This window comes from Vreelandella aquamarina (assembly GCF_900110265.1).
Lineage (GTDB): Bacteria > Pseudomonadota > Gammaproteobacteria > Pseudomonadales > Halomonadaceae > Vreelandella > Vreelandella aquamarina.
The window spans coordinates 1-56578 of the sequence record NZ_FODB01000013.1 but is presented as its reverse complement, the minus strand read 5'-3'; the positions used below and the strand labels follow the sequence as shown (position 1 = coordinate 56578).

Here is a 56578-nt window from a genome sequence, read left to right as displayed (position 1 = left end):
GCGGCGTCAACTTTTCGCCAATAGTGATGGAGAGCAAAACCCGTCAAGCTAGACGACTGACTGTACCTCTGCCCTCGCCAAGGATCGGTATGCTTCACTTCCCCTCGACGTACCATCGCCGTCTCACCTGGACCTATTTTGGGCTGTTCATTGCCATTGGCATGACCGGCGGCCTGCTTGGCCCGGCCCTGCCACACCTGGCCGAGGTCAGCGGTGCCTCCATGAGCCAGATCGCCGTGCTGTTTACCGCACGCGCCGTGGGCAACATGAGCGGCGCGATGGTCACCGGGCTGCTCATGGACCGCTTCAACGGCCACCACGTGCTGGTGATGATGGGCATGCTGGCGGTAGCTGGGCTAGCCTTGGCGCCGCTTAGCCCGCTCCTGGTGCTGTTAACGCTGCTGTTTATGCTGTTGGGCTTTGCGGAAGTATCGCTAAACGCGGGGGGAAATACGCTACTGCTATGGCTACACCGCGATGCGGCAGGCCCAAACGTGAGCGCGCTACACTTCTGCTTTAGCTTCGGCAACATGCTTACGCCGCTGATTATGATTGCCGCACTCTCACTTACCGGGCAATTTCATCTCACGTTTTGGATTGTTGCATTAAGCGTGGCTGCCATGCTGTGGCCACTTTCGCGCTTTGCCAGCCCGACTATGCCAACGGTAGACCCTGACCCAGCCACTTTGGCAGCGCTCAAACATCGTGACCCACTGCTGCTGGGGCTATTTATGCTGCTGTTTTCCATTTATGTGGGCATTGAAATTACGTTTGCTGGCTGGGTGACGGCGTATGGCGCGCTGTCAGGGCTGACTACCGAGCAGGCGGCACTGCTGGCCACTCTATTCTGGCTAGCGCTATCTGCTGGCCGTTTGCTGGCCATTCCTCTGCTGCGTGTTTGTTCACCCTGGCAGGTGTTAGCCAGTTGTTTGGCGCTGGGCTTGGGTGCCTCGGCCGGCCTGCATTTTAACTGGCTGCCTCTAAGCCTCGGAGCACTGCTGTTTGGGCTTTCGGCCTCTGCTTTTTTCCCGACACTCTTTGCGCTATGCAATCAGGCCATTGTGATGCGGGGCCGCACCACCGGCGCTATTTTTACCGCAGCGGGTAGCGGTGCGTTGATTATTCCGTCTTTAACAGGCCCGCTGCTGGATATCGCTGGGGCCCGGGCTTTTCCTATGTTACTGGCCGCTCTGTGGCTCTTGATTGCGCTGGGGCTTTGCATGCTGGCATTTCGTTTACACCAACTCACCACCCGGCAAGGGCTTTAGAACCAGTCTTTGCGTTTAAACAGCCAGATTAAAATACCGCCAATACCCAACATGGCCCCCCATACAAAGAAGTAGCCGTATTGATAGCTAAGCTCAGGCATATATTCGAAGTTCATTCCGTAAATACCGGCAATGAACGTCAGCGGAACAAAAATAGCGGTAATCACCGTCAAGACACGCATCGTGATATTTAGCTGGTGAGAAGAAATAGAGATATAGCCATCCACCAAGTCACCGCAAATATCGTAGTACATTTGTGTCAGCGTATAGAGGCGCTCAAAGCGCTCCTCTACATCGGTAATCGCGTGCAGGGTTTCACTCTCACCTCTAGGTAAGTGGGCGTAGTCATACGCCGTTAGCTCTTGAGTAATACCTTTGTGATAGCTAAAGATGCGCCGCATTTTCACCAGCCGCGAGCGGTAAGTCGTAATTTTACGCATCAGAACATCGTTGCCGTTTTCGAGCAGCTCATCCTCAAGATCACTAAGTTCCATCTCAAACTCCAGCAGGCTATCAATATAAAATCCTGCTGAGGTATACATCACTTTTAATGCCACATGCTCTGGGGAAAGCGCCAGCAACGCCTTACCCTGCTCATTTAACAGCCGCTCAATACTCAAGGCTTCTCCGGGGTGAAGCGTTATCAAAAAACGTTCGCCGATAAAGAAACAGACCTGCTGGGGCACAAAATTAAGCTGGGCATCGAATGATGAAATGCCGCGATAAATAATCAGCGTATGGTTCTCAAACTCTTCAATTTTCGGCGGGTGTCGCTCTTTATGGGCATCTTGAATGGCCAAGGGATGGCAGTCAAAACGCTCTAGCACATCACGCTCCTGCGCTTCGCTTTCGCCTTTCATATCAACCCACAAATGGGCAGTGGGCATTGTTTTCCAGTCGTCGATTAGGCGTACATCCCCCTCACGCACATCGCCTTCTGGGGTGGTTAATATGCAACGAATCATTTTCTTCCCTGGGTTCGTTAAGTCTTGGGCGTTATATCTGCCGGGCGCGCTAGCTCTATACGCGCTTTACCCGCCCGCTTAGCCATATACATTGCCACGTCAGCTCGCTTTAACAACTCCTGAGCCGTTTCAGACGCCCCTGGCAAAAATAGCGCTACACCGATGCTGGTACTAACCCGTAAGGTAGAGCTACCAACATGAAGCGGCTCTTCAATGAGGCGAATCAGTTTCTGGGCCAATGGCTCTAGCGCCTCGGCGGTGACTCCTTCTAGCAGCACGACAAACTCGTCTCCTGCCCAACGGGCAACAAAGTCCGTCTCGCGAACGGCATACTGCAAGCGCTTGGCAACGTCGCGCAGCAGTTCATCACCCATGGCGTGGCCATGCTGGTCGTTAACACGCTTGAACCCGTCTAAATCAAGAAACAGCACCGCCAGCGGGTTTAGGGTACGGCGCACCCGCGCCATCGCTTCGGATAAGCGCTCGTCAAGCGCACGGCGATTAGGCAACCGAGTCAGTACATCTTCACGGGCCTGTTGATCCCGAAGCCGCTCTAGCTGCTGGCGCTCAGTGATATCGTGAATAAACAGGCTACGGCGCATCCGACCATTAATCTCATAGCTTTTCAAGCGTACTTCGACCGGCAAGCGGACGCCATCACGGCGCGTCGCCTCACAAGAAATAGGCGCAGATTCATCTTGATTGGGTAGCCCTTGGGGAAACATAAGCGCCGTTAGTGGGCGCATTAAAGCTTCTTTGCGACTCCAGCCAAATATACTCTCTGCAGCACGGTTCCAGTCCAGCACCCGCTCTTGGGCGTCAATGCTCAGATAGGCATCGTAGGCAGACTCAATCACCAAATTGAGCTCGCGAGTACGCCGCTCGATTTGCTGTTCAAGGCTTTGATGAAGCTCAGTGAGCGCTTTTTGGGTGGCAATACTATTTTTTTGCTCTTTAATGAGCCGTTCGCGCAGGTGAATCTCACCGGTCACAATGTCGGCTAAATCTTGCAACGCGGCCTGCTCCTGAGCGCTCAACTGCCGCGGTTTGCTATCCATCGCACACAGCGAACCCAGCACCAATCCCTGTGAGTTTTTAAGCGGAATGCCTGCGTAAAAACGTATTCCATCAGGTCGAGTCACGAAAGGGTTGGTGGCAAAACGCTCATCTTGCAGCGCATCTTTCACCACCAACGGAGAAGCTTCCAGCACGGTGTAGGCACAAAACGCCACATCCCGCGGCGTTTCGGAGATATTGATACCAACTTGCGACTTAAACCACTGCCGATCGGAATCAATCAGAGTGATAGTTGACTGTGGCACACCGAGTAGCACCGTTACCAAGCGCGTAATGCGATCAAAAACAGGCTCGTTCGGCGTATCCAACAGTGCTAGCTCGTTAAGCGCAGCCAAACGGGCATTTTCGTTAGGAGGTAACAGGTGGCTCATGGCGATCGCACCTACAGTAGTAGTCAGATCCCTGCCAGCATAACGCGAAACGAAATTTCCTGCTTAACGCCTTGATTAACGGGCAAGGACGCGGCGCTTGTTGGCTCCAGCAATGATCATACTCACCGCAGTTGAGAGCAGCAGCGCCCCAACAAACGGGCCAAGGGTTGGTACGCTGCCGGGGAAGGTGGCTGCTATCACTCCCGCACTAACACTGCCTTGGCTCAACCAACCCGGCAGCACAGCGCCCACTAGCCCAGCAAGCCCGCCGCCTATCGCAGCCATAGGCGTCATGCGTTGCCATAAGCCAAGCAGTACCGGTACCACGATGGCGGCACACAGCAGATCGGCAATCAGGAACAGGCGAAGCACCGAGAGCCCCTGCAGAGCAATCACAATCACCGGCACCATGATCGCGACAGTAAGCCAGCGGGCCTTGGTTAAAGCATCTGGGCGGTCGCCGCTGGCCCATAGCGAGGCAATCCCGTTTTGTAACGTGTCGACGCTAGACGTGACCAGGGTAACGGCAAGTACCAGTGACGGCAGCGTGATCCATATCGGCGCATCGCTTAACAGCGCAAAAAACGGCATGGGCGGCTCACCTAAGCTGACACCGCTCATGGCGGCCATCATGCCCACGCCACCAATTACCATCACCACGAGAATCGTCATACCACCGCCTAGCCAGGCGCCACGCCCAAGGCTTTGTTCATCTTGTGCCGCCCACACCCGCTGCCAATAGCCCTGGTGGAATAAATTGGCAGCCGTCACAGCAATCACCAGCGTCAATGCCACGCTGAGCGAGCTACCGATTGGCAATGAGGGTAAAGCGGCGTCGCTGGGCATGCTCGGTAGCCGCCAAAGCGTTACGCTCGCCACCGCCAGTAGTAGGGCCAACAGCAGCCATGCCTGCCAACGGTCGGTCGCAAGGCTGGCGCGAAGGCCGCCCATCACGGTGTACACCAGCGTCGTTAGAGCAACGCCAATGATCACCACGGCAGGCGGCACATCAGAGAGCAGCGCGGTAATAGCCCCAATGGCAGTTAACTCAGCGGCTAAAAAGCAGCCCATATAAGCAACAGATACCATCGCCACAAAGCGACGAACGTTTTTGCCATAGCACGCCTCAGCAAACTCCGCGATGCTGCGCCCTTCAGGCAGCGCTTGGCGTATTTTTGGCCCATAAAGGCCCAATACAATAAACGGAAGCGCCGAGCCAAAGGCATAGCCCAGCAGCGCCACGGGGCCAACAAAGGCACCAATTTCAGGTGGAGCAAACAGAATCCAGGCACCCATTCCAGAGGCTAAAAAAGACAGCCCCAGAGTGGACGCAGTTTGCGAGTTGCGGGCGGTGACATAATCATCCAGGGAGCCGCCGCCAAAGCGTGCCCGAAGACCCAGAAAGGCAAAGCAGCACAGGGCTGCGCCTAACACAGCAGACGTTAGGTATGGCATGTCGCGCTTCCTCCGCCGGTACGAACCGGATCAGGTTCCAGGGTCTGCGTTACGCGCATTCTCAGCCCGTTTTGGGCTCCCCTGGCGACAGTGAATGAAGGCGTCATCCTCAATCAAAGCAGCGCCGTAGTAAAGTCTTAAGGCGTTTCGCGAACCAATTCGTCAGGCTTTTTCGGCACGCGCCCCATGAGATAGAACTCGGAATTAGGCGGCGTGCCCGCTAGGGTCACCAGGCGATTCGACATACCAAAAAAAGCGCGAAACTCCTCAGGGCGATGCGCCAGCATCAGAAACACATTAGGCACGAACCCCGCTTTTTCCTGCACAGCTAACATCGCATCACGAATATCGCTTGGCACATCATCCAGCGTTTCGGGAAGTTTAAAACGGCTAATAGCAGCAGACATATTGACACCTTCTTGTTATGTTCATGATATAAATAGCGCGATTAAATTAACTGGTAACAAATAGCTAACTAAAGCACCTTTCATTTCGCGTTCGCGCTCACCATACTCTTATTAAGTCCATGTCATAAAAGCCGTACGTTATCAGCAAAGCGGCGTACTAACAGGGAAACCACCATGACATACTCTGAAGCTAAAGAGCACACGCCAGGGCGTTTGCATGAGCTTTTTGCCGACCCTTACCGTGCGTTCGAAAACGATACGGATGAGCGTCAGCTACATATCCGCGTTATGCTTCATACGCTGCTAGCACGCCCGATGCAGCGCGGGCAAGTCACTCTACGTGTCATTCATGGCTGGGAGAACGGAGGCTTTGAGCCATCTGACCTGCAGCACGCCGATTATGCGCTACATAGCTTAGATGACTACCACACTGCCGTGGAGCGCTTCACCACCGCCACCCGGCAAAATGAGCCGCTGCCTGCCGATAACACGTCCATTTTAGCTGCCCCTCTTGCCGATGCCATCGCAGATGCCGAGGCAGAAGGCCAAACGCTGACAGACGATATTGTCGAAACGCCTGCACGTTGGCCTGCGTTTAATGGTGGGTTAGCCCTCTATACGCTATTTAAGATGTATCACCGCCTGGTTTACGGCGAAGATGACAGTTATCGTTGCTCTCAGTGCAATACCCCACATGGCCCCCGTGAAATCCATGAATTCCACATGGAAGAGGGTGAGTTTGCACTGCTGGCCCCCATAAGCGAGCAGCACGACGCCCCTTACCTGCTAGTGCTCCATGAAAGCCAGCTTGCCCCCATTGAGCAACTGCTCAACGACAGCCTGCCACTATTTGATCGTTTTTAACGCACTTGCGCCTCCTCCGCTAGCTTGGAAGAGGCGCATCGCCCAAACGTATAACAACGAATCTTTTACAACGAAATGGTGCTGTTAATCCCACTAGAGACGTTTTCAGGCTCGAACCAACGGGCCGTGACGGTCTTAGTTTGCGTCCAGAAAGCAATCGCCTGTTTGCCGTTGGGGCCTAAGTCACCCAGCTTGGATGCCCGAGATCCGGTAAAGCTGAAGTAAGCAACGGGAACAGGAATCGGCACATTGATACCAATTTGGCCAACGTCGATATCCGTTTCAAACCGGCGAGCCACCCAGCCAGAGTTGGTAAAAATCGACGTGCCGTTGCCATTGGGGTTGGCATTAATAAAGTTGATGGCGTCATCCAGCGTTTCTACGCTAACCACACACAGCACAGGGCCGAAAATCTCTTCCCGATAAATGGTCATATCCGCCGTTACATCGGCAAATAGCGTCGGTCCTACAAAGTTGCCTTCCGGGTAGCCGTCCACCGTATAGCCACGGCCATCTACCAGAAGTGTGGCGCCCTCTTTTTCACCGGCGCTGATTAAGCGCTCAACCCGCTCTTTCGCCTGGGGCGATACCAAGGGCCCCAGGTCTGCATCGCGCTGAGAGCCTGGCCCTACTTTCATGCCACGGGCACCGGCTTCGATATCTTTTATCCACTCCCGGGCTTCCCCCACCAGCACCACTACCGAGTTCGCCATGCAGCGCTGCCCGGCCGCGCCAAAAGCAGACCCTAACAGGCTGTCAATCGCCTGGCTGCGGTTAGCGTCAGGCATAACGACGCAGTGGTTTTTGGCCCCCATCATCGCCTGCATCCGTTTGCCTGCCGCCGCGGCACGGTTGTATAGCAGCGAGCCGACATGAGTCGAGCCGATAAACGACAGCGCCTTGATATCCTGGTGGTCAGCAATTTGATTCGCTACATCTGGACCACCGTGCACCACGTTTAACACACCAGCGGGAATGCCCGCTTCATGGGCCAGCTCGACTAGCCGCATGGTAGAGCTCGGGTCCTGCTCGGAGGGTTTCAATACAAAGGTGTTACCCGTGGCAATAGCCAGCGGGAACATAAAGCAGGGCAACATAATCGGGAAGTTAAATGCCGTAATACCCGCGCCCACGCCTAACGGCTGGTGCATGGTGTAAACATCCACCTCGTTCGCTGCGTTTTCGGCTAATTCGCCTAGCTGCAGCGAGGTAATGGAGCAAGCATGTTCCACCACCTCAAGACCGCGGCCTACTTCACCTTCGGCATCGGGCAGTGTTTTGCCATGCTCTTCGGTAATTAACGCGGCAAGCTCTGCCGTATTCTCGCGAATAAGGGCCTGAAGCTTGAGCATAATGCGCATGCGTTTACCCAGCGGCACCTTGCGCCACTCTTTAAACGCCGTTTTGGCACTGGCAACGGCCCGCTCGACCTCTTCTGAGGTGCAGAATGGAACGCGAGCCACTACCTCTTGGGTGGCAGGGTTAACAACGTCGCGCCACTCCTGGCTTTGCGACATCACTGGCTGACCATCGATATACATGGGTATTTCACGAACGGACATAACACTGATCCTCGTGGTTGTGTTTGTTATGGATTCTAATAGGGAGCCTGTAGGGTATATCAGCAAGTTAACGTAAACGTCAATTAGCCACTCGATAAAGACAAAAACGTTTAGCCAAATGCAATACGCCTTTCCCTCTCGGCAGCGCCCTCGCTATGCTGTTTTTAACGCCGAACCAACCCATCGGTTAGCCAGGGCAACCACGCCAGCAGCACCAGCGTGACGAGGGTCGCCAATAAAAAGGGCAGCAGCGCTCGGAAGATTTTTAGCGGCGGCGCACCGGTCATGGAGGAAGCGATAAACAGCCCCGCGCCCACTGGCGGGGTGAGCAACCCCATCACCAGTGTCAGGCAAACCACCACGCCAAACTGGTAAGGGCTAATCGCAAACTGGCTTTGAGCGATGGGCATTAAAATAGGCACCACCAGAATCAGTGCGGCAATCCCATCGATCACCATTCCCACTAGCAGCAGCGCCCCAATCACCAGCAGCAGAAACAGAAACGGGCTGCTGGTCAGCGCGGCAATCCATTCAGCGGCCATTTGCGGCAGCTGCTCGTAAATCACTACCCAGCCAAACACACCTGCCGCCGCAATCAGCATAATCACCAGCCCAGCATTAATCGCCGTGCGGGTAAGCACTTGGGGTAGCTGCTGAAAACGCAGATCGCCGTACACAAAGCGTCCCATTAACAGCGCCGCCAGCGAGGCCAGCGCCGCCGACTCCGTGGGCGTCGCAATGCCCAGCAAAATACCGCCAATGATAATCACCGGAATCAGCAGTGCAGGCATGCCCCATAGCGCATCGTGCAGCGCCTGTTGCCGGCTTGGCCACTGCCCTTTCGGGTATTGTTGCACCAGCCCCACCAGGGCGATAACCACGAAGAAACTCGCGCCCAGCAACAGCCCCGGCAGTAGCCCAGCGATAAACATCTCCGCAATGGGTACTTGGGCCATCACCCCAAACAGTACAAATAGCATAGAGGGCGGAATAATCGGCGATAAAAGCCCGCCAGCGGCGGTAATCGCCGCGCTGTAGGGCGTGTCGTACCCCTCCTCCTCCATCGCAGGCACCATAGCGCGGGACATAATGGCGATTTGCGAGGCCGCCGAGCCAATGATCGCCGCCATCATCATATTGGCGACTAAGTTGATATAAGCCAAGCCGCCGCGAAAGCCTCCCACCAGAATGCGGGCCAGAGCAATCAAGCGCTTGGTCAGCCCGCCCTCGTTCATCAACTCCCCGGCCAGCATAAATAGCGGAATCGCCAGCAAGCCGTAGCTTTCAATGGCGCTAAACAGCTGCTGCGGGTAGGAATCAAACAGCACCGTATTGCCAGAGGCCTGGATATACCACATCGCCGTAAGCGCCAGCACTAGCGCAATAGGCACCGCTCCCAGTAGCAGTAGCAAGAACACCGCGACCGTCATACCCGCCCCCTTAATGCCATTAGCGATTGCGTCAGGTTCGCCACGCCGTGCAGGCTCAGCGAGAGCGCAAACCAAGGCACAATCAGCCACGCCCAGAACTTTTTAATGCCCAGGGTGGAGGTGTTTTCCGCATAGATAAAATTAAACGTTTGCCCCTGAAACGCCTGGGTATCGAAGCCGGTTTGGGCCAGCGTCAGCGGCTGGTACCAGCCCCAGCAGAGCCAGACCAGCAGCAGGGCAAACAACAGCACCATGGCATCCACCGCCACGCCGACCAGCTTTCTACCCGTTGGCGGCAGCAGGTCGCTCACCAGTGTCACCGCGATGCCCTGGCGGCGTTTCAACACCGCCCCAGCAATCAAGAACGTCATCCAGATCATGGCGTAAATCGCCAGTTCACTGACCCAGTACAGCGGGCTGCCCAGCGCGCGAAAGGCGATATTTGTGAGAATTAAACACGTCACCGCCGCTGCCAAGGCAGCGGCGGTGATCTCTTCACAACGGGCAAGCCCTTTGGAAAGGCGTTGCAACATGATGATTAAAGGCCTTTATCAACGGCTTGTTTGACGTTAAGGATTACTCGTCGCGCAGGCGGTCAGCCTCGGCGCGCAGGGTATCCAACATAGGGGCTTTCGGTGCCCAAATACTTTCCCACTCGGCAATCGCCTCGGAGAAGAACTCGGCATCGGCTTCGACGATATTGATGTCCAGCGCGCGGATCTCCTCTTCCTGGGCGGCGTCCATCTCCTCAAAACCGCTCAGTACGTTCTCCAGGTGCTCGGCCATGGCGGTATCGATCAGCTCGCGGTCTGCCTCAGAGAGTTCGCGCCATACCCGCCCAGACACCACCCCTACCATCGGGAACATCATATGGTTGGAGATCAGCAGATTGTTCGCCTGCTCGTAGAATTTCAGAATCAGAATGGAGTCGAAGTCCATGTCGATGGCGTCGACCTGCCCATTGGCGAGAGCATCATACACTTCCAACAAAGGCATGGGCGCAGGAGCGGCGCCAGTCGCGGTGTAGAAGTCACGGATCGGCTCGAAGGGGGTAATACGCAGCCGCTGGCCATGCAAATCATCAGCGCTTTCAATAGGGCTGCGGCTCAATACTTGGCGCATGCCTACCATGCCGTAACCTACCCCAACAAAGCCCACGCCTTCCGGCATCAAGTCGAGTAGTTCACCGGCCGCATCGGAACGCAACAGGCGCGCCGCGTGGTTGACGTCGTCCACCAGATACGGGGCGTAAAGTGCGCCAAAATCAGGAATGCGGTTGGAGATTTCGGCAATGGTCAGAAAGGCCATGTCCAACGCGCCGGTTTGCAGCTGCTGCACCATTTGCGCTTCGTTACCTAACTGCTGGGCAGGAAAAACGCTTACGCTATGCTCGCCGCCTGAGCGCTCGTTGAGTGTTTGCGCGAACGCTTCGGCTTCGGTGGACCACAGATGCTGGGCGGGTGTAATCAGCCCTAAACGGAAGTCACGCGCCTGGGCGCTCATGGAAGAAACGGCCAAGGCGGCTGCGGCGCAGGCAAGCGTCAGCGTTTTCATTCGGCTCATGCAAAGCCTCGTTGTCCAGCCAGAGCGCCGTGCGGCGCTTTGGGTGTTTTTTTAATTAGTCGGCTTTGAGAATACCTGAGCGGTTGCGTTAATGGCACCCGCCATTGCGCTAACGCAGCGTCGCAATGACGGGTAGACATCCACTGCCCTAGGCGGCTTCGTAGGCGGCTTTCAAGCGGTAAAATTCGTCGACAATGGCCGCCATTTCGGTAGCATCGTAGTCGCATAGCCCGCTGACGACGAGCTTCTTAGAGCCTACACCCACCGCTTCACCGGCTGACTCAATGGAAAACTCCAGCAGCGCATCAGCGCGTTTACCCTGGACATCCAAGGAGGATTGATTCAGCGCCAGATTAGGTGAGAAGCCGTCTAAACGCTCCAGGCAAAAGCCCATGCTATCGTAGATCACCAGCGGGCGTTTAGGGTTAAACATCACCCCATGCTGCTCCATCAGCGGCTTGAGATAGTGGGGAAAATTCTTACCCGAGAAGGCGACGTAGCAGCGGGCAAAGCCTTCGACCACCGCCTCATCACGGGTCATCTCGCCGCTGCGGACAACCTGTAAATAGCATTTACCGCTGTCGTCACAGACGTGGATATCCCCGTTCTCGGTTTCACTGAACTTGATGGGTGTATCGGCCCCCACCATATTGGTGAAGCGAAATTCCATTTGTCGCGACAGCCCGAACTTCACCAGCACCAGCGTAAATAGCAGGTCGCCGGGCACGCAGAAACGCCGCGCATCCGGGTTGTGAATCGGGTTGTAGTCGCCGGCCACGCTTTTAGCGAAGCGGCTGGCCTGCTCCGCGGAGATCACCACATACTCTCCGCGCTGCGCGTAAAAATCCTTGAACATGGCTTTGCTGCCTGCCTAGCGTTGAAATCGAAAACCCATAACTGCCCCACGTCGCGCATAATGCCATAAAACACGCGCCAACAGGAGTCATCTGCTAGGAAGCCCGTATGTCCCGTGACACGCCCACTGCACCACGTCGTTTTCGCCTTCTCATCGCCCTGCTGTTTGGCGCGCTAGCGCTTGTGCTAATTTGGCTGATAGGCAGCTACTGGCTACTCAACAGCCAGTGGCTACCGCAACGAATCTCCACCATCGAAGGGGTCGAGGTGCGCTGGTCTAACGCCCAGAGCCTTCACCCAGGGCGTTGGGAGGTGGAAAATCTCTACCTAGCCCGGGAAGACGAAGCGCTACCGATTACCGTCGAGGCTAGCCAAGCCACCCTGTCGCTATCGCTGCTTGCCCTGCTTCGCGGAGAGCTACATATTCAAGCACTGGAGGCAAACGGCATTCGCCGCTTTACCGTCGGGGACATTGCCCTGGAGGCAGAGGGCCAGCTGAAGGTCGAGGATACCCAGTTCAGCCAAGAGATCCTCAGCGTGCCTTATGTAGGCTTGGACATCACCCAGGGCCGCCTCGTCCGCTTGAGCGATCAAACCACGCTGGTGCAGGATATTCAGCTACGCAGTACGGCGTCGCTGGACTCACTTTCTACCCAGCAAAGTAGCGATGCGTTAACCGAGGCGCTGCTCGACGCCCTCACCGCCCAGCTTGCCATCACGGCTCAAGCGGATGCTTGGGACGTGTTCATGCCCTACCTAGAGGCGCTGCCCTGGTTGAGCCTGGCAGGCAACGGCGTATTGGAAGGTGAGCTAGCGCTTGCCGAGGGCCAACTACAGCCGGGCAGCGAACTCACATTAGCAACCCCAAGGCTTGCGCTCTCTATCGATGAGCAGCGCTTGAAAGGTACCGACAACACGCGCCGCTGGCTGGTAGCGGATGACACACCGCCGCCGCATACCGCCACGGGCCAGGGGCGCGTCAGGCTCGCTGTGGTAGAGGGGCAACTGCGCTTCGCTACTCAGTTGGAGGACGTCACGCTAGCCGACACGCACCCCTACGCCACAAACACACGGCTCTCCCTCGCTACCCACATCCCTAATCAGCGCCTGGACCAACTCGACTTGCCCACTGGCGCCTCACTTGAGCTATCGGGCGAGGTAACGCGCCTGGACATGCTTGACCGCTATCTCGCAACAGTCTTCGATGGCCAAGGGGTTCGGCTATCCGGCCAGGGGAGCATCACCGCCAGCGCGACGCTGCGGGATGCGCGCCCTTATGAAGCATCGCTAACCGTTCAAGCGCCCACGCTAGGCGCAGAGCTGCTTGAACTCACCGCGCAAGGCAGCGGTACGCTCGACACGACGCTCTCCCCCGATGAGCAAGTAGCGGCAACGCTGGCCTTCACAGACGCCACGCTGCGCCATCAGGAGCGAACCTTGCTAGCGGATGCAGCGCTAACGCTAGCGGCACAAAGCCCCCTCGACCCCGAACTGGCACAACAAAGCGCCACGGCGCAACTAATTTGGGAAGAAGCAACGCTGCCCAATATCCAAGCGCTACAACCCTACCTTGCGGCGGTGTTGCCCCGCCCTTCTCCGCTAACGTTAAACAGCGGCTCAGCCACCAGCCACGGGCAGCTCCGCTTCACGACCGAGCAACTGAGCGGCGAGCTTTATTTGGCTGGCAACGCGCTGACCACCGGCTGGCAACGTAGTGAGCAGAGCGGCACGTTGGTGAGCGATATACAGCTGGCGCTGGCCATCAACCAAGCGGCGCTGGATGGCACAGCGCTGGACATCAGCGGCTCGCGGCTAAGCTGGCAGGTGGCCGACCCGCAACATCCCGGCGAAGCGCTGGAGAGCACGCTGGTGCTGCGCGACGGTCGCTTTCAGCGCCAAAACGCCACCCCAAGCGGGCAGTTCACGCTGGAGGGCAGCGTGCAGCGGCTAGGGTTTCTCAACACGTTTTTACCGGACGCTCACGGCGTATCGCTTTCCGGCAACGGTCAGCTTTTTTTACAGGGCGCGTTTATAGACGACACGCTGCAAGCCCCTACTCGGCTGCGGGTCAATGCTAACCAGCTGGAAGTGACGTTTCTCGACTACTTGGCCACCGGGCGCGGCGAGCTGACCGCCCAGTTAGATAGCCCCGAGCAAGCACAGCTTTCGCTAGGCATTCCACAGTTCGCCTTACGGCGACAAGATGATGACCGCCCGCATCTGGAAGGCCGCCACTTTACGCTCACCACCCAAACCGACCGCTTTAGTGATGTACTCGACGCCCCCGCTCCCGAACACTTCACCACCCGCGTTGCGCTGCCAATCACCGAGGTGCCGGACATTGCCCGCTACAATCGCTACCTGCCAGAAGATGCGGGGGTTGAGCTACTCTCCGGCAGTGCCAGCCTAACCAGCGAATGGCTGCTAGAGGGGCTGCGCGCCCAAGGTGATATCACGCTGCGCGCTTTCGAAACCGAGATGGCGCTACTGGAGCAGCGCCTGAGGGGAGACGTGACACTGCACCTACAGCTCACCGAGGGCGATATCGAGACGCGCCGCTTTGTCGCCAATGACTCCTACCTGCGCCTGGAAAACGTTTTTCGCCGAAGCGACGACGGCACTCAGGACGCAGGCTGGTGGGTGCAGCTCACCATGGAAGAAGCCCAGCTCAACTGGGACGCCCCGATACAACTCACCAGCCAGCTACGGTTAGGCATGCGCGATACTGGGCTGCTGGCACGGCTATTTCTCGCCCGTGCCCGGGAGAGCGACTGGCTGGGCAGGATTTTAAACGTGCATAACATCAACGGGCACGCCCTACTCACAGTGAGCGGCGAGCAAATACGCCTGCATGACCTCACGCTCACAGGCGGCCCGCTGCTTCTGCTTTCCGATGTGAGCCTAGCCGACGGCCAAGCCAACGGCGCGCTTTATGCACGGCTGGGTGCCGTGGGCCTCGGCGTGGAGCTGAATGACAGCGAACCGGCCCTACGCGTACTCCAACCCAAGCGCTGGTTTGACCGCTGGCGAGAGGCCCAGCGCTTTCCAAGGCCTTAGCGGCGCGTGCGTTCTCGACGAATCATACGCACGCGCTCTTTGGCCTTTTGAGGTGTAGACAGCGGCGCGTTGGCGTCTTGGTATTTAGGCGGCACCGTGACCCAGGCAAACACCGGCAGGGCCAAGTGCCAATGAATCGCCGCTAAGCGCAGGCCCAGCGTCACGCTCAATGAGGCGGCAATGGCGAATGTCAGCGGCGCATCGAGCGCCTGCAGCGCGACATACACAATCCCGCCCGCCATGGCGGCGGTGGCATAGATCTCTTCGCGCAGCACCATGGGCACCCGCTGAGCCAACACGTCACGAATCATGCCTCCCGCCACACCGGTCATCATGCCCATGAGTACCGCCACCACCCCCGACGTGCCCAGCAGCAACGCCTTGTGGGTACCGATCACGGTAAACAGCGCCAGGCCGAAGGCATCGGCGATGGGTAAAAACCCCCGAGATAGACGATGGATATAGTGAAATCCCACCAACGACACGCCCACCGTGGCGAGGATGACCCACAGATACGTGGGGTCGGTGACCCAGAACACCGGCCGGACACCCAGCACCAGATCCCTCAAGGTGCCGCCGCCAATCCCGGTCACCGCCGCCAGCACCAGCATGCCAAACGGGTCCATCCGCGAACGGCAGGCCAAAATGACTCCCGACAGGGCAAACACGATCACCCCCGCCAAATCCAACCCGTAAATTACCCCCGACACGCAGCGCTCCTTTGATGCGACCCTGAAGAGGCGGGCAGAATATCACTGTTGGGGCCGGTGCGTAGCGGATTATGCGGGCAAGGTGACGTTAATGTTCCTGACGCTCGAGCCACTCGCGCAGAAACGCAATTTCACTCTCTTGAGCCGCGATAATCTCCTCGGCGAGCTGGCGAATCTCTGGATCATCACCATATTCGAGCACGATCTCGGCCATCGCAATGGCACCTTCATGGTGCGGAATCATGCCCTTGGCAAAGTCCACGTCGGGATCTCCGCTGAAGGCCATGTTCATATCTTCATGCATACGGTCATTGGCCGCCTGAAAAGCGGCAACGGCCGGATGCTCTGAAGGTGATGCGGCCTGCCCATGGGACTCGTGGGCGTGGCTATCTGATGAGTGATCGGATGAGTGATGATGCGCATGGCTGAGCGGCGTGATCAGCGCCCCCGCGAGCATCATGACGCCTACCCAGTACGGCCTGCGCATGGCGGGTAAAAGGCTCTGGGTGACACTTTGGCAAGCGTTGGACATCAGTGTGCTCCTCAATGGCTGATTGGCTTTGCCTGCCTCTGTCAGGCAGGATGCTATCGTCACGATAGATTAAAGGTCTAAAACCTTGGGGCGGCACAGAGGTCAAGAGGCCTAAGGTACGTTACCCTTGGGGTAGCCCACTTGATAAGGAGTGCACATGGATTGGAATCCGGCCTACACTTGGTTAGTCATCGCGCTGCTGCTCAGTCTCGGCGAGCTGACCTCTGGCGCCATGGTCCTCCTGGCGCTGGGCATCGCCGCCGCCTTGACCGCCGCCGTCACCGCACTGGGGCTGACACTGCCCTGGCAACTGCTCAGCATGGGCATCTTCGCGGGTATTCTGGTGCCCGTGGGCGTGATGGTGATTCGCCCGCACTTTTCGCCCAAGGGGGTCGCCTACGGCACCACCGGCACCGGTGTGGAAAAGAACCAACACTATGTCACCCTGACCCGCGACTTCGATAATGCCACCGGCATCAAGGTCAATGGCGACTTCTATCGACTACGCGTGCTGGAGAGCGGAGCCACCGAGCTGCCCTCCGGCACTCCGGTGGTGTTCAAACGTTTCGAGGGCACCACCGCCCTGGTCATGCTGGCCCCTGCCAGCAACCCGGTTCCCCAGGACGACCATTCGCAACGCAAGGAGCTTTAACCATGGATCTACCCATCAGCCCAGGCCTGTTGATCAGCCTGATCATCGTGGTCATCGGTATTCTGATCATTTCCAAGGGCTTGGTGATCGTTCGCCAATCGGAAGTCATGGTGATCGAGCGGCTAGGCTCGTTTCACCGGGTGCTGGAGAGCGGCATCAACATCATCATTCCCTTTATCGAGCAGCCCCGCGCCATCACCATGATTCGCTACAAGAAAATGGGCGAGGAGTACCACCCCATCACCAGCGATGAAATTCGTATCGACCGTCGGGAAACCGTCATGGACTTCCCGGGCCAGCCGGTCGTGACCACCGACAACGTCACGGTGCGGATCAACGGCGCGCTCTACTATCAGATCATCGACCCCAAGCGAGCAGTCTATGAAGTCGAGAACATGAGCCAGGCCGTGGAGGTATTGGCCAAGACCACGCTGCGTTCGGTGGTCGGCAAGATGGAGCTGGATAAGCTGTTCGAATCCCGGGCCGAGGTGAACAACGAGATTCAGGCTGCCATGGAAGAGCCTGCTTCCAAGTGGGGGGTCAAGATCTCCCGGGTCGAAGTTCAGGACATCGCCATGCCGGAAGAGGTGGAGTCGGCCATGCGCCTGCAAATGGCTGCCGAGCGTAAGCGTCGTGCAACGGTCACCGAAGCCGAAGGCGAAAAATCAGCAGCCATTGCCATGGCCCAAGGCCAGCGTGAGTCTGCCATCCTCAACGCCCAGGGCGATAAAGAGTCGGCCATTCTGCGTGCCCAGGGCGAGCAGGAGTCGATCAAGCTGGTGCTCAGCGCCATTGGCGACAGCGACGAGCACAAGCGTACGGTAGTGGGCTATCTGCTCGGCCAGAGCTACATCAAGGTGCTGCCCACCATGGCGAAAGACGGCGAGCGCGTCTTCGTGCCCTACGAATCCTCGGCGCTGCTGGGCTCCATGGGCATGTTCCGTGAAATGGCGGGCTCCCCGGAAGACACCGTGGCCAACCATCTGGATCACGCCAATTCTCGTCAGGGCGGCTTCCGCAGTGGCATCGTGGGGGGCGCTGCAGGCGGCCAATCGTAGCCATACCCGCGAGGCCAGCGTCAGCGCTGGCCTCGTCTGTTCTCTGTTCTCTCTTCTCCTCTAACGCCCCAGCCGGGTCAGCCCTCGTGGCGCCGAAATGCGAAAGAACCGCTCGACCACCTCACTCTCCCCCGCTGGAGTGACCAGCGACACGGCAAAAAAGAGCGGCAGGTTGACCATCAGCCCCCAGAATCCGGCATGAATCCCCAACGGGTGTGGCCACACGGCGGTGAATGCCACCGTTACCATGAAGCCCGCCACGATGCCCGCCATGACACCCAGCTTCGACGCTCTGGGCCAAAAGAACATGCCGATAAACGCGGGCAAAACCTGCGAAGCAAAGCCAAGCCCCACCAGCAAAATCATCACTAAGCTCCCCGGTTCTGCAATCGCCAGCGGCGCAATCACCAGAAACATAATGGGCAGAATCAAAAGCCGCGCCAGCTTGGCGGTGGTGCCCTCCGAGAGCTTGAGCAACGGCTGCAGCACGTCTTTACTCACGGAAAGGGAAACCGAATGAATAAACGGCTCGCTGGAGGACATAGAGGCCGCCAAGGTGCCCGCGCCCAGCAGCCCAACTAACACCACGGGCAAGTGCTGCATGGCGTACTCCAGCACCACGGTATCTGCCCGCGCCAGCTCCGGCAGCGAGAAAATACCGATAAAACCCACCACCACCATAGGTAGAATCACCACATAGTAGGTGGGTAGCCACGTCGCGCTGCGGCGGATGGTGCGCGCTGAAGAGGCGCTCATCCACTGTGTCCAGACGGGGGGCATAAACGAGAACATCGAGACAATGATCGACGTGGTCCAGAAGCTAAAACTCATATCGCCCCCCGCGCCGGGGAGGGTCAGAAACTCGGGGTTCTCGGCGGTGATGCGTTCAAATACGCCCGCAAAACTCAGCCCGCCAGTGGCACTGTGTATGGCCCATAGGCCTACTGCCCAGGCCACCACCAGCATCAACACACCCTGGAACGCGTTGGTACGGCCAATCGCCCGCTGCCCGCTAGCGTAGAGATAAACCGCAATGCAGGCCAGCACCAACAGCACGCCCAACCAAACAGGAATCTGCCCGCCGCTCATCACGAACAGAATATAAGCAGAGCCAATCGTTTGTAGCACCGCGTAGGCCACGGAGCCCACCGCCATCACCAGCGCGGAGAGCGCCCCTAGCGCAGGGCTTTGGTAGCGGTCGGCAATGGCGCTTGCCTGCGTTACATGGCCAAACTGCTCGCCGAACTGCCACACCTTCGGCCCGAAGTACCAGGCCACCAGCGCTAAATAGGCCAAATAAACCGCCACATAAAATACCGCCACGCCCTTGGAGTAGGCCCAGCCCGGTGCGCCCATGAAGGTGTAAGCACTCACACTACCCGCCGCGATCAGCAGGTAAAGCGTCACTGGCCCCATGCTGCGCCCCGCCACGCCCCACTCTTCAAGATTATTCATGGAGCGGCCAGCCTGTGCGCGAAGGCCGATCAGCATCGCGGTGGCCACGTATAAAAGCGTAATGACCAGCGGCCAGGCACTACTCATGGTCGTCTCGCTCTACAATTCGGTTGCCCACTAGCATGACTGCCACGCAGGCAAACATGATCACGTAGCTCCACACCACCAGCAGCGGCAGTCCCATCACCAGCGTGGCCCGGTTCACCCAACCAATCACTGGCCAAATACCGGCCAATACTAGCGCCACAAAGGCAATGAAAAGCCCCCAGCCCGCCCAGGACGTGGGCAGCACAAAAATACGTCGCATGTCATATCCATCATGATGAAAGGAAGTCAACACCACCACGGCTGTCATGGCGGTGTCGCGGCGCGTTGCCATACTGGCAGCCACCCTAGCCGTTAAGTCGTTCATGATGAAGATTTTAATGCTTTCCGACGTCTATTTCCCTCGGGTGAACGGCGTGCCGACGTCGATCGAAAGCTTTCGGGGGGCGCTGGAACGAGGATACCCAGGCGGAAGCTCTAGTCCGCCTGTATCACTCTCTGTGTCCCAATGCATGGGGGGCATCACCCGCCTAATGGCCAAGCCGACTATCGAGAAATCTCCTGCCGTACGATTGCCGCGCCAGCGCTCAGCGCCTTCAGCTTACCCTGGGCGACTTCACGAGGCAGGGGCGTCATACCGCAGTTGGTGCAGGGGTAAAGCTTGTCGGCATCGACGAACTGCAGCGCCTTGCGCAGCGTGTCGGCGACCTCTTCCGGCGTCTCGATGGCGTGGGTGGCCACGTCGATGGCCCCAACCATCACCTTCTTGCCGCGAATCAGCTCGATCAGCTCCATCGGCACGTGGGAGTTCTGGCACTCCAGCGAAACGATGTCGATGTTCGACGCCTGCAGCTTGGGGAAGATCTCTTCGTACTGGCGCCACTCGGACCCCAGCGTCTTCTTCCAGTCGGTATTGGCCTTGATGCCGTAGCCGTAGCAGATATGCACGGCGGTCTCGCAGGTGACGCCTTCGATGGCTTTTTCCAGGGCGGCGATGCCCCAGTCGTTCACCTCATCGAAGAAAACGTTGAAGGCGGGCTCATCGAACTGAATGATGTCCACGCCAGCCGCCGCCAGATCGCGGGCTTCCTGGTTGAGGATCTTGGCGAACTCCCAGGCCAGCTTTTCGCGGCTCTTGTAGTGGCCATCATAGAGCGTATCGACCATGGTCATGGGCCCGGGCAGCGCCCACTTAATCGGCTGGTCGGTCTGCTGGCGCAGGAACTTGGCATCCTCGACGAAGACCGGTTTTTCCCGCGAGACGGGGCCCACCACCGAGGGAACGCTGGCGTCATAGCGGTCGCGGATCTTGACGATCTCGCGCTGCTCGAAATCAACGCCGTTCAAGTGCTCGATGAAGGTGGTGACGAAGTGCTGGCGAGTCTGTTCACCGTCGCTGACGATGTCGATACCCGCCAAGCGCTGATCGTGCAGCGATATCCGCAGTGCATCCTGCTTGCCTTGGGCCAGCTCCTCGCCCTGCAGCTTCCAGTCCGACCAGAGTTTTTCTGGCTCGGCCAGCCAAGCGGGCTTGGGCAGGCTTCCGGCCGTCGATGTGGGCAGCAATGTCTTCATAACAATATCCTTGGTAAACAGTGAATCAAAGGGCGACATCGGCCGACCAGCGCTCGAGCACGTGACGGAAAGGTTCGATGAAGTAGCGCTCGGCAAACTTGCCCTGCTCGACGGCCAGCTGGCTACGCTCTTCGCGGTCGTACTCGATACGGGTCAACGAGTAGTCCTGATGGGTCAGATGCGGTTGATAGACCTTACCTGCCGCCGAGTTAGCGTTGTAAATTTCCGGTCGATAGATCTTCTGGAACGTCTCCATGGTGCTGATGGCGCTGATCAGTTCGAGATCGCTGTAATCGGCCAGCAGATCGCCGGAAAAGTAGAACGCCAGCGGTGCCACGCTATGGGGCGGCATGAAGTAACGCACCTGCAGGCCCATCTTGGCGAAATAGAAATCCGTGAGTGACGATGTGTCGTTCACGTATTCGACGCCCAGCACCGGGTGGCGATTTTCCGTCTGACGATACACCTTGTTGCTGGAAACGCTGAGACAGATCACCGGCGCCTTGCTGGCAACGGATCGATACGCCTCGGAGTCGACGAAACGCTTGAACAGCTTGCCGTGAAGATCGCCAAACCCCTCCGGAATACCAAATTCCGACCGCTCCTTGTTGTGCTCCGAGAGCCACACGCTGAAGTCGTAGTCGCGGACGTAGGAGGAGAAGTTGTTCCCCGTCATGCCCTCGATGCGTTTGTCGAGATGCCGATCGATGATGGTCGTCTTCAACATCTCGATCGCCGGGAAGGTAGCGCCTTCAGCCGCCACGCTTAGCTCGCCGGTAATGATCTCCAGCTCGACGGCGTAGCGATCTGCCTTGGGGTTATCCCAATGGGCCAGGGTATTGAAGCGATTGTCGATCATGGTCAGCGCGTTACGCAGGTTTTCCTGGCAGCGCTCGCCTCTCGCCAGATTGGCGAAGTTGGTCGTGGTACGCGTGCTCTCGGCAGGACGGTAGTTTTCGTCGAACCGGACGCTCTTGATATCGAAGGTAAAGTCGTAGCTCATCGCGAACAAACACCCTGTTGGTCGAGATTGGCGACGGCGCCCCAATGCAGCTCAGCGCTCGATGCCATGTGTGACGTTTCGATAGACGGGCGTTAGCGCCACGTCATCGAAGAGGATGTGTTCTTTATGCCAGACCCACCATATGAATGAAAAGCGACATTAATTCAACTCATCATGAGAAAACCTCATGATGAGTTGTTTGGCAGGGCGCTTACCCCTGTTGAAACGGATACACCGAGCCAATGTTCAGCAGCTGCGTCAGCTCATCCAGCGCGGTGAGCACCTCCGTCGCGAGCTGCGGGTCGGCCAAGTCGTCGGTAGCGAGGCGGTCGCGGTAGTGGCGGTTCACCCAGGCGGTGAGGTCGCTATAAAGTGCCTCGTTGAGCAGTACACGGCCAGTCAGCGCAGCGCGCTCGGCTTCCGACAACACCACCCGCAGGCGCAGGCAGGCGGGACCGCCGCCGTTGCGCATACTTTGCTTAACGTCTTTAACGATCACTTCGCCAATAGGGTTATTGCCCGCCAGGATGAAGTTCTGAATCGTGTTCCAAACGGCTTCACGCTCTTGGCACTCGCTGGGCACCACCAGGGTCATTGTGCCGTCTGGGTTGGAGAGCAGTTGGGAGTTGAACAGGTACGACGCTACCGCGTCTTCCATGCTCACCGCTTCCACCGGCACCCGGACAGGAATCAGCGGCGTACTCATCTTGGCGCGCAGCTCGTTGAGCGTGCGCTCTTCATCAAGAAATGCCATTTCGTGGTAGAGCAGCACCGGGCCGTTGCCCACGGCAATCACATCGTTGTGGAACACCCCGGCATCGATGGCCTCGGGATGCTGCTGAGCAAATACGGTCTGGGCGTCGCTCAGCCCGTGCTGGCGGGCCACCGCCTGGCTGGCTTCCAGCGTTTGCCGGGCCGGATAACGCTTGGGCTCGTTCCGCCCGCCGCCAAACGCCTGTCGGCCATACACGAACAGGTGCACGCCGGGCTCGCCATACTCACCGCACAGCCGGGTGTGGTTGGCCGCCCCTTCATCGGAAAACGCGGGGGTGGCGGGCAGCACCGGGTGGTGGGCGAAGTGCTGCTCATCGCGGAAAATCGCCTGGAGCACGCGCCCCGTGGTGCGCGGCTCCAGGTAGCGGTGGAAACTCGACTGCAGGTTGGCCGGGGTAATGTGCATCCGACCATCGGGTGCATCCACGCTAGGCGTAATGGTGCCCGCGTTGGCGGTCCACATGCTGGACGCCGAGCACACGGCTCGCAAAAGTTGCGGGGCTTGTGTCGCGGCACGTGCCAGCATCTCACGGTCGCTGCCGCTGAAGCCCAAGTCGCGCAGCGCGCCCAAATCGGGGCGCTGCTGCGGCGGCAAAACGCCCTGGGCGTAGCCCGCGTCCATCAGCGATTTCATCTTGGCCAGCCCCTGCAGCGCCCCCTCTTTGGGGTTGGAAACCAAACCGCCGTGACTCATGGAGGCCACGTTACCATGGGCAAGCCCCGAGTAGTTGTGGGTCAGCCCGACCAAGCCGTCGAAGTTGACTTCCCGGATGCCGTGCATGCTCATAGGCTGACTCCTGGCGGCAGGGTTTCGGGCATTTCCAGGCTTTCGGCCTCCATGGAGGCGACCGGGTAAGCGCAGTAGTCTGCGGCGTAGTAGGCACTGGGGCGGTGGTTGCCGCTGTCGCCCACGCCGCCGAAGGGCGCATCGCCCGAGGCACCGGTGGTCTGGCGGTTCCAGTTGACGATACCGGCGCGGATACGCAGCAGGAAGTCGTCCCAATCCGCCTGCTCGCCCCCGATCAACCCAGCCGACAGGCCATAGCGGGTGTCGTTGGCCAGGGCAAGCGCCTCATCCCAATCCGTATAGCGATGGACTTTCAGCAGCGGGCCGAAGTGCTCCTCGTCGGGCACGTTCAACCCCGTCACGTCGATCAGCGCGGGGCTGAGCAAGCTAGTGCCCTCTTTGAGGCGCTGCATACGATTGATCACCGTGCCGCCCATGGCTTCCAGTTCATCCTGCGCCTTGAGCAGGCCATCGGCGGCGACAACGCTGACCAAGCCGCCATAGAACGGCGCAGGCTCCTCGTCGAACTGCCCCGCCACGTGCAGCTTGGCGATGGCATCCGAAAGCGCATCGATGAGGTGGTCGCCCACCTCCCCCTGGGGCACAATCAAGCGGCGGGCGCAAGTGCAGCGCTGCCCCCCTGAGAGAAACGCCGACTGGAGAATCGTCAGCACGGCAGCGCGCTCATCCTCCACATCCTTCACCACCAGCGGATTGTTGCCGCCTAATTCCAGCGCGAGGATTTTATCCAGCTGCCCGGCAAACTGCTGCTGCAGCATGCCACCCACTTTGGCACTTCCGGTAAACAGCAGACCATCGATACCCGGGTGGGCAGAGAGCGCCTGTCCCACGGCCACCCCTCCCTGCACGAGATTGATCACCCCAGCAGGCAGCCCGGCTTCTATCCAGCACTGCAGGGTGAGATCCGCGGTGAGCGGGGTTTGGTCGCTGGGCTTGAACACCACGGTGTTACCCGCCAATAGGGCGGGCACCATATGGCCATTGGGCAGGTGGCCAGGGAAGTTATAGGGGCCAAACACCGCCATGACGCCGTGGGGGCGGTGGCGCAGTACCGCTTTGGCACTGCCGACGGCTTTTTCACGCTCCCCGGTGCGCTCGTGGTACGCCTTGATGGAGAGCGCGATTTTACCAATCATCGCACCTGCTTCGGTGCGGGCTTCCCACAGCGGTTTGCCGGTTTCCGAGGCGATGGCAATGGCCAAGTCCTCGCGGCGGGCGGTCAATACGTCGACAAAGCGCTCCACCAGCGCCTGACGCTCAGCAAAGGGCGTGCGCGCCCAGGTCGGGAATGCCGCTCGCGCCGCCTCGACCGCAGCGCCAACTTGGCTGCTGGAAGCTGCCGCTCCTTGCCAAAGCAGCATACCCGCCACCGGATCATGCTTGGTAAAAGGCTCGGCGTTGCCGACGACCCAAGTGCCGTTGATCAGTTGTTGCTGCTGGGCATGCATGTTCTCGGTGTGCATCATGCTCTCCTTTGCTCAATTTTTATCGTCGTTCGCGCGGGCAGAGGGACGTTCCAGGCGTTCATGTTAGGTTTCCAGCAGGCGAACGGCGTCGCCGGTGGAAACGCCTAGCCGCTTGGCCTCGTCGGGGGTGAGCACAATCGTGCTGCTATCTGCCGGGCCGCGGCCGATCCAGCTCGCGGTAAAGTTCAGCATTTGGGTCGACGCCGCCAGCCAGCGGCTAACGCTCTCTTGCGGCGCGCTCGCTGAGACTTCCACCTGATAAAGCTGCGAGTTGCGAATCGCCCGCACGTCATCGATGTAGGCCTCCACTGTGGGGCCACCATCGAAAATGTCGATATAGCCTTCCCAGCGCAGCCCCTCTTTTTTAAGCATCCCCAGCGCCGGCCGGGTGTGACGGTGCACCTGCCCGATACACGCCCGCGCCTCTTCCGACATAAACGTGGTGTAGATCGGGAACTTGGGCATCAGCTCACCGATAAAGCTCTTCTGGCCCAGGCCGGTCAAGCGGTCGGCTTCGTTGAAATCCATGGGGAAGAAGTGTTTCCCCAGGCTCTCCCAGAAGGGACTAACGTTGTTCTCGTCGAACACGCCGCGCATCTCGGCCAGCACTTTCTGCGGAAAGCGGTCGCGGAACTGGGCAATGAACAGCCAGCGCGCTTTGGAAAGCAGCGCCCCGTTACGCAGGTGTTTGTTGGCCTCGCCGCGATACTCGGGGCGCAGAAACAGCGAGCACACCTCGGCGTCGCCGGTATGGTCGGAGCTCAAAAACAGCGTATCGATGGTGCGATGCAAATCGAGCTGTACCGACGAGTGCGCCAGCGTGCCAAGCCGATAGTTGTAGAACGGCACTTCACGACCCACCTGACCTTCGATGGCGCAACAACCTGCTAGCTCGCCGTTGGTTTCATCTTCTAGCACGAAGAAGTAGAGACGGTCGTCCACTGGCGTACGCTCTTCGAACGCGCGGGCGGCGGACTCGATTTTACCGGCCAAAAACTCGCGGTTATCCGGCAGCGAGGTAAAGCCAACACCGGCCTGCTGCGCAAGCGCCTGGAGCCCATCCAGATCATCACGGGCAATGGGTCGAATGCGCATTACATCTCTCCTTCATCAAGCGCATCGATGGCGCTTGGCAGGGTTAACGGTGCCGCCAGCACCGCCCGTCCCTCTTCTACACCCAAACGCTCCGCGTGCTGCGGCGAGAGCATCAGCTGCCCCGTGGGCGAGAGCGCGTAGCGCGCGACGATACAGCGGAAATCACTCAGCGTTTGGTTGGCAATCATCGCCGGTTCGGCATCGGGTAGCGCGTGCTCGGGGCGTATCCGTACCGGGTGCCAGGCGGCGCGGCGGAAAGTTTCCAGGCGCTCGCGCTCGGCTTTGACGATGGGGCCTGCATCGAAAATATCCACGTGTCTGGAGCGCACGAACCCTTCGGCCAGCATTTCGCCCAGCGCCTCTTCGTGGGCCGGATGCTCGCGGCCAATGGCAGCACGGGCCTGGGGCGTGAGCAGTGGCAAATAGAGCGGAAACTGCGGCATCACCTCGGCAATGAAGCTCTTTGAGCGCACGCCCGCTATGTGATTCATCTCCTGGAAACCGCGGGCAAAAAAGTGGCGGCCCACGCTCTCCCAAAAGGGAGATTCATTCTGGCGATCCAGGTACCCCGGAAACGCCACGGCGAGAATCCGCGAGAAGCGCTCCGGGTACTGGGCGATGAACATCAGCCGCGCCCGGCGCAGTAAGCTCTCCGCGCTGGTGCCCTTGTAGCGCGGGTTAAGCGACAGCGCGCAAAGCAGCGTGGCATCCGAGGCTTCATGGGAAAGCGCCAGCGTTTGCACTTCACGGCGAACGTTAAGCTGCTGAGAGGCGTGAATCAGCGTCTCTTGGCGGTAGGTGTAGTAGGCCTCGGCAGCCCCCGCCTGGGCGCGGATGGTGGCCGTCCCCAGCACCTCGTTGCGGCTATCGTCCGCCAACACGAACATATAGTGCTCGTTACCGGGGTACTCGATCTCGCTCTCGAATGCTTCTTGGGAGCGCACGATGCGCTCCTCGAGGCGATCCCGATTGGCGGGCAGGTTGGTAAGCCGAGGCACCGCATGTTCTGCCAGTTGCTCTAAGGCGGAAAGGTCAGCCAGCGTGACCGGTCGGATTACCAACATGTTTAACGCCCCCTCTTGTGTGACTTGCGCTCTACTCATGCGCTAGCGACAAGTCGCTCGATGGCACGCTCGAGACGCGCCATGCCCTCGGCGATGTCTTCCTCGGGAATCACCAGCGAGGGCGCCATACGCAGCACGTTGGGGCCTGCAATCAGCGCCATCACGCCCTCTTCAATCGCCAACGGCAGAATATCTTTGGCACGGCCTTCGAAAGCGTCCGACATCTGGGCTCCCATCAGCATGCCCATACCACGGATCTCTTTGAAAACGCCGTGTTTGCGGTTGATGGTTTCCAGGTGCTCACGGAACAGGTCGTGACGCTGCTTGACCCCTTGCAGCACTTCGGGGGTGTCGATGAACTCGACCGCCGCCAGCGCCACCGCTGAGGCCAGCGCGTTGCCGCCGTAGGTAGAGCCGTGGGTACCAATGGCTAGCGATGTGGCGATGGCATCGGTGGTCAGCATGGCACCAATCGGGAAGCCGCCGCCCAGCGATTTGGCGCTGGTAAGAATATCCGGGGTAATGCCGAAGTTTTTATAGGCATACAGCTCTCCGCTGCGGCCAACGCCGGTTTGCACTTCATCGAAAATCAGCAGCGCGTTGTGCTCGTCACACAGATCGCGCAGGCCCTGCAGGAACTCTTGGGTCGCGGGGACGATCCCGCCCTCGCCCTGCATCGGCTCAACCATGATGGCGCAGGTGTCGTCGCCCACGAGCTTACGCACGCTCTCCAGGTCGTTGAAGTTGGCGTGGAGAATGCCGCCCGGCACCGGGCCAAAGCCCTGGGAGTACTTGGGCTGGCCGCCCACGCTCACGGTAAAGAAGGTGCGGCCGTGGAACGACTGGTAGAACGAGATGATTTTATCTTTGTGCTCGCCATGGTGGTCTACCGCCCAGCGGCGTGCCAGCTTCAGCGCGGCTTCGTTGGCTTCACCGCCGGAGGAGCATAAAAAGACCTTATCGGCGAAGGTGCGCTCGGTAAGGGTTTTGGCCAGTTTGAGCGCCGGTTCGTTGGTGAATACGTTGGAGAGATGCCAAAGCTTTTCGCCCTGCTCTTTCAGCGCATTGACCAGCACCGGATGGCAGTGACCCAGGGAGTTCACCGCAATACCGCCAGCGAAATCGATGTACTCGCGGCCTTCTTGGTCCCACAAGCGGCTGCCTTCACCACGTACCGGAATAATCTGCTGCGGCGCGTAGTTAGGCGTCATGTAGTGGTCGAAGTCTTGACGGCTTGGGGTGTGGCTCATGGGACAGTACCTCCAGTGGAGTAAGCGATGGATTCAGTATACGGGGGGCGTAGGACGCCCTGCTTTCAGTATTGGGACGGTAAATTATGAAAAGCTGCGCCTACCCCAGCCGCTCTTCCCGCGGGGTGATCCCAAAATGGTTACGGTAGGCGGTGGAAAAGTGCGCGCCCGAGGAGAAACCGGTCATCAGGGCAATGTCGCCCACGGGACGGTCGCTCTCTCTGAGCTGCTTGCGGGCTTCCTGCAGCCGCAAGTCCAGATAATAACGGCTTGGCACCGCCTGCAGGTACTTCTTGAATAGTCGCTCCAGCTGACGCCGGGAGATCCCCAAATGCTCGGCCAGTTCCAACGTCGAGAGCGGCTCTTCGATATTGGCTTCCATAAGAGTCACCGCATCTACCAAGCTCTGGGGCGCGTGGCCCAAACGGTTGCGCAGCGGCACGTGCTGGCGCTCATCGGCTAAGCGAATACGGTCGCAAACAAACTGTTCAGAAACCTGCTCGGCCAAGCGCGGGCCGTGATGCTTGCCAATTAGCGTGAGCATCATATCCATAGCGGCGGTGCCGCCCGCGCAGGTCAGGCGGTCACGATCAATCTCGAACAGCTGCTGGGAGAGCGTCACCTGGGGATAGGCTTGGGCAAACGCATCGAAGCGCTGCCAAGGAAGCGTCGCGCGGTAGCCCTCCAGCAGACCACAACGGGCCAATACTTCGGTGCCGCCAGCCAGCCCCCCAAAGGCGACGCCTCGCCCTTGGTGACTACGCAGCCACTCATTCAGCTTTGCGGGTAGTGCGTAGGGAAGTGGCGTCGGTGCACATATGAAAAGCAGATCCATCGGCCCAAGGGGTGCGCTCAGCGTGTGCTGCGCGATGAGCGAAAGCTGCGCGCTGCTGCGCACGGGCTCTTCATCTAGGCTGAGGGTAACGGTGTGGTACAGCATCTGGCCGCTCAGCTGGTTGGCCATTTGCAGCGGCTCAATAGCGCTGGCGTGAGCCAACAGCGAAAACCCAGGCAGCAACACAAACGCCACCCGCCTGCGGTGGCTAGGGGGTGGCGTTAACGTACTGGAATGCATGTGAATTCGCTGTGCTGCCTATTGCGCTGCATGAAAACCGCCGCTGGTGGACTGGATAAGGCGTTCTATTTAAACGCTATCTTACTCAATTGCGCGATTGAAGGCAGCGCCATGTCCACGCAAACAAAAACAGGACGCAAAAATACAAATTGCCGAGCCTAGGCCCGGCAATAAGCACAACAGCAAACGCTCACTTTAGCCGCCGCTATTGCCTAGCCCCAACATGACAATGCCAGCGACGATGATGCCCATAATCACGATGATTAACGGCAGCATTTTATGCAGCCCATTCGCAGACTTTTTCGCTTCTGGCTGTTGTTGGGGCTGCGAGGTCTCGAAATCTTCAGGTATGCGCTCGCTCAGCACGTGCTCTTTCTCTTCTTCCGGGGTTTTGCTCTCTCGGGTATCCATACGTCACCTCATCCAGTCCGGTCGATGATTCATAGCACATCGGCGTGCGCTGCCCGTCGCGCTGCGTTTATAACGTTACAACATCGAACTCGACCTCGGGGTTCACATCGGCATCGTAGTCCACGTCGTCACGCTCGAAGCCGAACAGCTTCAGGAACTCGTGCTTGTAACCAGCATAGTCGGTGATCTGGAACAGGTTCTCGGTGGTCACCTGAGGCCACAGATCCTTACACGCCTGCTGCACGTCGTCACGCAGCTCCCAGTCGTCCAGACGCAGGCGGCCAGCCTCGTCGGTGGTGAACTCACCTCCATAGAGGCGCTCGCCGAACAGGCGGTTGAGCTGCTCGATGGTGCCTTCGTGCAGGCCCTTCTCCTTCATCACCTTGTAGACCATGGCGATGTACAGCGGCATCACCGGAATCGCCGCGCTGGCTTGGGTAACGACGGATTTCAGCACCGCCACGTTGGCACCGCCGCCGCTCTCTTGCAGTTTGGCATCGATGGCCGCCGCTGCGCGGTCCAGGTCTTCCTTGGCTTTCCCCAGGGCACCATGCCAGTAGATCGGCCAGGTGATTTCGGTGCCGATATAGCTGAACGCCACGCTGCGGGCACCTTTGGCCAGCACGCCTGCATCGGCCAGAGCGCTCATCCACAGCTCCCAGTCTTCGCCGCCCATCACGGTGATGGTGTCGTCGATCTCCTGCTGGGTGGCCGGTTCCACTTCGGCTTCAATAATGGTGTCTTTGTTAGTATCAATGGCCGTGGCGCGGTAGGTCTCACCAATCGGCTTTAGGCTAGAGCGTTTGACTTCACCGGTATCGGGCATCTTGCGCACCGGCGAGGCCAGTGAGTAAACCACCAGGTCGACCTCGCCCATGTCCTGCTTGATCAGCTCGATGGCTTTCTCGCGAGCTTCGTGGGAGAACGCATCGCCATTAATGGATTTGCTGTACAGACCTTCCTGCTTGGCAAACTTATCGAACGCGGCGCTGTTGTACCAGCCAGCGGTGCCCGGCTTCTTCTCGGTGCCCGGCTTTTCAAAAAACACCCCCAGAGTGTCGGCGCCGTAACCAAAGGCGGCGGTAATACGCGCCGCTAGGCCGTAACCGCTAGAGGCACCGATCACCAGCACTTTCTTCGGGCCTTGGCTTTTGTCCAAACCACGGGCGCGGGTCGCTTCGATCTGCTCGAGAACGTTCTGCTCGCAGCCTTTCGGGTGGGTGGTGGTGCAGATAAAGCCACGCACTTTCGGTTTAATGATCACATTCGACCCCTTCATCAGATGAGTATTGCGTTCGGCACGGCAGTGCCGAGTTATCAATGAGGGTATTCTAGCGGTCTCGGCGCGCCCTGTCCGCTCTTGAGCTTATCCGCCATTCGCGGCAGGATAGCGGCCTGCCCACCACTTGCCGACGGGATCTTTAATGAATGCACAGCAGCTAGTCGATGAGCGGGGCGATTTGTGGCTAGCACTTGCCCCTCTCTGGCTTGACCGCGAACCCAGCGAGCGCGACTACGCCCATATGATTGAGGTGATTGAGCAGCACAAGATGTCGCTCAAAGAGCTTGAGTGGATGCTACGCCTGGAGCTGGCGCCGGTGATGTCACGCCACCAGCTGTCAGTCGCCAGCGAGTGGCGCAAGTTCGATGACTACAAACTGATGAAGCAGCTGGTGAACCACAATCTGAAATTGAAAGGCTGGCGGCGCAAAAGCTGGGCACTCTTTTCGGGATTGACGACCATGATGGTTCGCCATCGCTGGACCGAGCTAATGCAACGCTTGATGGTCGCGCGCGGGGAGGTTTAGCGGCTGGCTGATTCACTCTTTATCCAGTGCGGCTTCAAGGGCTAAGCGCAGCGTTAACCCATGATCCTTGGGGCCAAAGCGGGCGATGACCTTGCCATCTCGGCCTACCAGAAACTTGGTGAAATTCCACTTTACAGCTTTGGTGCCCAAAATCCCTGGCGCCTCCCGCTTGAGCTGTACAAATAGCGGGTGAGCATCGGAGCCGTTGACTTTCACCTTTTCCAGCAGCGGAAAGCTCACCCCGAACTGCTGCTCGCCAAAGGCGCAGAACGCCTCGGCACTCTCGGGCGACTGGCGGCCAAACTGGTTACAGGGGAAGCCCAACACGGTAAATCCACGATCCCGGTAACGCTGGTACAGCCCCTCGAGCTCTTTCAACTGCGGCGTAAAACCGCACTGGCTGGCCACATTGACCACCAATAATACCTGCCCACGCAAAGCGCGCAGATTGAAGGGCTTACCTTGATGGGTATAACAATCCTGCTCGTAAATCGTCATCGCCAGGCCTCTAAAATGCCTTTGCCAGCATACACCTTACCTTGCCACTACAACGGTAGTGGCACCAGCGCACAGGTTAAATGATTGGCCCTGCCACTACACGCAACGCTAGCGCGATCAACAGCACGCCCGTAATGCGGTTAATCCAGTGAGCGTGACGCTGTAGCCACGGCAGCACTCGAGAGTGAGAGAGCCCCACTGCCACCAGCACGTACCAGCCTCCATCAATCATAATAGCTGTGGCGACAATAATCGCCTTCGCAAGCAGGTTCATTTCTGGCGTCACAAACTGGCTTAATAGCGCGACAAAAAAGAGGATGAGCTTAGGGTTGCCCAACGCTACCAGCACAGCCTCTTTGGCCGCTTGACGCGGCGTGGTGGTGACAGCGCCCGGTGAGAACGCTCCCCCACGCCCTGCCCGTAATGCCTTAATACCTAGCCACGCCAAATAAGCCGCACCGCACCACGTAATCACCTGAAATAACGCGGGAAAATTGGCCATCATCGCACCCAGCCCCAGCACGGTGAACAGCGCGTAAAACCCCACCCCCAACGCATGAAAAACAGCGGCCGTGATGCCCGGCACGCGTCCACCGCCTAACGTATGGCGAAGTACCAGCGCTAAGCCTGGCCCAGGCGACATAGCGCCCATCGCGCAGATAGCAGCCAGCGAAAGCCAGAGTGTTAACGGCATCTTCTCCTCCCTGAAAGGTATGGTGATCAGTGGGCCAGTATACGCCAAGGGTGGGCTTGCCAGTGGCCAATGATTGGGCAGCCGGGGGAGGCTTCTTTACTCAACGCTGCTGAAACCACAAAGACGCTTAAATAACGCTGTTAGCATGGTACGCTGTTGGGTAAAATTTTCCCCTTTTTGAAAACGATGACGCCTGCCATGCAGGCGGTTCATGGCTAATAAAGGACTTCAATATGGGCAGGGCGTTTCAAAACCGTAAGGAATCCATGGCCAAAACGGCCGCTGCGAAAACCAAAGTTTACAGCAAGTATGGACGTGAAATTTACGTCTGTGCCAAAGCGGGCGGCACGGACCCCAACGGTAACCTCGCGCTGCGCGGTTTGATGGAGCGTGCCAAGAAAGACCAGGTGCCGTCCCACGTCATTGATAAAGCCCTGGATAAAGCCAGCGGCGCAGGCGGCGAAGACTTCTCTCCGGCACGCTACGAGGGCTTTGGCCCCGGCAACGCCATGGTGATTGTCGACTGCTTGACCGACAACCCCAACCGCACCTTTGGCGATGTACGCGGCTGCTTCACCAAAACCAAGAGCAAGATCGGCACGCCGGGCAGCGTCAGCCACATGTTCGACCACTGCGCGATCTTCTCTTTCGCTGGTAGCGATGAAGAAACCGTACTGGAAGCGCTGATGGAAGCCGACGTGGACGTGACCGATATCGAACAGGAAGAGGGGCGCATCACCGTCTTTGCGCCGCATACCGACTACGCCAAAGCCAAGCAGGCACTGTTGGATGCGCTGGGTGAGATCAACTTCGAGGTCGACGAAATCCAGTTCTTGCCACAAACCACCACGCCCATCGAAGGCGACGACGTGGCGATGTTTGAAAAGTTTCTGGGTATGCTCAACGACCTGGACGACGTCCAGAATGTCTTCCATAACGCGGAACTGCCGGAAGACGAGGCTTGAGCCGCTAGTCGCTCAACGCATCCCTCGGCACGAAGATCCACCCTTCCGCCGCTGGCATCTCTGCTGGCGGTCGGGTTGCTTTTATTCATCCAACTATGCATCTAGTGCCGCATCCGGTGGTAGCAGCGCTGGTTGAATGCCAGCAGCGCTAAGCACTGTTTTGCCGCGCACCGTTAAATCAGTGACAAACAGAAACTGCTGGCGGGGGTCGACGGGGTAGGCGCGGATACGGTAATGGGTGCCCCAGGGCTTCTCCTCCGCCACCACAATAATCGGCTCTCCAAATTTTAAATAAGCACTGGTCAGCGCCACATCGCGCAGTGCTTTGCGCACCCAGCCGGCTTCATGCTCTGGATGAAGGTAAAAACTCGCCACGCACTGCAGGCTAGTGCCACCATTATTGGCGTTATAGATCGCGGTGTCCCAGAGCTTCAAATGCGGCACGGCGACCAGATCGTCATCAGGAGTTTGTACTTCTACCGTACGCATGCCCACGTGCTTTACTTCGCCGTACGTGCCTTCGATATTCACCCAGTCGCCAGGCCGGTACGGTAGCTCGACGGCAGACACTACCCCAGCGATCAGGCTGCTGACATAGTCTTTCAGGGCAAAGCCAATGGCTAAGCCAATCGCCCCCAGCAGCGTCACCATATTGCGCAACGACGGCTCGATAATGATGGGGACGGCAGTGGCGAGCGCGGCGATCAAAATTAGCAGGCGGGTGAGCGGCACCAGGGCAAAGACCCGAAAGCGCACTTGGCCGTGTAGCCGATTCGCCACCCAGTTGAGTCCTCGCTGGCTGACAATAATCAGTAGAATCGTGCTGACCAAGATAAGGCCGAGCGTTATCAACGCTTGGCTATCCATTTCGTTAAACAGCTTGGCGTACTGCCCTTGGTCTTCCATTAGTGCTCCTAGAGCGGGTCAACGAGATAGTTACGCGACTCAAGCAGCTGCCGCACGCTGGCATAGCTAAGCGGCGCCACCTGCCAGCGCCCTTGCTGGCTGCTAAGAATGCCACGCTGCGCCAGGGCAAAGCGTGCGTTTAACGCTTCGTGGTCAGAAAAGGGCAGCACGTGCTTTAAGGCTTGGTCTTCTAGCCCTTGGAGGGTCAATACCGGCACGCCCTCCAGCCCCACCGCATGCTGTAAGTAGGCGTAGGTCCAGCTATCGCACCCCATCACGCTCTGCCCCAGGCGCCCACTCAAGGCACGCTCAAGCAACTCACGAACGCTTTGCAAGCCATTGGTATGGCGTAAAAAGTGGTACTCCAAGGCAGGAATTGCCCAGCGCTTTAGCTGGGTAGCGTCTTCTACCCAGGCTAGGCTGCCGTCCACTAGCTCTTTCAGCGTGGGTACGGTGAGGCAAGGAATATCCTGTTGCGCAGCCCATTGGCTCACCACGGTGCTGTGCCCGCCGTAAGGCGGTGAAATAAACAGCACAACCGGCGCATCTTCGTAGTCTTTCAGCGCCTGTTTCAAGCGTTCGGTGGCGGGCAGCCAGTCAATGGGGGGCGCAACATGCGCCAGCTTCACTTTAGGCAGCGCGCGCAGTTCACTCTCCTGCTTCGCTTGGCGCTCGGAAGCTTCCTTGCCTATCATCCAGGTGGTGGCCGCTCGCCAGCTACGCCGCCACTGGCTCGCCTGAGTGCGCTCAGGGGTTTGAAAGGTGTCTAATGCCACCACGTTCCATGGCGATAAAGCCACGTTCGTTGAGCCTTGCGCCATATCTCGCCTCGATTCAGTAAACTAGATTAAGGTTAGCATGCCTTATGCCACCCCCCCGGGCTAGCCGAACTTATCGTCTAAAATAAAGTCGTTATTGCCAAGTAACTCACTTTTGAGCGATGCGCAGGAGGCGACGATGAGCGTGGTGAATGTCACGATGGCTGAACTACACGAGAAGCTTGCGAAGTGCATTGCAGGCGAGCGGGTGCTCATTGAGCAGGAAGGCAACCGGTTCAGCGGAAGAATTCAGCATGTCGGGGTGATGGGAGTGAAGGTCATTCCCGACACCGTGATTAAAAACAGTACCGGCGACCCTGGCGATATGGATGGCGTCACTGTGCCTTACGACGACATCTGGGAACTTGAGGTAAAAGGCGTGGTATTTAGCCGATTAGGAGAGTAGGGCAACATGGTTGATACGCACTACACGCCCGCCTTCTATGCAGACGTGTAGTACGATTGTTAGCGCTTGATTTTGACCTCCTCCCCTCCCTCAGCGTTTTAGGACGCTGCCGCCTACGGCGGAAAGGAAGGGGGTTCCTGGTTGTCGCCTTCCAGGTTCCTGCTTCGCAGCCCGTTGCCCTTGGTGATAGCACCTCAGGTCTTACACAAGCTCCACAGGCTTAGCTTCCCGTGAGCCCCACGGTAGTTTTCTCATGCTGGCGCAGCTTGTCAGCCCCCGCCAGAATGGCTTTGCCCGATTGCAAAATGTTGCGGGCAGCGTTCACGTCCCGGTCGATGCCTTGGGTGCCGCAGCTTGGGCAGTTCCAAGTGCGGATGTTAAGGGGCATGTTGTCGATGATATGGCCACAGTGAAAGCATCGCTTCGAACTGGGATACCACTTGTCGATCTGAACGAAATCGCGCCCGTACCGCTCGGCCTTGTACGCCAGTTGTTGGGTGAGCTGGTGCCAGCCTACGTCGCTGATCGCCTTTGAGAGCGAGCGGTTTTTCAGCAGGTTTTTGACTTGCAAACTCTCGGCAGCAATAACTTGGTTCTCGTGAATAAGCTGCGTGGAGAGTTTGTGGGTGGCATCGCGGCGCTGATCGGCCAGTTTGGCATACACCTTGGCCACCCGATGCCGCGCCTTGGCGCGGTTGTTAGAGCCTTTCCGTTTGTGCGACAGGCTTCGTTGTGCCCGCGCCAATTTACGCTCGGTACGGCGCAGAAAGCGCGGATTGGGGATTTTATCGCCGTGACTGGTGATGACGCGGTGCGTCAGCCCAAGGTCGATACCGACCATTTTGGGTGTCACGGGCAGCGGCGTGACCGCTTCTTCCACCAAAAAGCTGACGTGGTAACGGCCAGCGGTATCGCAGCTCACCGTGATGCTGCTTGGTGTGCCGGAAAAATAACGACTCCACCGGATGTCGAGCGGGTCTTTGTGCTTAGCAAGCCACAGCTTGCCATCGCGCCAGCGAAAGCCGTTGGCCATGTAGGTAGCGGATTGCTTGCGCTGCTTTTTCTTAAAGGTGGGATACCGCGCCTGACCTTTGAAGAAGTTTGAGAAGGCGCGGTCGAGATGCCGGAGCGACTGTTGCAAGCAGACATTGGACACCTCGGCCAGAAACGCCGTGTCCGGCTGTTTCTTGAGGGTCGTGAGGGCTTTGGCGGTGGCGTTGTAGCCCATCCGCTCTTGATGCTCAAACCAGGCATCGGTGCGCTGGCGGAGGAAGTGGTTGTAAACGTACCGCACACAGCCAAACGTCCGAGCAAGTTGGTCGGCTTGCTCGGACGTGGGATAAAACCGATAACGATAGGCGCGGTGTACGGTCGTCATGCTTTTAATCTAGCGCGCTAGATATAGCGTGTCAAAAAAGAGGCGCTGCGCGCCTCGCGCTTTCCTTCCCCAGCCTAGAAGGCCGAGGTTTGACGCGCATTTTGATCAGAAGGTCAGGCAAATTTTACCAAAGTGCTTGCCCGATTCTTGATGACGAAACGCCTCGGCAATCTCGCTAAGCGGGAATTCACGATCGATGATCGGTTTCAAATTCGCCGCTTCGATCGCGTCGATCATCTCGATCTGGTGGCGACGGCTACCGACGATCAAACCCTGCAGCTTGGCCTGTTTCGCCATGAGCTTGGCAGTGGGAATGTCTCCCTCGCGGCCGGTCAGTACGCCAATCAGCGAAATGTGTCCACCAATCTTCACGGCATCGATGGATTGCGGCAGCGTACCGGGGCCGCCTACCTCGATGACGTGATCCACGCCTTTGCCGTCGGTCAACGCTTTGACCGCTTTTCCCCACTCGGGTGTCTCGCGGTAGTTGATGGTGTGCTCCGCGCCGAGGCTACGCAGGCGCTCCAGCTTCTCATTGGAAGAGGAGGTCGCGATCACTCGAGCCCCCATCAGCTTGGCGAACTGCAGCGCAAAGATCGACACCCCGCCGGTACCCAGTACCAGCACGGTATCGCCCGCTTTCAAGCCGCCGTCCACCACCAGCGCGCGCCAAGCGGTCAATCCTGCGGTGGTCAACGTGGCGGATTCTACATGGCTGTAGCCGATCGGCTGGCGAGCAAACCATGTGGCCGGTCGAATTACCTGCTCGCGGGCATAGCCATCGACGCCATCGCCAGGGGTGGTGGTAAAGTCGCCTACGCGCGCCGGGCCTTCCAGCCAGTATGGGAAGAAGGTCGAGACGACCGCATCGCCCACGGCAAACTCTTCCACACCTTCGCCAACGGCTTCCACCACGCCCGCACCATCGGACATTGGGATGCGCTTATCGTCGGTGGGAATCATCCCCGCCACGACCGCGTAGTCGTGAAAGTTCAGTGAGCTGGCGTGCAGGCGCACTTTAATCTCGCCGGGGCCTGGCTCCCCTGGGGCTGCCACGTCGACAACATTTAATTTATCTAAACCGCCGGGTTGTTGAAGCTCAATCGCTTGCATCACTACCTCCTGTTAAAGCGCCCTTACTAGGCGACCGGTCTAGTCTCAAATGGGGGCGTTGTTATCAGGATCAAGGTCGTTACCCAAAAAGCCGCCCGACTGGCGCTGCCAAAGGCCTGCGTAGATGCCGTTTCGAGCCAGCAATTCCTGATGAGTGCCGCTCTCCACCATGCGCCCTTCATCCACCACAATCAAACGGTCTAGCATGGCAATGGTGGAGAGCCGATGGGCGATGGCAATCACCGTTTTGCCCTCCATCAACGCATCCAACTGCTCTTGAATCGCCGCTTCAACCTCGGAATCCAGCGCCGAGGTGGCTTCATCCAACACCAGAATCGGGGCGTCCTTGAGCAGCACCCGGGCGATGGCAATGCGCTGGCGCTGGCCGCCGGAGAGCTTCACGCCCCGCTCTCCCACATGAGCATCCAAACCTCGCCGCCCTTTGGGATCGACTAGGTCATTGATGAAAGTATCGGCATGGGCACGGCATACCGCCTGCCAGACATCCTCATCGCTGGCGTGCGGACTGCCGTAGCGGATGTTATCTCGCAGCGAACGGTGCAGCAGCGAGGTGTCTTGGGTCACCATGCCGATCTGATGGCGCAGCGAGGTCTGGGTGACCTCGGCTATGTTTTGTCCATCGATCAAAATGCGCCCGCCCTTCAGGTCGTAAAAGCGCAGCAGCAGGTTCGCCAGGGTCGATTTCCCCGCCCCGGAACGGCCAATCAGGCCGATCTTTTCACCGGGTTTGATGGTCAGGCTCAGACCATCGAAGACGTTTTTGCTCTCCCCTTTTGCCTGGGCATATTGGAAGCGCAGCGTATCGAAGACGATCTCTCCGTTGGGCACGCTCAATGCTTTGGCATTAGGAGCATCTTTGACAGTCGGCTCCTGGGCGATGGTGTTCATGCCATCTTGCACCGTGCCGATGTTTTCAAACAGCCCGGCGACTTCCCATAAAATCCAGTCAGACATAAAACGGATCCGCATCACCAGGGCAATGGCGATAGCCAGCACGCCCAGAGAGATCGCCTCCATGTACCACGCTGCAATCGCCATGCCTGCCGTGCCAACTAGCAGCAGCGTATTAAGCAGCGTCAAGCAGACGCTCATCACCGTGACCAGGCGCATCTGGCGATGCACGGTGACCATAAAGCCCTCCATAGCATCTTTGGCGTAGCGCTCTTCGCGCTGAGTATCGGCAAACAGCTTGATAGTCTGGATATTGCTGTAGCTATCCACCACGCGGCCAGTCATCTGAGCTCGAGCATCCGCCTGGGCCATAGAGACATCCCGCAGGCGCGGTACGAAAAAGCGCATGATGCCCAAATAACCGATCAGCCAAAGGCCTAGCGGCAGCAGCAGCCATGGATCGGCGCGTCCCAACAGAATGGCCGCCCCGGTAAAATAGACGATGGCGTAAACCATCAGGTCCATCACTTTGGTGACGGTTTCCCGCACGGCCAGCGCGGTTTGCATCACTTTTTGCGATACCCGCCCGGCAAACTCATCTTGATAGAACGCTAGGCTCTGGCTGAGCATATGGCGATGAGAGAGCCAGCGGCCAATCATCGGGTAGTTACCAAAAATGCTCTGGTGGGTGACCAGCGACTGCAGCAGCACCAGTAGCGGCAGGCCCACCACCACTAACAAACCAAGGCCCGCCAGCCACAGGCCGTGGTTGGCCCAGAAATCGGCGCGCTCGACGCCACCCAGCCAATCCACCAAATCGCCCATGTAGCTAAAGAACACCACCTCTGCGGCGGATACCACCGCCGTAATCAACGACATCACTAGCAGCCACGGCCACACCGGGCGCGAAAAGTGCCAGATAAACGGCAACAGCCCTTTGGGCGGTGTGGTGACCTCACCCTCTGGGTAGGGGTTAACGCGCTCCTCAAAAAAACGGAACAGCGGCGAGAGCAGACGTGACAGCATGGAGAGTCCTTACATGACGCGATAAAAGGGAGCACAGCGAGGAGAGTTAGCGTAATGATCGCGACGTCAGGCGTCAGGATGATGACGCATTAGCCAGCGGGCCCAGAAGGGAGCAACAATCATCAGGGTGACCATCCGCAGCAGGTGATGAAAAGCCACGAACACCGGGTCAATGTTGAGCGCGACGGCGAGTATCGCCATTTCACCAATACCGCCGGGGGCTAAAGCGAGCAAGGCAACATCGCGCCCTACCCCCACCGTTTGGTGGATCAGTTCGGCAAAAACAGCCAACACGACGAGGGCCAGCAGCGTCGCAACGCCTGACTGCCATAAGTAGCGGCCCAACAGCCGCCGCGTCATACCTTGAAAGCGTGAACCAATCGCGCTGCCCAGCACCCAGAGCATCAGGTTCATGCCCCAGCTTGGCAGGGCGAGGCTGGCGATATCTAACCCGGAGAGTAGCGCGGTGGCTAACAAGGGAGCGAGCAGCGCGGGGCTTGGCAGGCGCAGCCATTTACCCAGCGGCAGCAACAGTGGAATAGCCAGCAACAACCAGCCATCGGTGAGTGCTGATTCTGCCGGGCCCAGCGTGCCTTCTCCCCCTTCAAATGCCCAAAACAGCGGCGGTAGAAAGAGGATCACCAGCACGATACGCAGCGACTGGGCAATGGCAATGCGCTGCGGGTCGCCGCCGCATCGCTCACCCAATAGGATCATCGCGGTCATGGCGCCCGGCGAGGCACCAAACCAAGCGCTGACAGGGTCGAAACCACAGCGGCGGCACCAGGCAGACGCCACGGCGGTTGACGCCGCTACCCCCGCCAACAGCAGCATGGCCGAAACGGGCCAGTCGAGCACCCGGTGGGCCAGCTCAGGCGTGACTTGGCTGCCGAGCACCATGCCCATCACCGCTAAAAACACGCTGCGCAGCGACTCAGGCACTTCAACCTTCACGCCTTTGGCAGACACCAGCAGGTTCGCCACCAAGGGGCCAAGCATCCAGGCCAGCGGCAGCCCCGAAATGTGAAACAGCACACCGCCTGCTGCACCAACACTGAGCGATAAGAGAAGCGCCTTGGCTCTCCCTGCACTGAAACGGCTGCCCTTCACACTCCCCTCCGGTGATCTATCTCTGACATCACAGGGTCATTACCCTGCTAAGTGCTATCCATAGCTTACCATTATCTCTGTCAGCTTGGGCTTAACTAGCAAGATTCCACCCACAAACAAGAACCAAGCAATTTTTGACAGGGCCTGCTATATCTTCCAAGCAGAAGGCGTATAATAACCCCGCCAATAATGGCGAACTTTCTCAGGGCGGGGTGTAAGTCCCCACCGGTGGTAATGCCATATCTTAACGGATATGGACAAGCCCACGAGCGCTCAGCTAAAGGGTGTAACCCGATAGTTGAGGACAGCAGATTCGGTGAGATTCCGGAGCCGACGGTCATAGTCCGGATAAAAGAGAAGGTTTCCTAGTGATATTACCTGTAGCGTTCCAACGCATACGGGTGCTGTGCTATTGGATGCCTCATGCCCTGGTTCTGGTAAACAATCCCATAGGATGACCATGAATCAGACCCAACACTCCTCATCTGTTCGCGTTGCCTTTATCGAAGCGTCGTGGCATCACGATATAGTCATTCAAGCTCGTCAGGCATTTATTGCTCAACTTGCTAGCGAGCATGGTTTTTCTGCTGACCAAGTAGAGATATTCCAAGTTGCAGGGGCTTACGAAATCCCGCTTCAGGCTAAACTACTCGCCAAAACTGGCCGTTACAGCGCCATTGTGGGAGCTGGCTTTGTCATTGACGGTGGCATCTATCGGCACGAATTCGTTGCTCAAGCTGTCATTGAAGGCATGATGCAAGCGCAACTGGAAACCGAAATCCCCTTTCTTTCGGTTGTGCTGACGCCTCATCATTTTCATGAACACAGCACACACCATGATTTTTTCCATGGCCATTTCCTCGCCAAAGGCAAGGAAGCCGCCGAAGCGTTGGTCATGACTTTGGAAAATCATAAAAAGATTCAAACCTTAAACTAGGTCAATACCGTAAGCGGTCCAATAACCCCATCTATACAGGTATCGTTTAGACCGGTAATGTCTCTTTCCACTGCCAGGGCAGTAGTGTGTCGAGGTCATCGTCGCTGAGGGCGGGCAGGGTCTCGAACACGAACTGCAGGTACTCGTAGGGCGAGAGGCCGTTGGCCCTGGCCGTCTCGATCAGGCTGTAGATTGCCGCGCTGGCCTGGGCACCGCTCGGGGTGTGGCTGAACAGCCAGTTCTTGCGGCCGACGACGAAGGGGCGAATGGCGTTTTCGGCCGGGTTGTTGTCCAGCGGGATCAACCCGTCATCGAGGAAGCGGGTCAGTCGCTGCCACTGGCCCTCCAGGTAGTGCAGCGCCCGGCCCAGCGTGCTCTTCGGCAGCACCTGCGTCAGCGACTTGTCGAGCCAGGTGCGCAGCTGGGTGATCAGCGGGCGGCTCTTCTGATCACGCAATGCCTGACGCGCCTCGGGCGCCAACGCCCTGGCCTGCTTTTCCACAGCGTAGAGTTTGCGGATCTGGTTGAGCGCCCAGTCGGCCTTGCCGGTCTTGCCCCTGGGCTGGACCTTCTGCGCTTCGACGAACTTGCGCCGTGCATGCGCCCAGCAGCCGGCATGGGTGATGCCGTTCTTGCGCACCACCTCGGCATAGCCTTCGTAGCCATCGGTGACCAGGCGACCGGCATAGTCACCCAACAGGCGTACGGGCACCCGGCCGGCTCGGCTGGCGTCATAATCAAACAGCACCACCTGCTGGCCGGGTGGACCACCGCGTTGTAGCCACATGTAGGAGGTCGAACTGGCCTTGCGTTCCGGCTCAGCATTGACCTGCAGGGTGGTCTCATCCATGTGGATCAATGGCGCCTGTAAAAGGTGTCGGCGTAGCGCCTCGATGAGTGGCGCCATACGCTGACCGGCTTGCACCATCCAGCGCGCCAGAGTGTTACGCGGGATCTCGGCGCCGTGGCGGGCAAAGATCTGGCTCTGCCGATAGAGCGGCAAGGCATCCTGGTACTTGGCGGTGGCGATGTAGGCCAGCAAGGTGGCACTGGCATTACTCTTGGGCAGCAGCTTGGCCGGTGGCGGTGCGATCTGTACGCCTTCCTCGCAGGCCGGGCAGGCATATTTGCGACGCACATGGCGGATCACCTCGACCCGTGCCGGCACCACATGCAGTTCCTCGCTGATCTCCTCGCCGATGACCTTGAGCTCGGTGCCATCCTCGGCGCAGCGACGGGTGTCTTCGGGCAGCTCGTGCACGACCTCAACGCGCGGCAGTTCGGGCGGCAAGGCGAGGCGGCCGCCGCGAGTGCGGCGCTTGGCCGGCTGGCGAGATTCAGCAGCGGTTTCTTCAGCGTTCGCGTCATCGGCAGTCGCCGCGTCCTCCTCCTCATCCACGGCCACCTCGGCCTCGTTGATGAGGAGATCACCCTGTTCGACGCGGTACTTCTCGGTGGAGGGGCCGAACTGACGCTCGATGGCCAGACGGAACTGCTCGAACAGCGCGGCCTTGGCAGCTTCCCACTCCGCCTCTTTCTTCTCCATCAGGCGATGAAGACGCGCAATCTCCTCCTGCTGAGCACGCACTTGGCGCTGCAGTTGGGAGACGCTGATGGAAGATGTCGAGGCCGGTGAGATCATGCCGCCATTTTACCAAGCGGCGCCGCTGAAAGCAGCAGAAAATCAGCCAACCGACTGAAAATCCAGGGCCTTATGGGGGCGCATGGCGCTGAGGTCATAGCCATCCAGAAGCCAGTTCAGCTCCTGGCCCGAGAGCGTGACAGTGTCGCTCTCCAGGCGGTCCGGCCACTTGAAACGCTCCCGCTCCAGGCGCTTGTACCAGACCACGAAGCCGTTACGCTCCCAGAACAGCAGCTTCACCTTGTCGCGCTGGCGGTTGCCGAACACGAAGACCGCCTCCTCGAAGGGGTTGAGCTCCATGGCCTCCTGAACCAACAGGGCCAGTCCATCGATCTGCTTGCGCATGTCGACGGGCTCGCGGCACAGATAGACCCGCAGCCGGGTATCCGGCCGGATCATCGGGCCACCTCCACGGCGACGAAGCGCAGCGGCCGGTGGCGAGGTGGCACGGGTACGCCCTGTACCTCCAGGCGCTGCTCCCACGCCAGCAGTGACGCCAGTTCCAGTCCTTGCTCCTCGGCGTATTCACTCAGCGCCAGCTGCCGGGATGAGGCATGGAACAAATGGCCCAGCCAGAAGGCCTGTGTCGAGGTCAGGTCGGTCATGGTGTCCTCCTTGGAATCGGGTGACACTAGTCTGACGCGTGCTACTCAGCTGTAGAAGATGGGGTTGGTGGAGCGCTTACGTCAATACCAAGTCCATAATAGTATATAAGAGAGATAGCGGGCGGCCTAAATGGCTGCTCGCAAGCAAATAGAAAGTGCTAAACATTTGATATGTATTATGTATTTTCAGCTAAGTGATGCACTGATTTCGACTATCTTTAGGTACTTTGATATATGATCCCGTCAACATCTGACGCCATCGGAATGCTACTGGCAGCACCGAATTTTTGTACCGCCAGGGCAGCCGCCGTTGCCGCCCTTTGCAAGCACTGTGAGGGCGTTAGGCCAGCTTGCCTCGCAGCAAGGAAGTAGCCCACAAAGGTGTCGCCTGCAGCCGTTGTATCAACGGCTTTTACCTTTAAAGCCGGTTGAAAAAGAGTCTCATTGCTGCGCTGATACCAAGCCCCCTCGCTACCTAGAGTAAGAACCACCTCAACATCGCCAAGCGATTCTTTACACCGCATAAGCAAATCTGCGGCGCTCGAATCTACTGGCATTTCTAACAAAGCGGCGGCCTCTGTACGGTTAAAAAAAAGCAGTTCACACTGGTCTAGAGGTAGTGATGATACTTTCGAGGTCATTGGTGCTGGGTTAAATATCACCTTACAGCCATGACTCACTGCTAATGGAATAAGCTGATCAAGCCCGTTACATTCGTTCTGGATAAGTATTGTGTCACCAGGCGCAGTTTGCGCAACAAGAGCCGTCATTTTCTCCCGTGTAAAACCATGATTGGCGCCAGAGAATAAAAGAATAGCGTTTTCACCCAGTGCATCAATTTGAATAATCGCATGCCCACTTGGCTCTGGGGTCAATTCAATATCTTTCACACCAACACCCGCAGACTCAAGCTCAATGGTCACCCAAGCATCGATCGATGAAACTCGCCCCCAGTGACTCACCATTCCTTTAGCACGCGCTATTGCCAACGACTGATTGACGCCCTTTCCACCTAATCCAATATTATAATCATCACTTTCCAAGGTTTCGCCAGGGCGAACAAAATAGGGCACAAGGTAAGTATAATCGATATTAATTGAACCAAAATTAAAGATCATTGACACACCCTCTTGTTCAAAAAGCCAGCCAGCTTTAAAGCTGACTGGCCTCTAGGCAAGTTCCTCTAACACTTACGCGACTAAAGCCTATTCTTACACATCTTATTCTTCCAAAACAAAGGGAGAGGTATAGTTGTCTACATTATCTGGCGTAATAAGGATACAGTCATAAAGCTGCTTTTCGCTATCTAGCCCTGTTTCACCTGTGTTGATGTAATGATCAGCGATTTTTACCGCATCTTCTGCAAATACGGCTACCGGTTGTAGAACAGTATAAGCCAACTCTCCCGAGCGAACCGCATCAACCGCATCGGGCGAACCGTCAAACCCACCAACCAATACATCATCGAGCAGCCCCTCCTGCTTTAGGGCAACAATCGCACCTAAGGCCATTTCATCGTTGCCGCTAATGACACCCCTGATATCAGGATGAGAACGGAGCATGCTCTGCATTTTATTACGCCCTTCGGTTCGATCCCAATTAGCGATGTCAGACGCCGCCAGGGTAAGGTCGGGGTACTGGCTTAACACCGTCTCATAGCCATTGGATCGTGTCGCAGCATTGTTATCGGAAGGAGGCCCTTTTAATTCTATATAAGATCCCTCGCCATCCAATTGCATTGCCCATTCTTGCGCACCTAACGCGGCGCCCTGGGCATTATTGGAAACCAGCTGCGCCTTGGCCAGCCCCTGCTGGTTAATCTCAGCATTAATAATAAAGACAGGAATTCCCGCCTCAACGGCTCTTCGCACCGCGCCAATGGAACCATCCGCGTTAGCAGGATCTAGAATTATCGCTTTAGCCCCATTGGTAATTGCCGTATCAACCAGATTACTCTCAGTGTTGGTATCACCCACATGGGAACTGACATTTGCGTCATAGCCCAACTCTTCAGCTGTGCGCCCCGCAATGGTGCCTTCCGTTTGCCAATAGGGATTTGACATATCATTAACAATAATTGAGATCAACCCCTTGTCCTGAGCAGCTATGGCACCGCTAAAGAGCATCGAGACACTGGCGAGTGCTGTAAAAAGCATTTTTTTACTTTTTGGAAGCATGGTTATTACCTCATCGTTATGATTGTTAGTCTTTATATAGGTAGACCTGAGCAGGTCACACTTCTAAGCAGTGCTACGTTAAGTAGCACTTGCCCTAGAACCTTCGCGCTTAATTTCTGCAGCTTTCTCAGTTTTTTTCGAGGACTTATTTTTAGCGCTGTATTGGACATTATTTAGCATGACAGCGAAGACGATAACACTGCCCGTGAATACCATCTGCCAGTAGGCAGACACCCCGATGATGACAAGACCATCGGCTAGAAAACCAATCACAAAAGCACCCAATAATGTATTGCGAACCGTGCCGCGTCCCCCCATTAGTGAAGCACCACCAATCACCACCGCAGCAATTGCTGTCAGCTCATAGGTAGTACCTGCCGTAGGTCCAGCAGACGTCAACTGTGAGGCGAGCACAATTCCAGCCATGGCAGCACATACGCCAGAAATAATATAGACAGAGAGCTTAACGCGATTGACGGGCACCCCAGAAAGCTCGGCAGCGCGCGCATTCCCTCCTGTCGAGTAGACCCATCTGCCAAAGGGAGTACGACTGAGGGCCAACATGCACACAATGGCAACACCAAACAGAATCAAAACGCCTACCGGAATACCCAATAGCTTATTAAATCCAAGCCACTCAAAGCCTGTATTCCCTAACGCAGGGTCACCACTTAAACGGTTAAACGTTAATCCATCCGTTAGCAATAGGGCAGCTCCGCGGGCGACATACAACATACCCAGTGTGGCCACAAATGCAGGTACTTTAAAATAGGCAACTAACACACCATTGATAGCCCCCACCAGACCGCCCAGTAAGCAGGTAAGAACCACAACCACCCACACTGAAGGGAAGAAAGCCAAATCAAGAGCCTCAATCTCTATCCCTTCTAGCAACATACCGGCGAACACCCCGCAAAGTGCTAGCGTAGAGCCAACCGACAGATCGATACCACCGGTCAGAATGACAAACAGCATGCCAATACCTAGCAAGCCAAAAACAGCTACATGAGATGACATGGTTAAAAAATTACCTGTCGAAAAATAAACAGGCGAGAGCATGGAAAAGACAATAATGATCACGATTAATGCGAAAAAAGCCCTACCTTCCAGCAAAATCTTGACGATATCGATACTGCCTTTTTCAACTTGTAACGCGTTATTGTTGTGATGAGACATAGTCATTACCTATCCGATTGAATAATCATGCAGCAACTGATTCGCCCGAAGCAGCCATAATTTCATCTTTCGTTACACCCGGTTTGAATTCAGCAGAGATCCGTCCTTTGCTCATCACCAGCACTCTGTGTGGAATACTCAAGCACTCGCTTACTTCAGATGTTGTAAAGACAACCGCCAACCCCCGCTGGGCCCCTTGGCTCAATAACTTGAATACTTCGGCCTTGGCACCTACATCGATACCACGGCTTGGCTCATCAAGCATGATGACGTCTGGATGAGTAGCCAACATCTTACCGATCACTACTTTTTGCTGGTTACCACCAGACAGTGAGCCAATGGCAGCCTCCCCACCGTCTGTTTTAATGTGCACCTGATTGATAGCTGAATTAATCATTTCTGCCTCCAAGCTGGATGAAGTAAGCCCCTTGCGAGTAAACGCATGGATACTGGCTAGCGACAGATTTTTTCCGACTGACAGGGTGGGCACCAGCCCATCTCGCTGGCGATCCTCAGGCACTAACACCAACCCTCTCTCGATTCGCTGTGCAATGTTGTAGTGCGATACGTCAGTTGAATTGAGCAAGATATCTCCCTTGGTCTGCCGGGTTCGTCCTGCTACACACTCCAATAACTCAGTTCTTCCCGCGCCCATTAGTCCATAGATGCAGACAATCTCGCCGGCGCGCACATCAAGGGAAAGATCCTCAACAACATAGCGACCTGCCACTTTATCGTCGCTGAGGTAAAGATTCTGGATAGAGAGCGCGGTGGAACCCAGCTCATACCCTGTAGGCGGTGAGCCAAGATCGAAACTCTCTCCTACCATATGCCTGACGATCCACTGCAGGTCGATATCACTACGTGGGGCGTAAGCAGTCATGACTCCATCGCGGAGAACAACGGCATGATCGGTAATCTGCAACGCCTCTTCCAAATGATGAGAAATATAAACAATCGACACACCCTTGTTTTTGAGATCCTGGACGACTTTAAATAACGTCTCGACTTCCGTGGCACTCAATGCGGAAGTTGGTTCATCCATAATCAAAATGCGAGAGTTCTTGGACAGCGCTCTAGCGATTTCAACGATTTGTTGCTGCCCCACCCGCAGATCTTCCACCAGGGTAAGAGGGTGGATCGGTTCATCCAGCTCTGCCATTAACAGTTCAGCCTGATGCGCTTCTTCTTTATAGTCGACGCTACCCCTTCCTTTAGTCAGCTCACGGCCCATAAAAATGTTGTCACGCACATTCAGGTTAGGAGCCAAGCTCAACTCCTGATGAATAATGGTAATCCCCAGCGCTTCAGCATCCGACGGCGACGAAAAGCTGACGCTCTCGCCTTCCAATACAATCTCGCCCGCCGTCTGAGCAATGACACCAGACAAAATTTTCATCAGCGTGGATTTACCCGCTCCATTTTCACCAAAGAGCGTTGTCACCTGTCCTCGATATATATCGAAGTTCACTTCTTTGAGGGCTTGCACGGCACCGAAACGTTTTTCGATATTGCGTGCAGAAAGTATCACTTCGGGTGGAGCTACGTTCACTGTTGATCTATCCATACTCATAGCCGCCCTCACTCAATGATCGTTATACTCACCGGCGTAATTAGCCAGTTTTTGGGATTTATCATGGTAAAAGAGCCGACCACTTCTAACGTTTTTCCGGTTAAGTCTTGTCCGGAAATATCCGCTAGAACTTGACGCTTCATTTCGTCATTGAGGGCTGCGCCAACATCTTGGTATTCGATTTGATTGGTGAAGTCACCAAATTGAATAGTGCCGGTTGTATCTCTTAGCGTCGTGCCATTAATAGCTGGGCCTGTTTGCACACGAATGACGACATCAGAAGGAACATTTTCAACATCAAGGGTGTAAACGCCCCCCCGTCCTTCTATGGCAGCACCTGATAAAGAGACTGGCACAATATAACCAATGCCAGCAGCAACACCGTATTTCTCACCTGCCGCGCCGGCATCCTGAAGCACTTCTGGCGCCAACACCGATGCATTTACGGCGTTATTCTCGACATATGCCTGAATCTCTGGAAAGGTTTCCTGAGCAAATTGCTGGGGTGAAAACCCCACCTCGCTCTCAAGTTCAGTAAGGCTAATGACTTTGGTATCAAACGCCATGAGTGCAACCAGCGCTAAAGCAAAAGCAGCTGCCACATAGACCTTTATACGCTTATCACCGGGCACCGAATTTAATGTCGCCGACATAATCACTCCGGTTATCATTATATTTATAAGTAAGAAACGTCCGTCATCTATTTCCCGTCAGGTATAAGCACAACCTTTAACGCGTCAGGATCATTGCGCATTAGCTCTAGACCTTGATGAAATTCGGCTAACGGAAGCTTATGGGTCACCACATGATCCGTTGGGAAATCGCCATTTCCGATGCCTTCGATCACAAGTGGATAGCAATAAGGGCCTAGATGCGCACCTAATATATCCAGCTCTTTACGATCGCTGATAATGCTCCAATCAACCGTCACTGGCTCTTTGAATACGCTGAACTCGACGAACCGGCCAAGTTTACGAATCATATAAAGCCCTTGCTCTACCGACTTAACAGCTCCCGTGGCCTCGATATAGATATCGCAACCATATCCTTCCGTTATGCTCTTCACATAGTCAACAACATCGACTTCAGCAGGATTCAATACAATGTCAGCACCAAACTGTTTGGCAAGCTCTAAGCGCTTATTATTGAGATCCAGTACAACCAGCTTGGATGGCCCGGATTTTTTGATCGCTCCGATCATTCCTAGCCCTAAAGTTCCTGCTCCGGAGAGGACAACCACATCTCCCAGCTCAATCTGAGCACGCTTAACGGCATGCAATGAACAAGCATAGGGTTCAATAAGAACCGCTTTCTCCATCGGAACTTCATCTGGCAGCTTGTGATTAATGGCTTCTTTAGGAAAGACCATATATTCGGCCATGCCGCCATTTACGTTGTGCTGAAAACCATACACGTCGTGCTTTTCGCACATCCAGTACTGCCCACGGTTACAAAAACGGCATCCCCAGCAAGGTACGATTTGCTCAGAAATAATGCGATCGCCAACCTCAAAGCCTGCAACACCTTCTCCTAAAGCCACCACATGACCAATAAACTCATGGCCTGGAATCATCGGCGCCTTGATATAAGCAGGCTGAGTATCATCTCCCCAAAAGCTTGGGGCACCTTCATATGCCTTGAGGTCACCTGCACAGATTCCGCACGCTTCAACCTTTATCAGTACTTCACCCTCTCCCACCTTCGGCAATGCCACCTCCTCAAGACGATAATCTCCAGGCGCGTAGGCGACGACGGCTTGCATGGTCAGTGGTAGTTCGGTGCGATTGTTGTTATCAGCATTATGCATTATTCACTCCTAATGTATCTTGTAGTGCCTAGCTAGCGACGCCCGCATTACAAAAGATCTTATTGTGTGCATATGAATTAACTGCTTTAAGCATAGTCGAGTCAATCCATAATGGCATTTTCTAATCTTATACTTTAGACCAACAATGCAATTTATTGATTTTTATAATTAAATTAAAAAAATGGAAATTATTTGTTATTACGGCCAAGCGGTAGCTCCACTTAAAGCCATAAAATATGCTCCTTAATCGTTCAAATGTACACAAGCCAGCTTGTCGTTACCGACATCGTGCGGGAGGCGGGGCAGCAAACCAGGCATGCCAAAAGGTGTACATGCCTCAGGGAGCAGGGCTGGGGTTGAGATTGAGGTTTGGCGCAACGCAACCCAGGGGTCTTTAAAAGGCAGCTAAGCTTGAATACAAGTTAAGTGCGCACCTCCCCTTGAGTCGCTTCATCGAGACGCAGAATAGTGTGTGCGTTAGTGACACTAGTGGCCAAAGTATCGATAACGCCGGTACGCAGCGCCCCCAGTATGCCGACCGCTTTAGTATTCTCACTGGCGATGGCAATAACGTCTGGAATGCGCGTAAGATCCTGTATATTAAGCCCCACCACACGCCCCTGCATCTGCGTTGCGGAAGGCCTTCCATGGATATCGATAAAGTCATAGCCCATCATATCGCCCACAGTTCCAGAGAGCCGCGCTTCTGCAATCTCCTGGGCCGAAAACCACCCCATGCGCACCATATTGCTGTCTTCACTCACGTCCCCCACGCCAATCAAGGCGGTATCCGCGCGTCGCGCTCGGTCTAGCGTCTGGCGCACGGTAGAGTTTTCATACAACGCATCCCTAAGCTCACCACTCTGTACCAGCGCAGGGGCATAAAGCGTCTCACTGTCACCGCCAAACCTACTCGCCAAACGTCGACAAATATGATCGGGATTCATATGCTCACCTGCACGCAGCGAGCCCCCAATTGCGCACACGAATGAAACCTTTAACGACTCCGCTAAGAAAACATTATCTGCCACGGCGGCCACGTTACGCCCCATACCAACGGCCACGATCTGACCATCGGTCAAACTACGCGACAGATGGTCTGCCACTAAACTAGCGACTGACGAGCGCTGTACATCCGGGTCGGCATGATCCAGAGCAATCAATGCTCGCTTCAGGCCAAAGCGACGCTTGAGTTCCTGCTCAATCTCAACACTAACGGCGGGATGCAGGCGCACTCGAACATCGACAATTCCTTCTGCCTGGGCACGTTTGAGCAGCCGCCCTATTCGCACACGCGAATGCCCAAGCCTATTTGCGATTGCCTCCTGCGTTTCCCCCTGCACATAGTAGAGCGTTGAAATCTCTGTCATTAAGTCTATATCTGCAGCGTCTTGACCATTCATCCTCGACATCCAGGGGTTGTTAAAGGGCATGTATCATGTCAGCTTGCTTGACACTTTTTCAACACAGGAATCAGCGCCTGAATAATCAGCGCCAATGAAACAGAACCAGCATCAGGTGTACCCACGCTTTTTTCAGCCAATGGGCGTGCGCGGCCAACGCGGGGAATTAATTGCTTAGTGGCCTCAGCAGCCTCACTCGCTATGCGTGCAGCGGATTCCCAGCAAGCCAAAGCTCCCTGGCCTTTCTCAGCCTCCCAAGACAGGGCATCGGCAAAAGGCACTAGCACGTCGACAAGCGTTTTGTCGCCCACTTCAGCCTTACCAAATGCCATGACTTGCTGACGGGCATTGACCACGCCAGCGGCAAGACGCTGCACTGATAACGGCTTCTCATTGCCAAGCGACTCCCCCATCGCTTTTAAGATAACCCGCCAGATGGCACCAGAAGTCCCGCCCGCTTCGTCTGACCAGCGCTGCCCAGCCCACTGCAGCACTGTCTCTGCGCCAGCCCCGCCATCAAGAGCCTCTCTGGCCGCTTCAAGCGCAGCCCTGCTGCCCCGCTGCATACCAATACCGTGATCACCATCTCCAGCAACCGCATCAATCTGGCCCAACATCTCACAGTTTTCATTAACCGTATTTGCGAGCACTTCGAGCGCCTCAACGACACCAAACGCTAGTTTTCGCGAGATATCGCTAGCCTCGGGAATCTCATCTTGTATAACTACCTCTACCTCAGCAGGATCCAGCGCCTGCGCTGGCGTCACGCTACCTTTTCGATAACCCGGCGCATCCGCAGCAGCAGTCCACAGCGGCTCCATATCATTATCAAGCCAGAATAACGTCAGCGAAACCCCAGCCATATCAAGACTGGTCACCAGCTCACCCACATCAGGCTCCACAATGACTAACCCAGCTTCCTGCAGCAGTTCGTCAACCTTGCGATAAATAACGAACAGCTCTTCATACTTAATAGTACCCAGCCCATTGAGTATTGGCGCCACCCGAGCTCCTTGGACTCTGATACCGTCAGGAACTTCCTCCAACAACCTGGCAACGAGGATTTCTGCCAGGCCATCTGCGGATGGGATATCCGTCTCACTAATACCCGGCTCGCCGTGAATCCCCAGCCCTATGGCCATCTTGCCCTCGGGCACATGAAAGAGCGAATCGGCTGCACCAGGTAATGTGCATCCTTCAAACGCCACTCCGAAAGAGCGCGTGCAGCGATTTGCCTCCTTCGCCACTTGAACCACTTCGTCCAGTGATAATCCCTTTTCTGCCGCAGCGGCAGCGGCCTTGAAAACGGTTAGATCACCCGCGATGCCACGCCGCTTATCAATCTCAGCCAAGGGAGCACTGGCGACATCATCAGTGACCAGAACGATCTCACAGGGAATTCCGTCTGCGATCAAACGCTCGCGCGCCTCACCAAAATGCAGTACGTCCCCCGCATAATTCCCAAAAGAGAGCAGCACACCACCACCGTTGTTAGCGGCTTTGGCGACAGAATAAACTTGCTGCGAAGAAGGCGAACAAAACAGATTACCCATGACAGCCCCATGGGCCAGCCCTTGCCCTACTAACCCCGCAAAGGTTGGGTAATGGCCACTGCCACCGCCAACCACGACCGCAACACTTCCTGGCTGGCTGCGCGTACTGCGTACAACGCCTCCCGGCACAGCCATCAACTTATCGCGATGCGCAGCAACTAAACCTAAACGAGCTTCTTCAGGGAAATCACTTGGATCATTAAATAGGCGTGTCATTATTATATCCTCTGGAGTGAGGCCAAACTGCGTAATCACAGCTTGCATGCTGTTGTTATTAATCAGCGTCGACGAATATGAGCAGTACCACGGTTACCGAGTATTCAATCGAGACTCATATTCGTCAATTTTTGCTATTTTTAATTCGGAATTTCCACCCGAAAAATTACTACCCAAAAAGGTTGCCACTATTGATTTAGCCAGCTCTGGCCCAATCACCCGAGCCCCCAGCGTTACAATCTGTGCATTGTTACTAGTGCGCGCCTTTGCTGCGGAGTAAGTGTCGTGCGCCTGCGCCGCGCGAATACCTGACACTTTATTGGCAGAAATAGCCACCCCGATTCCCGTGCCGCATACCAGCACTGCACGATCAAAGCGCCCTTCCTTAATAGCCGTAGCCACCTCAAAGGCAATATCGGGGTACAGGACCGGCTGGGCATTGAAAGTGCCAAAATCTTCAACCTCGTAGCCTAACTCACGGATATAACCGATAAGGATCTCTTTCAAGTCGTAAGCGGCCTCATCACCGCCAATGGCGACTTTGAGAGAAGGTGTCACATCAGACATTCATGCTCTCCCTTTCTAGGAAATAGAAACGCGGACGACCAACAATGGATACCGACCTAGTTGCCAGCCGTCTACTGACGCTATCAATCTATCACCAACCGATCATTTGTAAACACATAGATCATAAGATCCATCCGCATTTTTCTAGAGAAATTAGAGGGAAACTCAAGGAAATATAAACAAACCATTGATAGAAAAAGAATTATTAAATGATAAATCACTATCTAACAAGCACTATACTTTTGTTCAATGACCTTAAAATCGATTTCAGTGACGCGAAAATTTGACTAAACCGGCTCAAATGAACAATCATTTGAACACAGAGCGTTCATTTTTAAAGGAGAGTAGGCAATGTCGCTTCTTGCTGGATTACGCGAACACTCATTGGTCGTGGCCGACACGGGCGACTTGGATGCCATAAAGCGCTATCAACCGCAGGACGCCACCACTAATCCCTCTTTGATTCTCAAAGCCTTCGAACTGCCTCGTTATCAAGAGCTAATCGACAAGGTGCTTGCTGAATCATGTCGTGATGAAGACGACCTGAGCCGAATAGTTGACCAACTCTCGGTTGCGATTGGCAGACAAATTGCTGATGTGGTGCCTGGACGAATATCGACAGAAGTGTCCGCACACCTCTCTTTTGATACTCAAGCCAGTATTCAAAAGGCTTACGAGCTGATTGAGCGCTACGAAAGAATGGGTATTAACCGCAGCCGTGTGCTAATTAAGCTCGCGTCTACCTGGGAAGGGATCCGCGCGGCTCAGCAATTAGAGCGTGAAGGCATCAACTGCAACTTAACGCTCCTCTTCAGCGATGCTCAGGCACAGGCCTGCTTTGATGCAGGTGTGTACCTGATATCGCCCTTCGTTGGCCGCGTTAGCGATTGGTACCAAAAGACAAGCGGTGAAAAGTTCGCACCCGAAGAAGACCCTGGCGTGCTATTTGTAAAGGGGATTTGCGAGAGAGCGGCCGCAGGTCATTATGACACTGTCGTCATGGGGGCAAGTTTTCGCACCACCGATCAAGTATTAGCATTGGCGGGCTGCGATCGTCTGACCATCTCTCCCGGACTGCTAGAACAGCTTGATAGCATGGAAGGAGAGGTCACTCCAAAAATCCAACAGGAAACCGTCACTCGTAAAGCATTTACACCGCTATCAGAAGCAGGTTTTCGTTGGCAACACAACCAAGATGCAATGGCCAACGAGATGCTGGCTGACGGAATCCGACGCTTTGCCAACGACCAGCAAACATTGGAGTCGTTGATTACTCAACGTTTGACCACTCGTGCCTAACGAGACGCTACCCAATATAACAACCAAGGTATCACTAATATGAATAGCCGTTTTGAGCTGGCCAATGCCATTCGCGCCCTTTCCATGGATGCTGTTCAGAAGGCCAAATCCGGCCACCCTGGCGCCCCCATGGGTATGGCTG

General features: G+C 56.7%; 54 protein-coding genes and 2 riboswitches. Of the genes, 11 read left to right on the top strand and 43 right to left on the bottom strand.

Features of this window, described 5'->3' with window-relative positions; all coding sequences use genetic code 11:
• The first annotated feature begins 89 nt into the window (after positions 1-89).
• Complete coding sequence (locus tag BMY49_RS05345) at positions 90-1268, top strand: MFS transporter (RefSeq protein WP_089675144.1); 1179 nt, start codon at positions 90-92, stop codon at positions 1266-1268.
• Here the strand turns inward: BMY49_RS05345 and corA are convergent.
• The 4 genes from corA to BMY49_RS05325 all read right to left on the bottom strand — a co-directional run bounded on the left by corA (position 1265) and on the right by BMY49_RS05325 (position 5543).
• A complete protein-coding gene (gene corA, locus BMY49_RS05340; protein ID WP_062360163.1) occupies positions 1265-2233 on the bottom strand; it encodes a magnesium/cobalt transporter CorA in 969 nt (322 codons plus the stop codon). The two genes, BMY49_RS05345 and corA, sit on opposite strands and share 4 nt — an antisense overlap.
• A 17-nt stretch (positions 2234-2250) precedes the next feature.
• Positions 2251-3681, bottom strand: coding sequence for a sensor domain-containing diguanylate cyclase (locus tag BMY49_RS05335; protein ID WP_089675143.1), 1431 nt, complete (start codon positions 3679-3681; stop codon positions 2251-2253).
• A gap of 75 nt (positions 3682-3756) precedes the next feature.
• Positions 3757-5136: an SLC5/6 family protein gene (locus BMY49_RS05330; protein WP_074210264.1), complete on the bottom strand. Its 1380-nt coding sequence runs from the start codon at positions 5134-5136 to the stop codon at positions 3757-3759.
• Positions 5126-5229: riboswitch (TPP riboswitch) on the bottom strand. It overlaps the preceding gene by 11 nt.
• A 44-nt stretch (positions 5230-5273) precedes the next feature.
• Positions 5274-5543, bottom strand: a complete 270-nt coding sequence (locus BMY49_RS05325; protein ID WP_089675142.1) for a carboxymuconolactone decarboxylase family protein — start codon at positions 5541-5543, stop codon at positions 5274-5276.
• A 174-nt stretch (positions 5544-5717) separates the two neighbouring features.
• On the opposite strand from BMY49_RS05325, the gene BMY49_RS05320 reads away from it, so the two are divergent.
• Positions 5718-6407, top strand: a complete 690-nt coding sequence (locus BMY49_RS05320) for a hypothetical protein (RefSeq protein WP_089675141.1) — start codon at positions 5718-5720, stop codon at positions 6405-6407.
• A gap of 65 nt (positions 6408-6472) precedes the next feature.
• Here the strand turns inward: BMY49_RS05320 and BMY49_RS05315 are convergent, their stop codons facing one another.
• The 5 genes from BMY49_RS05315 to BMY49_RS05295 all read right to left on the bottom strand — a co-directional run bounded on the left by BMY49_RS05315 (position 6473) and on the right by BMY49_RS05295 (position 11818).
• Entirely contained in the window at positions 6473-7969 is a 1497-nt protein-coding gene (locus BMY49_RS05315) for a CoA-acylating methylmalonate-semialdehyde dehydrogenase (RefSeq protein WP_089675140.1), read from the bottom strand.
• Between the two features lie 164 nt (positions 7970-8133).
• Entirely contained in the window at positions 8134-9399 is a 1266-nt protein-coding gene (locus BMY49_RS05310) for a TRAP transporter large permease (RefSeq protein ID WP_074210260.1), read from the bottom strand.
• A complete protein-coding gene (locus tag BMY49_RS05305; protein WP_089675139.1) occupies positions 9396-9932 on the bottom strand; it encodes a TRAP transporter small permease in 537 nt (178 codons plus the stop codon). The genes BMY49_RS05310 and BMY49_RS05305 overlap by 4 nt, the downstream gene beginning before the upstream one ends.
• A 43-nt stretch (positions 9933-9975) precedes the next feature.
• Positions 9976-10962, bottom strand: coding sequence for a TRAP transporter substrate-binding protein (locus BMY49_RS05300; protein ID WP_089675138.1), 987 nt, complete (start codon positions 10960-10962; stop codon positions 9976-9978).
• A gap of 148 nt (positions 10963-11110) precedes the next feature.
• Complete coding sequence (locus tag BMY49_RS05295; protein ID WP_054645262.1) at positions 11111-11818, bottom strand: DUF3581 family protein; 708 nt, start codon at positions 11816-11818, stop codon at positions 11111-11113.
• A 107-nt stretch (positions 11819-11925) separates the two neighbouring features.
• Here BMY49_RS05295 and BMY49_RS05290 point away from each other — a divergent pair, with 107 nt between their 5' ends.
• Positions 11926-14874 (top strand): translocation/assembly module TamB domain-containing protein, encoded by a 2949-nt coding sequence (locus BMY49_RS05290; RefSeq protein WP_089675137.1) that lies wholly within the window; start codon positions 11926-11928, stop codon positions 14872-14874.
• Here BMY49_RS05290 and BMY49_RS05285 read toward each other — a convergent pair.
• Positions 14871-15584, bottom strand: coding sequence for a trimeric intracellular cation channel family protein (locus BMY49_RS05285; RefSeq protein WP_089675136.1), 714 nt, complete (start codon positions 15582-15584; stop codon positions 14871-14873). The genes BMY49_RS05290 and BMY49_RS05285 overlap by 4 nt on opposite strands.
• Before the next feature lie 88 nt (positions 15585-15672).
• The gene (copM, locus tag BMY49_RS05280) at positions 15673-16116 is read right to left on the bottom strand and encodes a CopM family metallochaperone (protein WP_208596171.1); all 444 of its coding nucleotides are present in this window, start codon (positions 16114-16116) and stop codon (positions 15673-15675) included.
• A 157-nt stretch (positions 16117-16273) separates the two neighbouring features.
• On the opposite strand from copM, the gene BMY49_RS05275 reads away from it, so the two are divergent.
• Positions 16274-16768, top strand: coding sequence for an NfeD family protein (locus BMY49_RS05275; RefSeq protein WP_089675135.1), 495 nt, complete (start codon positions 16274-16276; stop codon positions 16766-16768).
• A 2-nt stretch (positions 16769-16770) separates the two neighbouring features.
• Positions 16771-17826, top strand: coding sequence for an SPFH domain-containing protein (locus BMY49_RS05270; RefSeq protein WP_089675134.1), 1056 nt, complete (start codon positions 16771-16773; stop codon positions 17824-17826).
• Between the two features lie 60 nt (positions 17827-17886).
• On the opposite strand, the gene BMY49_RS05265 is transcribed toward BMY49_RS05270, so the two are convergent.
• The 12 genes from BMY49_RS05265 to fabV all read right to left on the bottom strand — a co-directional run bounded on the left by BMY49_RS05265 (position 17887) and on the right by fabV (position 31111).
• Positions 17887-19368, bottom strand: coding sequence for a sodium:solute symporter family protein (locus BMY49_RS05265; protein WP_089675132.1), 1482 nt, complete (start codon positions 19366-19368; stop codon positions 17887-17889).
• Positions 19361-19693, bottom strand: a complete 333-nt coding sequence (locus tag BMY49_RS05260; RefSeq protein ID WP_244154918.1) for a hypothetical protein — start codon at positions 19691-19693, stop codon at positions 19361-19363. The genes BMY49_RS05265 and BMY49_RS05260 overlap by 8 nt, the downstream gene beginning before the upstream one ends.
• A 179-nt stretch (positions 19694-19872) precedes the next feature.
• On the bottom strand, positions 19873-20901 hold the full coding sequence (locus BMY49_RS05255; RefSeq protein WP_074210254.1) for a methionine synthase: 1029 nt from the start codon (positions 20899-20901) through the stop codon (positions 19873-19875).
• Between the two features lie 25 nt (positions 20902-20926).
• On the bottom strand, positions 20927-21904 hold the full coding sequence (locus BMY49_RS05250; RefSeq protein WP_054641288.1) for a DUF1852 domain-containing protein: 978 nt from the start codon (positions 21902-21904) through the stop codon (positions 20927-20929).
• Positions 21905-22115: 211 nt separating this feature from the next.
• The gene (astB, locus tag BMY49_RS05245; protein WP_089675130.1) at positions 22116-23465 is read right to left on the bottom strand and encodes an N-succinylarginine dihydrolase; all 1350 of its coding nucleotides are present in this window, start codon (positions 23463-23465) and stop codon (positions 22116-22118) included.
• A complete protein-coding gene (astD, locus tag BMY49_RS05240) occupies positions 23462-24934 on the bottom strand; it encodes a succinylglutamate-semialdehyde dehydrogenase (protein WP_089675151.1) in 1473 nt (490 codons plus the stop codon). The genes astB and astD overlap by 4 nt, the downstream gene beginning before the upstream one ends.
• An 81-nt stretch (positions 24935-25015) precedes the next feature.
• Entirely contained in the window at positions 25016-26047 is a 1032-nt protein-coding gene (gene astA, locus BMY49_RS05235) for an arginine N-succinyltransferase (protein ID WP_089675128.1), read from the bottom strand.
• On the bottom strand, positions 26047-27111 hold the full coding sequence (locus tag BMY49_RS05230) for an arginine N-succinyltransferase (RefSeq protein WP_089675127.1): 1065 nt from the start codon (positions 27109-27111) through the stop codon (positions 26047-26049). Before BMY49_RS05230 ends, astA begins: the two co-directional genes overlap by 1 nt.
• A 35-nt stretch (positions 27112-27146) precedes the next feature.
• Positions 27147-28361, bottom strand: a complete 1215-nt coding sequence (locus tag BMY49_RS05225) for an aspartate aminotransferase family protein (RefSeq protein WP_089675124.1) — start codon at positions 28359-28361, stop codon at positions 27147-27149.
• Positions 28362-28461: 100 nt separating this feature from the next.
• Entirely contained in the window at positions 28462-29436 is a 975-nt protein-coding gene (locus tag BMY49_RS05220; protein ID WP_208596170.1) for a GlxA family transcriptional regulator, read from the bottom strand.
• Between the two features lie 195 nt (positions 29437-29631).
• A complete protein-coding gene (locus BMY49_RS05215) occupies positions 29632-29847 on the bottom strand; it encodes a hypothetical protein (RefSeq protein ID WP_054645133.1) in 216 nt (71 codons plus the stop codon).
• Between the two features lie 67 nt (positions 29848-29914).
• Complete coding sequence (gene fabV / locus BMY49_RS05210; protein WP_089675122.1) at positions 29915-31111, bottom strand: enoyl-ACP reductase FabV; 1197 nt, start codon at positions 31109-31111, stop codon at positions 29915-29917.
• A 160-nt stretch (positions 31112-31271) separates the two neighbouring features.
• Between fabV and BMY49_RS05205 the strand changes: the two genes are divergently transcribed.
• Positions 31272-31655, top strand: coding sequence for a DUF7079 family protein (locus tag BMY49_RS05205; RefSeq protein WP_044629259.1), 384 nt, complete (start codon positions 31272-31274; stop codon positions 31653-31655).
• 12 nt (positions 31656-31667) lie between these two features.
• Here the strand turns inward: BMY49_RS05205 and BMY49_RS05200 are convergent, their stop codons facing one another.
• Complete coding sequence (locus BMY49_RS05200; RefSeq protein ID WP_044629284.1) at positions 31668-32153, bottom strand: glutathione peroxidase; 486 nt, start codon at positions 32151-32153, stop codon at positions 31668-31670.
• A gap of 76 nt (positions 32154-32229) precedes the next feature.
• The gene (locus tag BMY49_RS05195) at positions 32230-32847 is read right to left on the bottom strand and encodes a LysE family translocator (RefSeq protein WP_089675120.1); all 618 of its coding nucleotides are present in this window, start codon (positions 32845-32847) and stop codon (positions 32230-32232) included.
• A gap of 233 nt (positions 32848-33080) precedes the next feature.
• On the opposite strand from BMY49_RS05195, the gene BMY49_RS05190 reads away from it, so the two are divergent.
• Positions 33081-33812 (top strand): YebC/PmpR family DNA-binding transcriptional regulator, encoded by a 732-nt coding sequence (locus BMY49_RS05190; protein WP_089675118.1) that lies wholly within the window; start codon positions 33081-33083, stop codon positions 33810-33812.
• Positions 33813-33905: 93 nt separating this feature from the next.
• On the opposite strand, the gene BMY49_RS05185 is transcribed toward BMY49_RS05190, so the two are convergent.
• Both BMY49_RS05185 and BMY49_RS05180 read right to left on the bottom strand, forming a co-directional pair.
• Complete coding sequence (locus tag BMY49_RS05185; RefSeq protein ID WP_089675116.1) at positions 33906-34718, bottom strand: mechanosensitive ion channel family protein; 813 nt, start codon at positions 34716-34718, stop codon at positions 33906-33908.
• Positions 34719-34726: 8 nt separating this feature from the next.
• Positions 34727-35539, bottom strand: coding sequence for a hypothetical protein (locus tag BMY49_RS05180; protein WP_089675114.1), 813 nt, complete (start codon positions 35537-35539; stop codon positions 34727-34729).
• Between the two features lie 136 nt (positions 35540-35675).
• Between BMY49_RS05180 and BMY49_RS05175 the strand changes: the two genes are divergently transcribed.
• Positions 35676-35942, top strand: a complete 267-nt coding sequence (locus tag BMY49_RS05175) for a hypothetical protein (RefSeq protein ID WP_089675112.1) — start codon at positions 35676-35678, stop codon at positions 35940-35942.
• Between the two features lie 220 nt (positions 35943-36162).
• On the opposite strand, the gene BMY49_RS05170 is transcribed toward BMY49_RS05175, so the two are convergent.
• The 4 genes from BMY49_RS05170 to BMY49_RS05155 all read right to left on the bottom strand — a co-directional run bounded on the left by BMY49_RS05170 (position 36163) and on the right by BMY49_RS05155 (position 41481).
• On the bottom strand, positions 36163-37320 hold the full coding sequence (locus BMY49_RS05170) for an RNA-guided endonuclease InsQ/TnpB family protein (protein WP_089675110.1): 1158 nt from the start codon (positions 37318-37320) through the stop codon (positions 36163-36165).
• Positions 37321-37425: 105 nt separating this feature from the next.
• Positions 37426-38433, bottom strand: a complete 1008-nt coding sequence (locus tag BMY49_RS05165) for a zinc-dependent alcohol dehydrogenase family protein (RefSeq protein WP_089675108.1) — start codon at positions 38431-38433, stop codon at positions 37426-37428.
• Positions 38434-38478: 45 nt separating this feature from the next.
• Positions 38479-40371: an ABC transporter ATP-binding protein gene (locus BMY49_RS05160; RefSeq protein WP_089675107.1), complete on the bottom strand. Its 1893-nt coding sequence runs from the start codon at positions 40369-40371 to the stop codon at positions 38479-38481.
• Positions 40372-40437: 66 nt separating this feature from the next.
• Positions 40438-41481, bottom strand: coding sequence for an AbrB family transcriptional regulator (locus BMY49_RS05155; protein WP_089675106.1), 1044 nt, complete (start codon positions 41479-41481; stop codon positions 40438-40440).
• 194 nt (positions 41482-41675) lie between these two features.
• A riboswitch (FMN riboswitch) is annotated at positions 41676-41845 on the top strand.
• A gap of 96 nt (positions 41846-41941) precedes the next feature.
• Between BMY49_RS05155 and BMY49_RS05150 the strand changes: the two genes are divergently transcribed.
• Entirely contained in the window at positions 41942-42418 is a 477-nt protein-coding gene (locus BMY49_RS05150; protein ID WP_089675105.1) for a 6,7-dimethyl-8-ribityllumazine synthase, read from the top strand.
• Positions 42419-42464: 46 nt separating this feature from the next.
• Here the strand turns inward: BMY49_RS05150 and tnpC are convergent, their stop codons facing one another.
• The 12 genes from tnpC to BMY49_RS05090 all read right to left on the bottom strand — a co-directional run bounded on the left by tnpC (position 42465) and on the right by BMY49_RS05090 (position 55137).
• Complete coding sequence (gene tnpC / locus BMY49_RS05145; protein ID WP_089675104.1) at positions 42465-44060, bottom strand: IS66 family transposase; 1596 nt, start codon at positions 44058-44060, stop codon at positions 42465-42467.
• 42 nt (positions 44061-44102) lie between these two features.
• Positions 44103-44459: an IS66 family insertion sequence element accessory protein TnpB gene (tnpB, locus tag BMY49_RS05140; RefSeq protein WP_089675103.1), complete on the bottom strand. Its 357-nt coding sequence runs from the start codon at positions 44457-44459 to the stop codon at positions 44103-44105.
• The gene (locus tag BMY49_RS05135) at positions 44456-44665 is read right to left on the bottom strand and encodes a hypothetical protein (protein ID WP_089675102.1); all 210 of its coding nucleotides are present in this window, start codon (positions 44663-44665) and stop codon (positions 44456-44458) included. The genes tnpB and BMY49_RS05135 overlap by 4 nt, the downstream gene beginning before the upstream one ends.
• Before the next feature lie 218 nt (positions 44666-44883).
• The gene (locus tag BMY49_RS05130) at positions 44884-45783 is read right to left on the bottom strand and encodes a ribokinase (RefSeq protein WP_167359355.1); all 900 of its coding nucleotides are present in this window, start codon (positions 45781-45783) and stop codon (positions 44884-44886) included.
• A 102-nt stretch (positions 45784-45885) separates the two neighbouring features.
• On the bottom strand, positions 45886-46842 hold the full coding sequence (locus BMY49_RS05125) for a D-ribose ABC transporter substrate-binding protein (RefSeq protein WP_062360104.1): 957 nt from the start codon (positions 46840-46842) through the stop codon (positions 45886-45888).
• Between the two features lie 78 nt (positions 46843-46920).
• A complete protein-coding gene (locus BMY49_RS05120) occupies positions 46921-48018 on the bottom strand; it encodes an ABC transporter permease (protein WP_233420277.1) in 1098 nt (365 codons plus the stop codon).
• Positions 48019-48043: 25 nt separating this feature from the next.
• Positions 48044-49585, bottom strand: coding sequence for a sugar ABC transporter ATP-binding protein (locus tag BMY49_RS05115; RefSeq protein ID WP_089675149.1), 1542 nt, complete (start codon positions 49583-49585; stop codon positions 48044-48046).
• 14 nt (positions 49586-49599) lie between these two features.
• Positions 49600-50244, bottom strand: a complete 645-nt coding sequence (locus BMY49_RS05110; protein ID WP_063610131.1) for a DUF2291 family protein — start codon at positions 50242-50244, stop codon at positions 49600-49602.
• Between the two features lie 47 nt (positions 50245-50291).
• A complete protein-coding gene (locus BMY49_RS05105; protein ID WP_062360096.1) occupies positions 50292-51398 on the bottom strand; it encodes an MDR/zinc-dependent alcohol dehydrogenase-like family protein in 1107 nt (368 codons plus the stop codon).
• 422 nt (positions 51399-51820) lie between these two features.
• Positions 51821-52768 carry a sugar-binding transcriptional regulator gene (locus BMY49_RS05100; RefSeq protein WP_244154917.1) on the bottom strand — a complete coding sequence of 316 codons (948 nt, stop codon included), beginning with the start codon at positions 52766-52768 and terminating at the stop codon, positions 51821-51823.
• A gap of 71 nt (positions 52769-52839) precedes the next feature.
• On the bottom strand, positions 52840-54570 hold the full coding sequence (locus tag BMY49_RS05095) for a dihydroxyacetone kinase family protein (protein ID WP_089675097.1): 1731 nt from the start codon (positions 54568-54570) through the stop codon (positions 52840-52842).
• Between the two features lie 93 nt (positions 54571-54663).
• Positions 54664-55137, bottom strand: a complete 474-nt coding sequence (locus BMY49_RS05090) for an RpiB/LacA/LacB family sugar-phosphate isomerase (protein ID WP_089675095.1) — start codon at positions 55135-55137, stop codon at positions 54664-54666.
• Between the two features lie 351 nt (positions 55138-55488).
• Here BMY49_RS05090 and tal point away from each other — a divergent pair, with 351 nt between their 5' ends.
• Together tal and BMY49_RS05080 are read left to right on the top strand one after the other, a co-directional pair.
• The gene (gene tal / locus BMY49_RS05085) at positions 55489-56436 is read left to right on the top strand and encodes a transaldolase (protein ID WP_089675093.1); all 948 of its coding nucleotides are present in this window, start codon (positions 55489-55491) and stop codon (positions 56434-56436) included.
• 39 nt (positions 56437-56475) lie between these two features.
• Positions 56476-56578: hypothetical protein (locus BMY49_RS05080; protein ID WP_208596172.1), on the top strand; the 103-nt coding region annotated here is incomplete at its 3' end.

Bases quoted from the DNA above. Each gene is read 5' to 3' on its own strand.
- BMY49_RS05090 (WP_089675095.1), bottom strand. From the start codon at position 55,137: ATGTCTGATGTGACACCTTCTCTCAAAGTCGCCATTGGCGGTGATGAG.
- tal (WP_089675093.1), top strand. From the start codon at position 55,489: ATGTCGCTTCTTGCTGGATTACGCGAACACTCATTGGTCGTGGCCGAC.
- BMY49_RS05220 (WP_208596170.1), bottom strand. From the start codon at position 29,436: ATGCATTCCAGTACGTTAACGCCACCCCCTAGCCACCGCAGGCGGGTG.
- BMY49_RS05300 (WP_089675138.1), bottom strand. From the start codon at position 10,962: ATGAGCCGAATGAAAACGCTGACGCTTGCCTGCGCCGCAGCCGCCTTG.
- BMY49_RS05225 (WP_089675124.1), bottom strand. From the start codon at position 28,361: ATGAGCCACACCCCAAGCCGTCAAGACTTCGACCACTACATGACGCCT.
- BMY49_RS05185 (WP_089675116.1), bottom strand. From the start codon at position 34,718: ATGGAAGACCAAGGGCAGTACGCCAAGCTGTTTAACGAAATGGATAGC.
- BMY49_RS05270 (WP_089675134.1), top strand. From the start codon at position 16,771: ATGGATCTACCCATCAGCCCAGGCCTGTTGATCAGCCTGATCATCGTG.
- BMY49_RS05150 (WP_089675105.1), top strand. From the start codon at position 41,942: ATGAATCAGACCCAACACTCCTCATCTGTTCGCGTTGCCTTTATCGAA.
- BMY49_RS05310 (WP_074210260.1), bottom strand. From the start codon at position 9,399: ATGACGGTCGCGGTGTTCTTGCTACTGCTACTGGGAGCGGTGCCTATT.
- BMY49_RS05100 (WP_244154917.1), bottom strand. From the start codon at position 52,768: ATGACAGAGATTTCAACGCTCTACTATGTGCAGGGGGAAACGCAGGAG.
- BMY49_RS05265 (WP_089675132.1), bottom strand. From the start codon at position 19,368: ATGAGTAGTGCCTGGCCGCTGGTCATTACGCTTTTATACGTGGCCACC.
- BMY49_RS05260 (WP_244154918.1), bottom strand. From the start codon at position 19,693: ATGAACGACTTAACGGCTAGGGTGGCTGCCAGTATGGCAACGCGCCGC.
- corA (WP_062360163.1), bottom strand. From the start codon at position 2,233: ATGATTCGTTGCATATTAACCACCCCAGAAGGCGATGTGCGTGAGGGG.
- BMY49_RS05135 (WP_089675102.1), bottom strand. From the start codon at position 44,665: ATGACCGACCTGACCTCGACACAGGCCTTCTGGCTGGGCCATTTGTTC.
- BMY49_RS05180 (WP_089675114.1), bottom strand. From the start codon at position 35,539: ATGGCGCAAGGCTCAACGAACGTGGCTTTATCGCCATGGAACGTGGTG.
- BMY49_RS05255 (WP_074210254.1), bottom strand. From the start codon at position 20,901: ATGAAGACATTGCTGCCCACATCGACGGCCGGAAGCCTGCCCAAGCCC.
- astB (WP_089675130.1), bottom strand. From the start codon at position 23,465: ATGAGCATGCACGGCATCCGGGAAGTCAACTTCGACGGCTTGGTCGGG.
- BMY49_RS05195 (WP_089675120.1), bottom strand. From the start codon at position 32,847: ATGCCGTTAACACTCTGGCTTTCGCTGGCTGCTATCTGCGCGATGGGC.
- BMY49_RS05125 (WP_062360104.1), bottom strand. From the start codon at position 46,842: ATGCTTCCAAAAAGTAAAAAAATGCTTTTTACAGCACTCGCCAGTGTC.
- BMY49_RS05325 (WP_089675142.1), bottom strand. From the start codon at position 5,543: ATGTCTGCTGCTATTAGCCGTTTTAAACTTCCCGAAACGCTGGATGAT.
- BMY49_RS05095 (WP_089675097.1), bottom strand. From the start codon at position 54,570: ATGACACGCCTATTTAATGATCCAAGTGATTTCCCTGAAGAAGCTCGT.
- BMY49_RS05200 (WP_044629284.1), bottom strand. From the start codon at position 32,153: ATGACGATTTACGAGCAGGATTGTTATACCCATCAAGGTAAGCCCTTC.
- BMY49_RS05230 (WP_089675127.1), bottom strand. From the start codon at position 27,111: ATGTTGGTAATCCGACCGGTCACGCTGGCTGACCTTTCCGCCTTAGAG.
- BMY49_RS05165 (WP_089675108.1), bottom strand. From the start codon at position 38,433: ATGCAAGCGATTGAGCTTCAACAACCCGGCGGTTTAGATAAATTAAAT.
- BMY49_RS05160 (WP_089675107.1), bottom strand. From the start codon at position 40,371: ATGCTGTCACGTCTGCTCTCGCCGCTGTTCCGTTTTTTTGAGGAGCGC.
- BMY49_RS05275 (WP_089675135.1), top strand. From the start codon at position 16,274: ATGGATTGGAATCCGGCCTACACTTGGTTAGTCATCGCGCTGCTGCTC.
- BMY49_RS05250 (WP_054641288.1), bottom strand. From the start codon at position 21,904: ATGAGCTACGACTTTACCTTCGATATCAAGAGCGTCCGGTTCGACGAA.
- BMY49_RS05295 (WP_054645262.1), bottom strand. From the start codon at position 11,818: ATGTTCAAGGATTTTTACGCGCAGCGCGGAGAGTATGTGGTGATCTCC.
- tnpB (WP_089675103.1), bottom strand. From the start codon at position 44,459: ATGATCCGGCCGGATACCCGGCTGCGGGTCTATCTGTGCCGCGAGCCC.
- BMY49_RS05290 (WP_089675137.1), top strand. From the start codon at position 11,926: ATGTCCCGTGACACGCCCACTGCACCACGTCGTTTTCGCCTTCTCATC.
- BMY49_RS05305 (WP_089675139.1), bottom strand. From the start codon at position 9,932: ATGTTGCAACGCCTTTCCAAAGGGCTTGCCCGTTGTGAAGAGATCACC.
- BMY49_RS05320 (WP_089675141.1), top strand. From the start codon at position 5,718: ATGACATACTCTGAAGCTAAAGAGCACACGCCAGGGCGTTTGCATGAG.
- BMY49_RS05120 (WP_233420277.1), bottom strand. From the start codon at position 48,018: ATGTCTCATCACAACAATAACGCGTTACAAGTTGAAAAAGGCAGTATC.
- BMY49_RS05130 (WP_167359355.1), bottom strand. From the start codon at position 45,783: ATGATCTTTAATTTTGGTTCAATTAATATCGATTATACTTACCTTGTG.
- BMY49_RS05315 (WP_089675140.1), bottom strand. From the start codon at position 7,969: ATGTCCGTTCGTGAAATACCCATGTATATCGATGGTCAGCCAGTGATG.
- BMY49_RS05215 (WP_054645133.1), bottom strand. From the start codon at position 29,847: ATGGATACCCGAGAGAGCAAAACCCCGGAAGAAGAGAAAGAGCACGTG.
- BMY49_RS05110 (WP_063610131.1), bottom strand. From the start codon at position 50,244: ATGTCGGCGACATTAAATTCGGTGCCCGGTGATAAGCGTATAAAGGTC.
- astA (WP_089675128.1), bottom strand. From the start codon at position 26,047: ATGCGCATTCGACCCATTGCCCGTGATGATCTGGATGGGCTCCAGGCG.
- BMY49_RS05190 (WP_089675118.1), top strand. From the start codon at position 33,081: ATGGGCAGGGCGTTTCAAAACCGTAAGGAATCCATGGCCAAAACGGCC.
- astD (WP_089675151.1), bottom strand. From the start codon at position 24,934: ATGCATGCCCAGCAGCAACAACTGATCAACGGCACTTGGGTCGTCGGC.
- BMY49_RS05335 (WP_089675143.1), bottom strand. From the start codon at position 3,681: ATGAGCCACCTGTTACCTCCTAACGAAAATGCCCGTTTGGCTGCGCTT.
- BMY49_RS05345 (WP_089675144.1), top strand. From the start codon at position 90: ATGCTTCACTTCCCCTCGACGTACCATCGCCGTCTCACCTGGACCTAT.
- BMY49_RS05205 (WP_044629259.1), top strand. From the start codon at position 31,272: ATGAATGCACAGCAGCTAGTCGATGAGCGGGGCGATTTGTGGCTAGCA.
- copM (WP_208596171.1), bottom strand. From the start codon at position 16,116: ATGTCCAACGCTTGCCAAAGTGTCACCCAGAGCCTTTTACCCGCCATG.
- tnpC (WP_089675104.1), bottom strand. From the start codon at position 44,060: ATGATCTCACCGGCCTCGACATCTTCCATCAGCGTCTCCCAACTGCAG.
- BMY49_RS05105 (WP_062360096.1), bottom strand. From the start codon at position 51,398: ATGCATAATGCTGATAACAACAATCGCACCGAACTACCACTGACCATG.
- BMY49_RS05115 (WP_089675149.1), bottom strand. From the start codon at position 49,585: ATGGATAGATCAACAGTGAACGTAGCTCCACCCGAAGTGATACTTTCT.
- BMY49_RS05170 (WP_089675110.1), bottom strand. From the start codon at position 37,320: ATGACGACCGTACACCGCGCCTATCGTTATCGGTTTTATCCCACGTCC.
- BMY49_RS05330 (WP_074210264.1), bottom strand. From the start codon at position 5,136: ATGCCATACCTAACGTCTGCTGTGTTAGGCGCAGCCCTGTGCTGCTTT.
- BMY49_RS05175 (WP_089675112.1), top strand. From the start codon at position 35,676: ATGAGCGTGGTGAATGTCACGATGGCTGAACTACACGAGAAGCTTGCG.